The organism is Pseudomonas sp. PDM30 (genome assembly GCF_019218985.1).
Lineage (GTDB): Bacteria > Pseudomonadota > Gammaproteobacteria > Pseudomonadales > Pseudomonadaceae > Aquipseudomonas > Aquipseudomonas jessenii.
The window spans coordinates 287564-345234 of sequence record NZ_JAHUWM010000001.1 but is presented as its reverse complement, the minus strand read 5'-3'; the positions used below and the strand labels follow the sequence as shown (position 1 = coordinate 345234).

Here is a 57671-nt window from a genome sequence, read left to right as displayed (position 1 = left end):
ATCGGTGTCCTCGTAATAAACGCGACAACGATGTGCGAAAGGCTCAAGCCCGTTTTGCGCGCGCATACTCTAGTGCTTACTCCTCAGGTTGCCAATCCGGCATGGCAACTGTTTTTCATTGTTCTGCGGCTTTCACGTGAAAGTACGGTCCTGGGACCCTACATTGCCCGAAAAAATCAGCACGCAATGTTAATTAATCGTCAGCGGCTTCAAGAAACTCGTCTACCACGGGCATTTCGCCCAATCGTGACGGAATGTTTAAGCCGAAATGCAGGTAGGCATGCCGCGTCACCACCCGCCCCCGTGGCGTGCGCATGATGTAACCCTGCTGGATCAGGTAAGGCTCCAGCACGTCTTCGATGGTGTGACGCTCTTCACTGATGGCGGCGGCCAGGCTGTCGACCCCGACTGGCCCGCCGTCGAACTTCTCGATCATGGTCAACAACAGACGTCGGTCCTGGTGATCGAAGCCACGTTCGTCGACGTCCAGCAGGTTCAGCGCCAGGTCGGCAATCGGCTTGGTGATATGCCCCTTGGCGCGAACTTCGGCGAAATCACGCACCCGGCGCAGCAGCCTGTTGGCGATCCGTGGCGTGCCACGGGCACGGCGGGCGATTTCGAAGGCGCCTTCCGGGTCCAGCGGCAAACCGAGGATGCTCGCCGAACGACTGACAATCGTCGACAAGTCGGCGTTGTTGTAGAACTCAAGACGCTGAACAATGCCGAAACGGTCACGCAACGGGTTGGTGAGCATCCCCGCCCGCGTCGTTGCGCCGACCAGGGTGAACGGCGGCAGGTCCAGCTTGATCGAACGCGCGGCCGGACCTTCGCCGATCATGATGTCGAGCTGGAAATCCTCCATGGCCGGGTACAGCACCTCTTCAACGATGGGCGACAGGCGATGGATCTCGTCGATAAACAGCACATCGTGGGGTTCAAGGTTGGTCAACAGCGCCGCCAGGTCACCGGGGCGCTCCAGCACCGGCCCCGAGGTGCTCTTGATCGACACGCCCATTTCCTGGGCGATGATGTTGGCGAGGGTGGTCTTGCCCAGGCCGGGCGGCCCGAAGATCAGCGTGTGATCCAGGGATTCATTACGACCGCGCGCAGCCTGAATGAACAATTCCATCTGCTCGCGAACGGTCGGTTGGCCAATGTACTCGGCCAGACTGACCGGGCGGATGGCTCGGTCCTGGACTTCTTCGCGCTCACGCGGGCTGTGCGTGGCAGCGATCAGACGATCAGCTTCAATCACTTAGATCATTCCCTTCAAGGCGCGGCGGATCATGTCTTCACTGCTCAAATCTTTCTCCTTGATCGCAGACACCGCCTTGCTCGCTTCCTGGGGCTTGTAGCCCAGGGAAATCAAGGCGCTGACGGCGTCAGTCTCGGCAGTGTTCACCGGGGCCGGACCGTCCGGCTGGTTCGGCACCAGGGCGAACATGGCCGGTACGGTTTCCCAGGCCTTGAAGCGATCCTTGAGTTCCACCAGCAAACGCTCGGCGGTTTTCTTGCCGACGCCCGGGACCTTGGTCAGCGCCGACGTGTCCTGTGACTGTACACAACGAACCAGTTCGTCGACTTCCAGACTCGACATCAAGGCCAGGGCCAGTTTCGGCCCGACGCCATTGAGACGGATCAATTCGCGAAAAAAGTCGCGTTCACGCTTGCCGACAAAACCATAGAGTAACTGTGCGTCTTCGCGCACGACCAAATGCGTGTGCAAGGTTAGCGGCTCACCGACCGACGGCAAGCGGTAAAGGGTCGTCATGGGCACTTCAAGTTCATAGCCCAGGCCATTTACATCCAGGATCAGATGGGGAGGCTGCTTCTCAGCCAGGGTGCCGCGCAAACGTCCAATCACGTTACAAATCCTTGAGCGTTGGCCAGCTCATGGCCAGCGACTGATAGAGCGAGGAATACCGCCGACAACACAGGCGGAATACCCTCACTCCATGAAAATGATTGCTGATGCTATCAGAGACGCAGGCGCCCGCCACGACTGCGTGCAGCTCCCAGACCATGGGGCAACAGACTGGAACGGGTATGAGCGTGGCAGATGGCAATGGCCAGGGCATCCGAAGCATCGATCTGCGGTTTGCTGGTGAGTTTGAGCATGTGCATGACCATCATCTGCACCTGTTCCTTGTTGGCCGCACCGGTACCGACGACCGCCTGCTTGACCTGGGTTGCAGTGTATTCGGCAATTTCCAGGCTTTCCTCGGCTCCCGCCACGATCGCGGCACCACGGGCCTGCCCCAGTTTCAGGGCGGAATCGGCGTTACGGGCCATGAACACCTTTTCGATCCCCATGGTCACCGGGTGGTAAGTCTGAATGATCTCCCGCACCCCGCGGTAGACAATCTGCAGTCGCTCATGCAACTCGCCGGCACCGGTGCGGATACAACCGGAGGCGACGTACTCACAGCCACGGCCGGTATCGCGAACCACACCGTAACCGGTGATGCGCGAACCGGGGTCGATACCAAGAATTAAAGTCATAACGCCTGCGGATAAATTGAAATAACGCGTCGGCCAGAACACCGCACGCTGTAGGAGCGAGCTCGCTCGCGATGGACCTTAACGATAACGCAACGTTTGAAATCAGCGTCGCTCTCAGGTTTATCGCGAGCAAGCTCGCTCCTACAAAGACGGCGCTCTCAACCGAGCTGCGCGGCCACCGACTCCGGAATCTCCGCGTTGGAATAGACGTTTTGCACGTCATCCAGGTCTTCGAGCATGTCGATCAGCTTGAGGACTTTCTCGGCGCCTTCCAGATCGAGCTCGGCGCTGGTGGTCGGCAACATGACGATTTCAGCGTCGTCACCTTTGAAGCCCGCCGCTTCCAGTGCGTTACGCACGGAATAGAATCCGGCAAACGAGGTGAAAACGTCGATCGAACCGTCTTCGTTGGTCACCACGTCATCGGCGTCGGCTTCCATGGCGGCTTCCATCAGTGCGTCTTCGTCAACGCCGGCAGCGAAGGAGATCTGCCCCTTGCGCTCGAACAGATAGGCCACCGAACCGTCAGTCCCCAGGTTGCCACCGCACTTGCTGAACGCGTGACGAACAGCGGCTGCGGTGCGATTACGGTTGTCGGTCATGCATTCGACCATCACCGCCACGCCGCCCGGACCGTAACCTTCGTAGGTCAGTTCGACCACGTCGTCCGTGTCGGCAGCGCCGGTTCCGCGGGCGACGGCACGATCGATGATGTCGCGGCTCATGTTCGCACCCAGGGCCTTGTCCAGGGCCAGGCGCAGACGCGGATTGGAGCCTGGATCACCACCACCCTGACGGGCAGCGACGGTCAGCTCACGAATCCACTTGGTGAAGATCTTGCCTCTCTTGGCATCCTGACGTTCTTTGCGGTGCTTGATGTTCGCCCACTTGGAATGACCTGCCATAACTCGCTCCGAATTCTCTTTGAAACATTGCCCGCCGCGCTGCATTGCGCCGGCCGGCAAACAAAAATCTTGAACTGCTCTGCCTATAAAGGAAAGGGCGCATCCACGGATGCGCCCTTCAGGTCAGCCTTACTCGGCCTTAGGCGTTTCGCGCAGACGAATGTGCAGCTCGCGCAATGCCTTGGCATCCACCTGGCCCGGCGCCTGAGTCATGACATCCGCCGCGCTCTGGGTTTTCGGGAAGGCGATCACTTCACGGATCGACTGGGCGCCGGTCATCAGCATGACCAGACGGTCCAGACCGAAGGCCAGGCCACCGTGCGGTGGCGCGCCGTATTTCAGGGCATCGAGCAGGAAGCCGAATTTCTCTTCCTGTTCCGCTTCGTTGATGCCCAACAGACGGAACACCGACTGCTGCATCTCTTTACGGTGGATACGGATCGAACCGCCACCCAGTTCGGTACCGTTCAATACCATGTCGTAGGCACGGGACAGAGCGCCAGCCGGGTTGGCCTCCAGCTCTTGCGGGGTGCACTTCGGCGCGGTGAACGGGTGGTGCAAGGCGGTGAAGCTGCCGTCGTCGTTTTCTTCAAACATCGGGAAGTCGACGACCCACATTGGTGCCCACTTGCAGGTCAGCAGGTCCAGGTCGTGGCCGAGCTTGATCCGCAGCGCGCCCAGGGCTTCGCTGACGATCTTCGCCTTGTCGGCGCCGAAGAACACGATATCGCCGTCGACCGCACCGACGCGATCGAGGATCACGTTGAGGTTGTCTTCAGGGATGTTCTTCACGATTGGCGACTGCAGGCCTTCAACGCCCTTGGCACGCTCGTTGACCTTGATGTACGCCAGGCCCTTGGCACCGTAGATGCCGACGAACTTGGTGTAGTCGTCGATCTGCTTGCGCGGCATGCTCGCCCCGCCAGGTACGCGCAAGGCGGCGATACGGCATTTAGGGTCATTGGCGGGGCCGCTGAACACCTTGAAGTCGACTTCCTTGAGCTGATCGGCCACGTCCACCAGTTCCAGCGGGTTACGCAGGTCTGGCTTGTCGGAACCGTAGCGGCGCATGGCTTCTTCGAAGGTCATGTGCGGGAACTCGCCGAATTCCAGGCCCAGCACTTCCTTGAACAGGTTGCGGATCATTTGCTCGGTCAGGCCCATGATCTCTTTTTCATCGAGGAAGCTGGTCTCGATGTCGATCTGGGTGAATTCCGGCTGACGGTCAGCACGCAGGTCTTCGTCACGGAAGCACTTGGCGATCTGGTAGTAACGGTCGAAGCCGGCCACCATCAGCAGTTGCTTGAACAGCTGCGGCGATTGCGGCAAGGCGAAGAACGAACCGGCATGAGTACGGCTCGGCACCAGGTAGTCGCGTGCGCCTTCCGGGGTGGCACGGGTCAGGATCGGCGTCTCGACGTCGAGGAAGCCGTTCTCGTCCAGGAAGCGGCGGATGCTTGTGGTCATGCGCGAGCGCAGACGCAGCTTCTCGGCCATTTCCGGGCGACGCAGGTCGAGGAAGCGATAGCGCAGGCGGGTTTCTTCGCCGACGTCGGAGAACTCGTTCAGCGGGAACGGCGGGGTTTCCGACTCGTTCAGCACTTCCAGCTCGTAGCCCAGGACTTCGATCATGCCCGACGCCATGTTGGCGTTGGTCGCGCCGGCCGGACGCAGGCGAACCTTGCCGGTGATCTTCACGACGTACTCGCTGCGCACGCGATCGGCAGCGGCGAAGGTTTCAGCACGGTCAGGATCGAACACGACCTGGGCCAGACCATCACGATCACGGATATCGAGGAAAATCACCCCACCGTGGTCACGGCGACGGTGGACCCATCCGCAAAGGGTAATTTCCTGGCCGTCCAGGCTTTCGTTCAGTTGGCCGCAATAATGGCTGCGCATCATGGTCGTGGTTTCACTTCTCGTAATTCGAAATTCGGTGGAGATCCTACAGCAGCCCCGCCTTTTAAAAAGTCGTCGGGTGATGCAAGAGCACGCGTGTCGTTCAACTCAGGTTCCAGACCTTAGTCAGCTTTGTCGCCGCCGGCCAGGTTCTTCTTGGAACCGGTCTTGAAATCGGTTTCGTACCAACCCGTGCCGCTGAGGCGGAAGCCCGGCATGGACAGCAACTTTTTAAGCTCTGGCGCCTGACAGGCAGGGCAGTCGACCAGCGGTGCATCGCTGATCTTTTGAATGGCTTCCAACTGATGACCACAGGAAGCACATTGATAATCGTACATCGGCATGGAGGTTGTCTCGGCGATCAGATTGCTACCGTAAACGCAGGGTTTTGCGGCAAAGAGCGGGATTATATCCATTAAATGCGGCCTGTGCAGCCGTAAGACTGCACAGACCGACACTCTGCTGTTTTCGCCGCCCAGACTAGGCCGTGGCGATGCAACCCCCTTCCTTGAGACTGTGCACGACACAGACAACCCGCACCAATCCACTGAAGTTCCTCACCCCGCCGTGACGCAAGTGAACTTCGCGATCCACATGAGACAACAGGTTGTTGACCGAGCAACCATTGACCCGGGCCATCTCCCCCAAAATATCCCAATAAACCTGCTCGAGCCGCAAACAGGTGGCGAAGCCATTCAATCGCACGGAGCGGGACAAGGGCTGCGCCAGCCCCATATCGAACTCGCGAACAAACGGATCAACCTTTACATCCTTGTGCGAACCGTATCGCCCCTCTTCCTGCCTTTCATAAACCATAACGCTGACACTCCTTTGCCATCCTGGTTTCTTTAAGCGCAACTGTGTGTCGACTTATAAAAACGCAGTGCAAAGGTCTTTTCCAGCCGACTTTATGACCCTCGACGTAGGATAAGCCAACAACGTTTGGCAGACCCTGGAGAGCATCCTACTCCGGATATTTTCCCACGCAGCGAAGCGATACCCCCTTCAGAAGCACCTAATGGAATGGCGTAGGAAAGAAGAGCGCGTACAACACTTCAAGGCGCCTGACAAAACCCGCCGTTGTGCCGCAGCCCCGGAACTTCGGGCAACCCGTGGCAAATCCCCCCCAAAAAGTGCCGCCGGACGCGCTGATTTGAGTAGCCTGCGGCTTTGCTGTTAAATAGACAGCGTGTCGCCAGCGCCCATTTTTACCGGGCTCGGCGCATAGGCTGATACCGGGTACGTGTCCAACGCCTCTTTATTATCTTGAAGCGAACCGTGCGCCATCAGCTCTTCCTTGTGAGCTGTCTTAACGTGAGTTAATCAAAATGTTGAAAATCGTCCATCTGTTGATAGGCGCAGCGGCCTTGCTGCTGTCCTTCATCCCTAGCCTGCAATCCGAAGCCTTACCTTACCTGCAACAACCCGACGCGCTGTACCTGGCCTTTTTCGGCCTGCTCAACCTCACACTTGCGCCTGTCATCCCTTACTGGAACAAAGGCCCGCGTCACCAACTGCAAAACCTGGTCAGCGCCCTGCTGGTTCTGAGCGTGGTCCTGCAGACCCTGACGCTGATCGCACCGATGCCCGTCATCGCCGGTCAACCCGCTGTATTGTTCAGCCTGGTCGCAGCCCTGATCGCCGTTACCCTGCACCTGGGCATCAGCTTCTACAAGTCGTCACCAGCCGCCACCTCGCCAAGCTACGACATGAGCAACCGCGATACCGGCACCGTCAAGTGGTTCAACACATCCAAAGGCTTCGGCTTTATCTCCCGCGACTCCGGTGACGATATCTTCGTCCACTTCCGGGCCATTCGCGGCGAAGGCCACCGCGTCCTGGTCGAAGGCCAGCGCGTGGAGTTCTCCGTCATGAATCGTGACAAGGGCCTGCAAGCCGAAGATGTGATCGCCGCACTGCCGCGCCGCTGATTCAAGGCTAAAAAAAACCGCGCACAGCTGAGCTGTCCGCGGTTTTTTCATGCCTGCGACGCTCCTAATAGTGCGGCGGCGGCGCCTCTTCTTCGAATGACTCGAACTGCCCGACCATTTCCTCCTGCCGTTTGAGCAGCGCAGCCATTTGCAGCTGCAGGCGCTCGACCACCCGCTGCTGCGCCACCAGCACATTGTTCAACGCCTGGATGGTGTCATCCTGAAACGCCAGACGGCTTTCAAGCTCGGTAACGCGCTCTTCCAGGCTCATGCTTCAGCCCTCCAGAAACGTAAATTCATCGGTCAAAATCAAGCGCAAACGTTCGCGAATCGCGGCGATCTGCTCCGAACTGTAGGGTTTCGCCGGATGTTTACCCCAAACCGGCGCTGGCCAGGCAGCATCTTCGCGCTTGCGCACTATCACATGCATGTGTAACTGACTCACGACATTGCCCAGCGCCGCCACATTCAACTTGTCCGCGTCGAACGCGTCCTTGAGCACTTGCGACAGCACTGTTGTTTCCTGCCAAAGCTGTTGTTGCTCTAGGACATCTAACTGAAATATCTCGCTGATAGCCTCGCGACGAGGTACCAGGATGAACCAGGGATAGTTCGAATCGTTGGACAGCAGCAACCGGCAGAGCGGAAAGTCCCCGATCGGTAACGTGTCTTGTTGAAGTCGTGGATCTAAAGTGAACACTGCGCGTACTCCCGCCGGGCCATCATTTTTCAGCTTAGCGCCCATCCAGAGGGACAGCGCACCAAGCGACCGGACGGCAGCATACCTGCGAACGGCGCAGGCTTCACGGCGAACCTTGCATCGAAGCCACGAGCGCCAGTGGAAAGCTGACAGCCGCCCCCGAATGGGACAATTTTCGCTGCCGCGCACCTTTACAGAACCGAACGACAGGCAACAAACGTCGAAATGACTGATCAACAAGGAAAAGTTCGCTACAGGCAAGCGGCCAACAGAGATGAATTCAGTACAGGGCTAAAATTTTTTGCACCAAAACCGCACAGTGGGTCTACGCTGAACGCTTCGACATCCGCCATTTACTCAGTGGCGGGGTGAACCGGTAACATTTTTGGTAGCCAGACTGTCGACCAGAAGGCCGAAACATGATGTCAGGCAAGGCGTCAAGCCCAAACTAAAAGCGCTTGAACCCCCCGGTTTTATGAGGTTTTTACAGCACCTGGCAGTCAATTATAAAATAATCGTGAAAAAACACGATTTTGTGCACGCTTGTTGCATTCATACCCAACATCGCCCGAGTCGCACCCGCTGGAAGCGGAGGCCCTCAGGCAAAAAAAACAGTGGCAAGGTAGCCCGATGGAGATTCAAACGTTTCACCAGGACTCTTTTTACCGACGACAAGGCGCAAAAAACAGCATTAAAGTTGTCCGCCCGGTTGCGTCGGAGCTGGAAATTTGCGACATCTACCACGCTGTTTGCGACAGGGTCGTAAAGAAGGCGAAAGGTTAGATGCGCAAGTATCGCCAACATTGTCGGCGTGATATAAGTTTGCGCCGACACAAAAAGAAAGAGCCGCCCAGATAATAAAACAGGTGGGACGGCAGTACTCTTCTAAAACCAAAGGAGCAAATCACGATGCGCGTGATGAAGTGGAGCATGATCGCACTGGCAGTTGCAGCAGCAGCCAGTACCCAATTGGCTACGGCCGCCCCTTTCGTAAGTGACCAGGCTGAAGCCAAAGGTTTTGTTGAAGACAGCACGCTGAACTTGCTGGTTCGCAACTACTACTTCAACCGTGATAACAAAGACGGTGGCCGTGACCAGAAAGACTGGACCCAGGGCATCTGGGCTAACTACAGCTCCGGTTACACCCAAGGCCTGATCGGTGTCGGCGTTGATGCGTACGGTTACCTGGCAATCAAGCTGGACGGTGGTGACGGCACTAGCGGTAGCGGCAACATGAGCCGTAGCGACACCGTTAACGCCAACGGTTCTCGCGATGTCAACGACAGCCAGGGTAAAGCCGGTGGCGCCGTTAAATTCCGCGTTTCCAAAACCGAGCTGAAAGTCGGCGACATGCAGCCAAGCACTTCCCCAGTGTTCGCTGTGGGCGGCTCCCGTATCCTGCCGCAAACTGCCAGCGGTATCCAACTGCAGAGCAGCGAGATCAAAGACCTTGACCTCGAGGCCGGTCACTTCTACTCGGGTAGCAGCCAGGACAAAAACGCCCGTGACGGCGACCTGTTTGCAAACTACGCCGGCGTTTCCGCCAACAAGATCGACTACTTCGGCGGCAAGTACGGTTTCACCGAAAACCTGAGCGCATCGCTGTACGGCGCCAAGCTGGAAGACATCTGGAACCAGTACTACGCCAACCTGAACTACACCATCCCGTTCACCGACTCCGAGTCGCTGAACCTGGACGGTAACATCTACAACACCAAAGACACTGGCGATGCCAAAGTCGGCGATATCAGCAACACCACGTTCTCCCTGGCGGCTGCTTTCTCGTTCCTGAAAGCACACACCATTACCCTGGGCTTCCAGAAGGTCAACGGTGACACTCCGTTCGACTACATCGGTATTGGCAAGAACAACCGCGGCGGTGACTCGATCTTCCTCGCCAACTCCATCCAGTACTCTGACTTCAACGCTCCGAACGAGAAGTCTGCCCAGGTTCGTTACGACCTGAAAATGGCCGAGTACGGCGTTCCAGGTCTGAGCTTCATGACCCGTTACGTTAAAGGTTGGGACATCGACGGCACCAACACTCCAGCCAACAGCGCTTACGCTGGTCTGTACGGTGCAGATGGCAAGCACAACGAAACCAACTTCGAAGCCAAGTACGTTGTTCAGACTGGCCCGGCAAAAGACCTGTCCTTCCGTATTCGTCAGGCATGGCACTTCGCTAACGCCGACCAAGGTGAAGGCGACGTGAAAGAGTTCCGTTTCATCGTCGACTACCCGCTGTCGGTTTTGTAATCGCATCCAGTTAGTTTGCGGTAACAAAACAAAAGGCCCATCTTCGGATGGGCCTTTTTGTTGGCTGTCGCTTGACTGCTTTAACGACCTGCCCCTTACAGAACATGCCTGACCAAAGAGTCAGACATTGTTCAAATGACCTGTCACTGCACCGCAGACTCCTGAACCACACGAATAACCCGCTGTGGAAATGGAATATCAATGCCGGCCTCTCTCAGGCGATCACGGGATAGTTCGTTGAACATGAACAACACATCCCAGTAATCGGCAGTCTTTACCCAGACACGAAGCGAAAGCGTGATCGAACTGTCACCCAGGGTAGAAACAACTGCCTGTGGTTCCGGATCTGTCAATACTCGCGGGTCCCTGGCCAATTCCAGTAAAACTTCACGGGCTTTCTGAAGGTCCGCTTCGTAATCAACGCCTACATCAAACACGACTTTACGAGTCGGCTGACGGTTTGTGTTAGTGATGATGCCATTCGACAGATTGCCGTTCGGCACGATGATGGTCTTGTTGTCACCAGTACGCAGTACGGTATGGAAAATCTGGATGCTGTCGACAGTACCGGCGATACCCTGAGCCTCGATCCAGTCGCCGATGCGAAACGGACGGAACAGCAAAATCAGCACGCCACCGGCGAAGTTCGCCAGGCTGCCCTGCAAGGCAAGGCCAATGGCCAGGCCTGCCGCACCAATCGCCGCCACAAACGAAGTGGTTTCCACACCGATCATCGAGGCCACGCTGACGACCAGCAGGATCTTGAGGATGATGTTCGCCAGACTGCTGATAAAGCCTTGCAGCGCCAGGTCGGCATTACGTAATGCAATCAGGCCGCCGAGCTTTTTCGTGACCTTGTTGATCAGCCACCAGCCGATGGCCAGGGTGATGACCGCCAGCAGTACACGGCTGCCGTATTCCATGATCATCGGGATCCAGCTTTGGGATACCTTGACCAGATTGTCTACCTCGGCATTTAAGTCCATCTACATTCTCCTGTTTTCCGGCTACCCGGCATGCGTAAAAAAAGCGGCAGAAAGATCCAACCGCGACGGGCTCAATCGTTTCTGCCGTTGCTGGGGCCTCCGACGTCGCAAACGCCAGGAGGTTCCCGCTTTCAAGATCAGTCGCGGAAGTTGTTGAACTGCAGCGGCATGCCGAATTCCTTGGCCCGCAGCACTGCAATGGCTTCTTGCAGGTCATCACGCTTTTTGCCGGTGATACGAACCTGCTCGCCCTGAATGGCCGCCTGGACCTTGAGCTTGGCGTCTTTGACATGAGCGACGATTTTCTTCGCCAGCTCCTTGTCGATGCCTTCCTTGAGGACGGCGTCCTGCTTCATCAGCTTGCCCGACGCGAACGCGTCCTTGACTTCAAGGCACTGCACGTCGATTTTGCGCTTGACCAGCGCCAGCTTGAGGATCTCAATCATCGCTTCAAGCTGGAAATCCGCTTCGGCGGTCAGGTTGACGGTCAGGTCTTTTTCCTTGAACTCGAAGCTGCCTTTGCCTTTCAGGTCATAACGACGATCGAGTTCCTTGACGGCGTTCTCGACCGCGTTGGTGACTTCGTGTTTGTCCAGTTCGGATACCACGTCGAACGACGGCATGTAATCTCTCCAAATATAAAGGCGCACCGATGGAGCGCGCCTGGCTTGCGGTTAAAATCCGCGCTGATTATAACGGGTCTTTCCCATCATTCACTGTGAGCTGCCGATGCACGCCTTAAACAGAGCAAAAAGCTGATGTCCACCACCTGGCATGTATTGGGCGCCGGCAGCCTCGGCACATTATGGACGACACGTCTGGCACGGGCTGGCGTGCCGGTCAGGCTGATCCTGCGGGACACCGCGAGACTGCAGGCCTATGAGACTGCCGGTGGATTGACACTGGTGGAACACGGCGAGGCGCAACACTATGCCGTGCCCGCCGAGACAGCCGACAACCCGCAACCGATCCACCGCCTGCTGGTGGCGTGCAAAGCCTACGATACCGAAAGTGCGGTGGCTCGATTGGCGCCACGCCTGGCCCCAGGCGCCGAACTGATCCTGCTGCAAAATGGCCTGGGCAGTCAGGACGCGGTAGCCGCACAGGTTCCTCAGGCACGCTGCATCTATGCCTCGAGCACAGAAGGCGCCTTCCGCGATGGCGATTGGCGCGTGGTGTTTGCCGGGCATGGCTTCACCTGGCTGGGGGATGCGAGCCATCCGGTGGCGCCGATCTGGCTCGATGACCTGAGCGCTGCCGGCATTCCCCACGAGTGGAGCACGGAGATTCTGACCAGGCTGTGGCGCAAACTCGCCCTCAACTGTGCGATCAATCCGCTGACGGTGCTGCACGATTGCCGCAACGGCGGTTTGCAGCAACATCAATGTGAGGTCGCCACCCTGTGCGGCGAACTGGCGGAGTTGCTTGAGCGTTGTGGTCAGCCGGCAGCCGCCGAAAACCTGCAGCAGGAAGTCGAACGAGTGATTCACGCCACCGCAGCCAACTACTCCTCGATGCATCAGGACGTCACGAGCCAGCGCCGCACGGAAATCAGCTACCTGCTCGGTTACGCCTGCAAAGTGGCCGGGCGGCATCAACTGAACCTGCCTCACCTCAATCAACTTGAGGCAAGGTTGATCGCTCGCCTGCAAAGCCTTGGATTGCCCAGCGACTGAGCAGCGGCTACGCTGGCCACTTGTTCCTTGTCTGCGATCAATCCGATGCCATTGCGCCAGCGTCTTGAAAACCTGCCCGTCGGCCAGAAACTGCTGGCCGCCCTGCTGGTACTGATGGTCACCGTCCTGCTGGTTGCCAACCTGACCTTTATCAGTGCCGCCTACTACATCTCCCAGGAAAGCATGGCGCCCCAGGCTCTGCAGACCATCGGCCGCCTGATATCCAACCCGAGCCTGGCCTCCGAAGCGCTGGCGTCACCGCAAAGCGCCGAGCGCCTGCTCAATGAACTCAACAGCTATTCGCCGTTGCGCGCGGCGGCCCTGTATGACGGAAAGGGTGAGCGATTGGCGCAATTGCAGCATGGCGACAACCTGGAACTGCCGAAGCGTTTCCGGCATATCGAAGACTGGCAGGCCACCGAGTTTCGTACCAACCAGGTCATCCCCCTGGCCCGCACCGGTGCGGCACCAGGGCACCTGCTGTTGGTGGCCACGAGCGAACTGCCAGTGGCGTTCTACACCGGGACCCTGACGGCCAGCCTGGGGATTCTGATCTTCAGCGTGCTGCTGTGGCTGATCATTGCCCGACAGATCAAGCGCTTGATTACCCGGCCGATCCACCAACTCGAGGAGTTGTCCCGGCAGGTAACCCGCGAAGAAAACTATGCACTGCGTGCTTCGCGCGGAAACCACGATGAAATCGGCAGCCTCGCCGAGGCGTTCAATACCATGCTTTCGCGGATCGAGGCCAGGGAGCAGCAACTCAAGCGGGCCAGGGACGACTCCCAGGCAGCCTACGACCAGGCCCAGGGTCTGGCAGAGGAAACCCGCCATACCAACCGCAAACTGGAGCTCGAAGTCCAGGTGCGCAGCAAGATCGAGAAAAAGCTCACCGGTTTCCAGAACTACCTCAACAGCATCATCGACTCCATGCCGTCGGCGCTGATCGCACTCGACGAACAGCTCTACGTGACGCAATGGAACCAGGAGGCCAGTGCCCTGTCCGGCACGCGTCTCGATGAAGCCCTGAACCAGCCTATCTTCCTCGCCTTCGAACCGCTCAAGCCGTTCTTGCCGCAACTCAAGGAAACGGTCGAGCAGCATACGGTGGCCAAGATCGAACGTGTCACCTGGCTCAAGGACGATGAGCCCCGCCACTACGCCCTGACTTTCTACCCGCTGATGGGCGGTGCCGGGCGTGGCGTGGTAATCCGGATCGATGACATCACCCAGCGCCTGTCCCTGGAAGAGATGATGGTGCAGTCGGAGAAAATGCTTTCGGTGGGTGGTCTGGCCGCCGGCATGGCCCATGAGATCAACAACCCGCTGGGCGCGATCCTGCACAACGTGCAAAACATTCGCCGACGCCTGTCGCCCGATTTGCCGAAGAACCTCGAAGTGGCTGAACAGGCCGGCATCGAACTGACGACGGTCAACCAGTACCTGCAAGTTCGCGAGGTGCCACAGTTGCTCGACGGCATCCAGCAGGCAGGTGCCCGGGCGGCGAAAATCGTCACCCACATGCTCAGCTTCAGTCGTCGCAGCACCCGCCAGATGGCCCCCTGCGACCTGCCCGCCCTGATCGACCAGGCGGTGGAGATCGCCGGTAACGATTTCGACCTGGCGATCGGCTTCGACTTCAAGGGCCAGGCCATCATTCGTCAGTTCGATCCCGCGCTGGGACCGGTCCCCGGCACCGCCAACGAACTGGAGCAAGTGCTGCTCAACCTGTTGAAAAACGCCGCGCAAGCCATTCACCAGCGCGAAGACGACAGCGAGCCTGGACGGATCATTCTGCGCACCAGGCTCAATCCGCCATGGGCGGAAATTCAGGTCGAGGACAACGGCATCGGCATGAGCGAAAGCGTGCGCAAACGGACCTTCGAACCATTCTTCACCACCAAGGAAATCGGCCAGGGCACCGGGCTTGGCCTGTCGGTGTCGTACTTCATCGTCACCAATAACCACAAAGGGCAGATGGAAGTGCAATCGACGCTTGGCCAAGGCACCTGCTTCACCTTGCGCCTGCCCCTGGCGAGCACGCCGCCTGTCTCGCAACAACTCAATCTGCTATCGAGGTAACCATGGGCTTTCGTTTGTCGAAGATTTACACCCGCACTGGCGACAAAGGCGAGACCGGGCTGGGCGATGGTCGTCGCGTGCCCAAGGATCACCCGCGGATCGAGGCCATTGGCGAAGTCGATACGCTGAACAGTCAGGTGGGCGTGTTGCTGGCCGGGTTGGCAGCGCAAACGGGTCAGTTTCCGGACCTGAACGAAGTGATCGAGGTATTGGCCCCCTGCCAGCATCGGTTATTTGATCTGGGTGGCGAACTGGCGATGCCGGTGTATCAGGCGTTGAATGCAGCGGAAATCGAACGACTGGAAGCGGCGATTGATCTGTGGAATGAAGAGCTGGGGCCGCTGGAAAACTTCATCTTGCCCGGCGGTTCGACGCTGATTGCCCAGGCCCATGTCTGCCGCAGCCTGGCACGCAGCGCAGAACGGCGATGTCAGCAGCTCAACGCGATTGAACCGTTGGCCGGGGTTGGCCTGGCGTACATCAATCGGTTGTCGGATTTGTTGTTTGTGGTGGCGCGGCTGATTGCCAAGCGTCAGGGAGTGGCGGAGATACTTTGGCAGCCTGCGGCGAAACCTGAGGTTTAATCGGCGCCTGCCAGGCCCTCATCGCGAGCAAGCTCGCTCCCACAGTAGACTTGTGGCGTTCACAAAACCTGTGGGAGCGAGCTTGCTCGCGATGGCGTCAGAAGCTACAGCACAGAATCAAGCCTCAGGCCAAAAAGCCCGAATCCCCGCCACCCCCTGCGCACCCGCAGCCCAGGCTTTCTCGACCTCCGACGGACCTACACCACCGAGCAGGAACACCGGCTTGCTGAAGCCCTCGATCAGGCTCGATGCCTGCTCCCAACCCAACGGCTCGGCACCAGGGTGAGTCAGGGTCGGTTGAACCGGCGACAGGGTCACGAAATCCACCCCCATCTGTTCGGCCAGCGCCAACTCTTCAGCGTTATGGCAAGACGCCGCCAGCCAGCGCGATGCCGGTAGCGGTCGGCCAGCCGCTGCGTATTTGCGCAGTTGCGCCGCGGTAATGTGCCAACCGGCGGACGGGAAGTCGCCCAGCCATTCGAACGGCCCCTTGATCATCAATTGCGCCTTGCCGGCACACAACCCCACAGCATCCACTGCCAGGTCGCGGTATTTCGGGTCGTAGCCGTTCGGTGCACGCAACTGGATCAGCTTGACGCCGCCGGCAATGGCCTTCTGAATACCACGCAGCAACGCGGGGGTTTCCAGGTCTTCCGGGGTGATCAAGTACTGCTCGGGTAACCGTGCGGCCGCGACGATCGGCCGGTTGGCTTCAGGGAACTCATAATCCGACAGGTCGCGGAGTGTCACCCAGGCCAGCGGCTGTCCCTCGGCACCGTGGGGCTCGCCGCTAAACGCCGAGACTTCCCAGACATCCAGCAACACCTGCTTGTCCGGGTAATCGTGCCGGACCTTGATCAGCGGGCGCGCCGCGCCGACCACGATGCCCAGTTCCTCATGGAGTTCGCGGGCCAGTGCGGTTTCGACCGACTCGTCGGCCTCGACCTTGCCCCCGGGAAACTCCCACAGGCCACCCTGGTGCTGGGTATCGGCACGGCGGGCGATAAGGATCTTGCCGTTGTTATCACGGATAACGGCGGCGGCTACATGAACTCGTTTCACCGCTCGATTTCCTCCAGTCCGGCCTTCTGCCAGGCCTTGAACGCTGGCCATTGGTAGAGGGTTTCAACATAGGCTTCATCAGCCGCGGACAGTTTCACCCGATAGGTGCGCAGGCGCACGGCGATGGGTGCAAAGAACGCGTCGGCCAACGTGATGCGGCCAAACAAGTACGGACCGCTCTCGGTCGCAGCGACACGACACTCGGCCCACAACGCTGACATGCGCTCGATGTCCGCCTGGACATCGGCCGGGACCGGCGACAGCGCTGCGTCATGGCCCAGGTCGAACGGCATGTTGCCGCGCATGGCGAAAAAGCCACTGTGCATCTGCGCGCACGCCGAACGCGCCTGGGCACGGGCGGCGGTGTCTTTGGGCCACAGGTTCGCGTCGGGAAACTGTTCTGCCAGGTATTCAGCAATCGCCAGGGAGTCGGCGATGGTACCGTGTTCGGTTTTCAGCAGCGGGACCTTGCCGGTCGGAGAATGCTTGAGCAGACACTCGCGGGTGTCCGGCTGGTTCAGTTTGATCAGTTCTTCGGTGTAGGAGGCGCCAGCCAGATCGAGGGCCAGAGCCCCGCGCAGGGACCAGGAGGAATGCAGTTTGTCGCCGATGATCAGGTGCAGGCTCATGTTCGGGACCTTTGGGATGAGGGAGACAGGCCAGTCTAGCTAGCGACTGACAGATCGCCATCGCGAGCAGGCTCGCTCCCACAGTGGTTCGAGGTGTACACAAATCCAATGTGGGAGCGAGCCTGCTCGCGATAGGGGCGACTCGATCTTACGTACGGTACTCCGCGTTGATCTTCACGTATTCGTGGGACAGGTCGGTAGTCCAGATGGTTTCGCTGCAATCGCCACGACCCAACTCGATACGGATGGTGATTTCTTCCTGCTGCATCACCGCCGCGCCCTGGGCTTCGGTGTAGGTCGCCGCGCGCGCGCCACGGCTGGCGATGCACACGTCGCCGAGGAACACGTCGATCTTGCTCACGTCCAGGTTCGGTACACCGGCACGGCCGACGGCGGCCAGGATGCGGCCCCAGTTCGGGTCCGAAGCGAAGAGCGCGGTCTTGATCAGCGGCGAGTGGGCCACGGTGTAACCGACGTCCAGGCACTCCTGGTGATTGCCGCCGCCGTTGACTTCAACGGTGACGAATTTGGTCGCGCCTTCACCGTCGCGAACGATGGCCTGGGCTACGTCCATGCACACTTCGAACACCGCTTGCTTGAGCTTGGCAAACAGTTCGCCTTCGGCGCGGGTGATTTCCGGCAGCGCAGCCTGACCGGTGGCGATCAGCATGCAGCAGTCGTTGGTCGAGGTATCACCGTCGATGGTGATGCGGTTGAACGACTTGTTGGCGCCATCGAGCATCAGGTTTTGCAGCACGTCGCGGGAGACTTTGGCGTCGGTGGCGATGTAGCCGAGCATGGTCGCCATGTTCGGGCGAATCATGCCGGCGCCTTTGCTGATGCCGGTAACGGTGATGGTCACACCGTCGTGCTGGAACTGACGACTGGCGCCCTTTGGCAGGGTGTCGGTGGTCATGATGCCGGTGGCGGCAGCTTCCCAGTTGTGGATCGACAGGTCATCGAGGGCCGCTTGCAGCGCGCCTTCGATTTTCTCGACCGGCAGCGGCTCGCCGATCACACCGGTGGAATACGGCAGCACCTGGCTGGCATCGACACCGGTCAACTCGGCCAGTTTCGCGCAAGTGCGCTCGGCGGCGGCCAGGCCAGGTTCGCCCGTGCCGGCGTTGGCATTGCCGGTGTTGGTCAACAGGTAACGCACAGGGCCTTGTACGCGTTGCTTGGCCAGGATCACCGGTGCGGCGCAAAAGGCGTTCAAGGTGAACACGCCGGCAACCGTGGAGCCCTCAACACAGCGCATGACCACAACATCCTTGCGCCCCGGGCGCTTGATGCCAGCCGAGGCGATACCGAGTTCAAAACCGGCAACCGGGTGCAACGTTGGCAAAGGACCAAGACCAACAGCCATGAATGCGCTCCTTTATAAATGATGTCAGCACCGTTTCAGCAGAACGGTGGTTCGAATGGTAAAACGCCGCGACGGCAGAAGCCGGTCGCGGCGCGGGTATTTCAGCGATTGAAACGGGTTTTACTGAATCTGCCCGTGGCAATGCTTGAACTTCTTGCCCGAACCGCAGTAGCACAACTCGTTGCGACCCAGCTTCTGCTCGTTGCGAACCGGCGCGGCAGCGAGGGCAACATCGACCTCTTCGCCCAACACTTCAGGCTGTTCAAGGCCTGGAGCCTCTTCATGCAGGAACTGCATGCGAGCGGCCAATGCCTCGGCTTCCTGACGCAGGCGCTGCTCCTCTTCGATCGGATCTTCGCGACGAACCTGAACGTGGGACAGCACACGGATCGAATCGCGCTTGATCGAATCCAGCAATTCGGAGAACAGGGTGAAGGACTCGCGCTTGTATTCCTGCTTCGGGTTCTTCTGGGCATAACCACGCAAGTGGATACCGTGACGCAGGTGATCCATGGTCGACAGGTGGTCTTTCCACAGGTCGTCCAGCACGCGCAGAACGATTTGCTTCTCGAAGGTGCGCAGCGCTTCGGCGCCCGCCTGGTCTTCTTTCTCGTTGTACGCCGCGATCAGTTCCTGCATCAGTTTCTCGCGCAGGGTTTCTTCGTACAGGTGGTCGTCTTCGTCGAGCCACTGCTGGATCGGCAGCGCCACACCGAAATCGCTCTGCAACGCGGCTTCCAGACCGGCCACGTCCCACTGCTCAGGCAGCGATTGTGGAGGAATGTGCGCGCTGACGGTGGCTTCGAGCACATCCTGACGGAAGTCAGCGATGGTCTCACCGATGTTGTCGGCGGCCAGCAACGTGTTACGCATGTGATAGATCACTTTACGCTGTTCGTTGTTGACGTCGTCGAACTCGAGCAGTTGCTTGCGAATGTCGAAGTTGCGGCCTTCAACCTTGCGCTGGGCCTTTTCGATAGCGTTGGTCACCATGCGGTGCTCGATCGCTTCGCCAGGCTGCATGCCCAGGGCCTTCATGAAGTTCTTCACCCGGTCAGAGGCGAAGATGCGCATCAGGCTGTCTTCCAGCGACAGGTAGAAACGGCTGGAACCGGCGTCGCCCTGACGACCGGCACGACCACGCAACTGGTTGTCGATACGGCGCGATTCATGGCGCTCGGAGGCAATCACCTGCAAACCGCCCGATTCGAGCACTTGCTGGTGACGTTTCTGCCAGTCGGCCTTGATCTGGGCAATCTGCTCAGGGGTCGGGTTTTCCAGGGAAGCCACTTCCACTTCCCAGTTACCACCCAACAGGATGTCGGTACCACGACCGGCCATGTTGGTGGCGATGGTCAGCGCGCCCGGGCGACCGGCCTGGGCAATGATCTCGGCTTCCTTTTCGTGGAACTTGGCGTTCAGGACCTTGTGTTCGATGCCTTCCTTCACGAGCAGGCTGGACATGTGCTCGGAGGTTTCGATAGTGGCGGTACCGACCAGGACCGGACGGCCCGCGGCCATGCTTTCCTTGATGTCGGCCACGATTGCCGCGTATTTCTCGTCGGCGGTCAGGAACACCAAGTCGTTGTAGTCCTTACGGGCCAGCGGCTTGTTCGGTGGAATCACCATGACCTGCAGGCCATAGATCTGGTGGAACTCGAACGCTTCGGTGTCGGCCGTACCGGTCATGCCGGACAGTTTGTTGTACAGACGGAAGTAGTTCTGGAAGGTGGTCGACGCCAGCGTCTGGCTTTCGGCCTGGATGTTCAGGTTTTCCTTGGCTTCGATGGCCTGGTGCAGGCCTTCGGACAAGCGGCGGCCCGGCATGGTACGGCCGGTGTGCTCGTCGACCAGTACGACCTGACCGTCCTGCACGATGTATTCGACGTTGCGATGGAACAGCTTGTGCGCGCGCAGGCCGGCGTAAACGTGAGTCAGCAGGCTCAGGTTGTGGGCCGAGTACAGGCTCTCGCCTTCAGCCAGCAGGCCGATGCGGGTCAGCGTTTCTTCGACGTACTGGTGACCGGCTTCGTTGAGTTCGACCTGACGGGTCTTCTCGTCGACGGTGAAGTGACCGGCCTGGGTCACTTCGCCTTCGACTTCTTCAACGTGCAGCTTGAGCTGCGGGATCAGCTTGTTGACCTCGATGTACAGCTTGGAGCTGTCTTCGGCCTGACCGGAGATGATCAGCGGCGTACGGGCTTCGTCGATGAGGATCGAGTCGACTTCGTCGATCACGGCAAAATTGAGTTCGCGCTGGAATTTTTCTTCCATGCTGAACGCCATGTTGTCGCGCAGGTAATCGAAACCGAATTCGTTGTTGGTGCCGTAGGTGATGTCGGCGGCGTAGGCAGCGCGCTTCTCTTCCGGCGGCTGGAACGGCGTGACAACTCCGACCGTCAGGCCGAGGAACTCATACAGCGGGCGCATCCAGTTGGCGTCGCGGCGGGCCAGGTAGTCGTTCACCGTCACAACGTGCACGCCGTTGCCGGACAGCGCGTTGAGGTAAACGCCCAGTGTTGCCACCAGGGTCTTGCCTTCACCGGTACGCATTTCCGCGATCATGCCTTCATGCAAGGTCATGCCGCCGATCAGCTGGACATCGAAGTGGCGCATGCCCATGACACGCTTGCCGGCTTCGCGGGCGACCGCAAAGGCTTCTGGCAGCAGTTTGTCGAGGGATTCCCCTTTGGCGATGCGGGCCTTGAACTCGCTTGTCTTGGCACGCAATTGATCGTCCGAAAGGGCCACCATTTGCTCTTCGAAGGCATTGACGAGTTGCACCGTCTTGAGCATGCGTTTGACTTCACGCTCGTTCTTGCTTCCAAAAAGTTTCTTTAACAAAGGCGCAAACATATCGGCAGGATCTTCCACACTAAAGGGATGGAGGGCGGCCCCGTGAGTCGCCCGTGCAGCCCTCATGGCCGCATGCGAACGAGCATTCTACCCGGAAACGATGGAGAGGAAAGTGGCGATATTCCACGATGCTGGCACAGCGCTTTGACGGGGCTCACTTAAAATAAGGGCGTTTTGCTCAACTTCAAGCCGTTCAAGGCAGAAGTTAGTTGTTGATTTAATGGGTAAAGCGCCCACAAAAGCAATGGGCGGGTGCACTCGGTGCTTTCTGCTACCATGGCGCCTCTGTTACTTCAGGTGTCTGATCATGGCATTTCGCCCACTTACGGCCAAAGTACCTGCCGTTCTACTACGCGAAGCCAAGCCGCTGAAGGCCATTCTCGGCCACGCTCAACGCCTGGGTCATCTGCAACGTTTGCTCGAAAGCCAATTGCAACCCGCCGCTCGCGAGCATTGCCACGTGGCTTCCTGGCGCGAAGGCAGTTTGTTGCTGATTGTCACCGACGGTCATTGGGCAACCCGCCTGCGTTACCAGCAAAAGCGTTTGCAGCGGCAATTGCAGATGTTCGATGAGTTCGCCAATCTGACCCGGATCCTGTTCAAAGTTCAACCGCCGACCGTTCAGCAAGGTGCGGCCGGGCATACCATGGACTTGTCCAACGACGCGGCAGCGACCATCCAGGCCACGGCCGATGGGATCAGCGACCCGAATTTGCGGGCAGCGCTGGAGCGACTGGCGGCGCACGCCAAAACCAGAACCTGATACAAATCCAATGTGGGAGCGAGCTTGCTCGCGATGGCGGTGTGTCAGACGGCATATCCGTTGAATAGCAGACCGCTCCCACATTGATTGTGTTCGCTCAAGCTAGCGGCGTTTTTTGCTGCCTAGCAACGACCCCATCAACCCGCGCACCAACTGTCGGCCAATCTGGTTCGCCGCCTGTTGCATCGCCGATTTCAGTGCCTTCCCTGCCGCGGTGCCGAGGAACTCTCCCGCCTGTTCGGTGAAGCTCGGTTCCTGTTTGCCCTGCTCCGCTTCGGGCTCAGGTGCCAGGCCCTTGCGTCCCATCAGCACCTCATAGGCCGAGTCGCGGTCAATCGGCTTGTCATAACGCCCCTGCAACGGCGAACCGGCAATCAACGCTGTGCGTTCCGCACCGGTCAAAGGCCCGATCCGCGATTGCGGCGGTGCCACCAGCACCCGCCGGACCATTTCCGGCGTGCCTTTTTCCTGCAGGGTGCCGACCAGCGCCTCCCCGATCCCGAGCTCGGTCAGCACCGACAACGCATCAAACGCTGGGTTCGGCCGGAAACCCTCGGCCACCGCGCGCAGGGACTTCTGTTCCTTGGCGGTGAACGCACGCAGACCGTGCTGGATGCGCAAGCCCAACTGCGCCAGCACATCATCCGGCAGGTCACCCGGCGACTGGGTGACGAAATACACGCCCACGCCTTTCGAACGAATCAGCCTCACGACTTGCTCCAGACGGTCACGCAAGGCCTGGGGCGTACCGTTGAACAACAAGTGGGCCTCGTCGAAGAACAGCGCCAGCAACGGCTTGTCGGCATCGCCACGCTCCGGCAACTGCTCGAACAGCTCTGCCAGCAGCCACAACAGGAACGTTGCGTAGACTTTCGGCGCTTCATGCACCAGGCGGCTGGCATCCAGCAAATGAATGCGACCGCGCCCGTCCGCCGTGGGCTGGAGGATGTCTTCGAGTTGCAGCGCCGGCTCGCCGAACAAGGCTTCGGCGCCCTGTTGCTCCAGGGTCGCCAGACGTCGCAGCAATGCCTGGCTGGAGCCGGTGGTCATCAATGCCGCATCGTCGCCCAGCAACTGGGGGTTGTCCCGCAGGTGATTGAGCAATGCCTTCAGGTCCTTGAGATCAAGCAACAACAGGCCTTCGCGGTCCGCCACCTTGAACGCGGCGTACAGCGCCGACTGCTGACTGTCAGTCAGCTCCAGCAGACTGCCCAGCAGCAGCGGCCCCATTTCACTCAAGGTTGTGCGTAAAGGATGACCGGACTGACCGTGTATGTCCCACAACGTCACCGGATAAGCCTGAGGCTTGTGGTTGAGCCAGGGCATCCCGGCAATCCGCTCGGCGATCTTGCCCTGGGGATTGCCGGCGGCGCCGAGGCCGCACAGGTCACCCTTGATGTCCGCGGCGAACACCGCCACGCCGGCATCGCTGAAAGCTTCGGCCATTCGTTGCAAAGTGACGGTCTTGCCGGTGCCGGTCGCGCCCGCGATCAATCCGTGGCGGTTCGCCAGGCGCATGGCCTGGGCAGTCGGCTGCCCTTCTGGATCGGCGCCGATAACGAGTTGCAATGAGTCAGGCATTTGGTCACCCATGATTAATCTTTGGTCCTACACGGCCGATAGAGATAACGACAAAGCAGTCAGACACGATCTGGTCGGAAATTTCCCTAAGGAGAGTCGGAAAATTCACTTGCTTTCAACCTTGCCCGTCGTGCGTCCCTTTATAAAAGCACGCGCTGGACATTAAGACCTTAGCGGAACCCCAAGCCATGAACAAAAATCTGCGTTTCAGCCATAAAATCCTGCTTGCTGCCGCCCTCATTGTGATTGCCGCCTTCGCCTCCTTTACGCTGTACAACGACTACTTGCAGCGCAACGCCATCCGCCAAGACCTGGAAAATTATCTGCAGGAAATGGGCGCAGTGACCGCCAACAATATCCAGACCTGGTTGAACGGGCGCAGCCTGCTGATTGAAAACCTGTCACAAACTGTTGCGCTCAACCCCGATGCCGACAACGTTTCCAGCCTGCTTGTACAAAAAGCCGTGACCTCGACCTTCATGGGCGCCTACCTCGGCAGCAAGGATGGTTCTTTCATCATTCGCCCGGACAGCAAGATGCCCGATGGCTACGACCCGCGTGCACGTCCCTGGTACAAGAGCGCGCAAGGCAGCAGCGGTTCGGCATTGACCGAGCCTTATATTGATCTGGCCTCCGGCCAACTGGTGATTTCCATTGTCGACAGCGTTATCAAGGACGGCCAGAACATCGGCGTGGTCGGTGGCGACCTGAGTTTGCAGGTGATCGCCGACAGCCTTGGCAAGCTGGATTTCGACGGCATGGGTTATGCGTTCCTGGTCAGCTCCGACGGCAAGATCCTGGTACATCCCGACAAAGCGCTGGCGATGAAGACGCTCAAGGATGTCTACCCGCAAGACACGCCGGCCATCAGCAGCGCCATGAGCGAAATCCTGGTCGACGGCAAAACCCGCATCGTGACCTTCACCCCGATCAAAGGCTTGTCATCGGTCAACTGGTACATCGGTCTGTCGGTCGATAAGGAAAAAGCCTACTCGATGCTCAGCGAATTCCGCACCTCGGCTGTGGTTGCGACCATCATCGCCGTGGCCATCATCATCGCCCTGCTCGGCATGCTGATTCGCATCCTGACCCAGCCGTTGCACGTCATGACCCGCGCCATGGCCGACATCGCCGACGGCGAAGGCGACCTGACCAAGCGCCTGACCATCCAGAACAATGACGAATTCGGCACTCTGGGCACCGCGTTCAACCGTTTCGTCGAGCGCATTCACGGCTCGATCCGCGAAGTGTCTTCGGCCACCGGGCAAGTCAACGAAGTGGCATTGCGCGTAGTGGCCGCTTCCAATTCGTCGATGTTCAACTCCGACCAGCAAGCCTCGCGCACCAGCAGCGTCGCGGCCGCAATCAACCAGCTCGGCGCCGCCGCCCAGGAAATTGCCCGTAACGCCGCTCAGGCTTCGAGCCAGGCCAGCGATGCCCGCAGCCTGGCCGAAGACGGCCAGCAAGTGGTGGACCGCAGTATCGTGGCGATGAATCAATTGTCGAGCATGCTCAGTGCGTCGAGTTCCAACATCGAATCGCTGAACAGTAAAACGGTGAACATCGGGCAGATTCTCGAAGTGATCACCAGCATTTCCCAGCAAACCAACTTGCTGGCGCTCAACGCCGCCATTGAAGCCGCACGCGCCGGTGAAGCCGGTCGTGGATTTGCCGTGGTAGCGGACGAAGTGCGCAACCTGGCACATCGCACGCAGGAATCGGCGCAACAGGTGCAAACCATGATCGAGGAGCTGCAGGTCGGCGCCCGGGAATCGGTCAGCACCATGAGCGACAGTCAGCGCCACAGCCAGGACAGCGTGGAAATCGCCAACCTTGCGGGTGAGCGCCTGAACAGCGTGACGCTGCGTATCGGTGAAATCGACGGCATGAACCAGTCGGTGGCCACCGCGACCGAAGAACAGACCGCCGTAGTGGAGTCGATCAACGTCGACATCACCGAAATCAACACGCTGAACCAGGAAGGTGTGGAAAACCTGCAATCGACATTGCGCGCGTGCTCGGACCTTGAGCAGCAGGCGGCGCGGTTGAAGCAGTTGGTAGGTAGCTTCAGGATCTAAGGCAACCTCACCGGCCTCATCGCGAGCAAGCTCGCCCCCACAGTAGATCTATAGTGCGACAAAGATTCCTGTGGGAGCGAGCTTGCTCGCGATAGCGGCCTGCCAAACGATACATCCCCCCGCCGACATCCCTCCCGCAAACCCCAACCGAACATCTATCCTTCATATAGGTCAACCAAAGGAGAAACAGGACCGGAGGATCGTTCATCGTGCATATCGCGGACATCACCATGTTCTACGCCCCTGCCAGCGGAGGCGTGCGCACTTATCTGGATGCCAAGCACCGTCGCCTGGGCATCAAGCCAGGCATTCGCCACAGTTTGCTGATCCCCGGATCGTCCTTTGGAGAGCAGGATGGCATCTTCACAGTTCCCGCCCCTGCCCTGCCCTTCGGCAAGGGCTATCGCTTTCCTCTGCGTCTGGCGCCCTGGCGCAATGTCCTGCAAGACTTGCAACCCGACCTGATCGAAGTCGGCGACCCCTACCTCACCGCTTGGGCGGCGCTGGATGCGCGGCGCCAACTCGATGTGCCGATCATCGGTTTTTATCACTCGGACCTGCCCCTGCTGGTCAGCAACCGCATGGGCAACTGGGTGACCAACAACGTCGAGGCCTATGTCAGCAAGCTCTACGGCAACTTCGACAGGGTCCTGGCGCCCAGCCGGGTCATGGCCGACAAACTCACCGGGCTTGGGGTCAGGAATGTCTTCGTGCAGCCGCTCGGCGTTGACCTGCAAACCTTCAATCCCGATGCCAGAGACCCCGGGCTGCGGGCCGAACTGGGTCTGGACGAAAACACCCACCTCTTGATCTTTGCCGGGCGCGGTTCCAAGGAAAAAAACCTGCCGGTGCTGCTCGACTGCATGAAACGCCTGGGCCGACGCTATCACCTGCTGCTGGTTGGCTCGTCGATGCCCACGGCCGTGCCCTCCAACGTGACGGTGATCGACGAGTTCTGCCCGGCGGCGCAGGTGGCCCGCCTGATGGCCAGCGCCGACGCCTTGCTCCACGCTGGCGATCAGGAAACCTTCGGCCTGGTGATACTCGAAGCCATGGCCAGCGGTATTCCGGTGGTAGCCGTGGCGGCCGGGGCGTTCGAAGAAATCGTCACCGAGGACTGCGGCCTGCTCTGTGCGCCGAACAATCCCGCCGCGATGGCCACCGCTGTTCGAGAACTGTTCGGCTCGGGCAGCGTAGCGCTGGGCCAACAGGCGCGATTACATGTCGAACGACATTATGCCTGGGACACGGTGGTCACCAGTTTGCTGCGTCACTACCACGCCGTGCTCGGCAGCCAATGGCCGCTGACAGCCAATGGTTGAGCCCATGAACAGTCCCGCTTTACTGCTGGTACTGCACGACGTGGCGCCGCCCACCTGGGCCGATTACCAGCCGTTCGTCAAAGCCGTCGACGCTTTGGGTGGCGTACCGATCACCTGGCTGGTGGTGCCGGATTTGCACAAACACAACAACCTGGACGCCCATCCGCAGTTTTGCCGCCAGCTCAGTGCCAGGGTCGCCCGGGGCGACGAACTGGCACTGCATGGCTATTTCCATTACGACGACGGGCCGATGACCATCAATCCCAGCGACTGGTTCATGCGCCGGATCTACACCCACGAAGGCGAGTTTTACCGTTTGTCGCAGGAAGATGCCCTCGCCCGCCTGCGTTCGGGCATCGAGATGTTCCACCGCCATGACTGGCCGCTGGAAGGGTTCGTCGCCCCGGCCTGGCTGATGAGCCAAGGCACTCGCCAGGCATTGCGCCAATTGCCGCTGAGTTACACCAGCGACTCGCAACATTTATACCGGCTACCGGATTTCACCGCGCTCCAGGCGCCGGGGCTGGTCTGGAGTGCGCGCAGTGCCTGGCGCCGGGGTGTGTCGAAGCTCGTCAGCGACCGGCGTGAACAGCGCTGGCAGCACGCTCCGGTGATTCGCCTGGGCCTGCACCCGGTGGACATGCGCCATGAGTTCTCGCGCCGATACTGGCTAAAAACCCTTGAGCGCCTGCTCGACAACGGACGGGTGCCAATGACCAAGGCCCACTGGCTGGCGATGCAAAACGACCGACTGGGCCGTGCCGCATGAGTCGCGCACTGCTGTTGCTCGTCGGTCTGCTCGCGGCAGTGCTGATTCCATTACTGTTGGGCGGCAGTGAAATCTGGTCTCGGCTGACCGCCTTTCCGCTGCCGTGGTTGCTGATCATGTTCGGCATGATCCTGTTGTGCTGGGGGGTGAACACTCTGCGTTTGCGCCTATTGCTGGGGGATCAATGCGACAAGGTCGGCCGGCTCAGGAGCCTCGGCATGGTGATGGCCGCCGAATTCGCCTACTGCGCCACGCCCGGCGGCAGTGGCGGGCCTCTGACGATCATGGCTTTGCTGGCGCGTCATGGCGTGCGTCCGGCCAGGGGCAGTGCGGTGTTTGCCATGGATCAACTGAGCGACTTGCTGTTTTTTCTCTGTGCCCTGAGCGGGATTCTGATTTACGCCCTGTTCCAGCACCTCAGCCAGCGCATGGAATGGATGCTGATGGTCAGCGCCGTTTCGCTGTTCGGCGGCCTGGTCAGTTGCGTCATGGTGGCGCGCTATCACCGATTATTGATTCGCCTGAGTGGTCGTTGGCTCGCACGACTCAATGTCAAAGCGACCACTCGAATGCGCTGGGCGCGCAAACTCCTGCAGTTTCTGGCGGCGTTTACCGACACGTTGAAGTTGCCCGTGCAGACCTTGATCAAGGTATTCGCCCTGACCTGTGTGCATTGGGGCCTGCGCTACAGCGTGCTGTACCTGGCGTTGCGCGGGCTCGGCGCGGATTTGCAGTGGGCCTGGAGTTTTCTGATCCAGATGCTGGCACTGAGCGCCGGGCAATTCAGCCTGCTGCCGGGCGGAGCCGGGGCGGCTGAGCTGACGTCCGCTGCGCTGCTGGCGCCCATGGTCGGGAAGTCCACGGCAGCCGCGGCGATCCTGATTTGGCGGGCGGTAACCTATTACTTCTACTTACTGGTCGGTGGGCCGGTGTTTCTGCTGATGCTGGGTCGGCCGCTGCTGAAGAAGTTGATGAAACTCAGGCAGGCTTAGGTTTGTCCTCGGGCTCTTGCTGCAACTGTTCCCACAACTGCGCGGCGTCGGGAAACTCCGTACCGGTTTCAGGCCCCATGTCATCCGGGTCGTAGCGGCTCAGGCAACCCTCGCCCAGCGTGGCGGGAGCCTTGGAAGTGGCTTTGTCCAGTGGATCGGCCATGGTCATGTCCTCGGTGCAAAAACGGCGAAGGGCCTGAAGCGATTGAACGCCCAGGCCCTTCGAATTTCAACTGTGACGTACGTCTGTCAGAAGACGACGGTCTTGTTGCCGTGCACCAGCACGCGGTCTTCCAGGTGATAACGCAAGCCACGGGCCAACACCATTTTCTCGACATCGCGGCCGAAACGCACCATGTCTTCGATGCTGTCGCTGTGGTTGACGCGCACCACGTCCTGCTCGATGATCGGGCCGGCATCCAGCTCTTCGGTCACATAGTGGCAAGTCGCGCCAATCAGCTTCACGCCGCGCAGGGAGGCCTGGTGGTACGGCTTGGCACCGACGAACGACGGCAGGAAGCTGTGGTGAATGTTGATGACCTTGTGCGCGTATTCGCTGCACAACTCAGGCGGCAGGATCTGCATGTAGCGGGCAAGTACCACCACTTCGGCATCGTGTTGCTTGACCAGGCGCGAAACCTCGGTGAAGGCTGGCTGCTTGTCCTGCGGATTGACCGGGACGTGGTAGTACGGAATACCGTGCCACTCCACCATGCTGCGCAAGTCATCATGGTTGGAAATCACACAGGAAATTTCGCAGTCCAGTTCATCGCTGTGCCAGCGGTGCAGCAAGTCGGCCAGGCAGTGCGACTCGCGGCTGGCCATCAGGACCACGCGCTTCTTTTGCTCGGTATCGGTGATGCGCCAGTCCATCGAGAACTCTTCGGCGATCGGGGCAAAGGCTTCACGAAACGCTTCTATACCAAATGGCAGGGAGTCGGCACGGATTTCGTGACGCATGAAGAACCAGCCACTGAGATTGTCCGAGTGATGGCTCGCTTCAGTGATCCAGCCGTTGTGTGATGCCAGAAAGTTACTGACTTTGGCAACGATGCCAACACGGTCCGGGCAAGAAATCACCAGACGAAAAGTGCGCATGAGGGGGGAACTCCAGAACTTCGCAAAGGCCGCCATTCTAGCGATTGCGCAACAAAACTGCAGTATTGTTGACGTTTCGCCCTGCCGGAAGGTCAGTGCGGCAGGGCGGACACCAGCAGTGCCTGCTTGCACAGATGCTCTTGCGGTGCCGGCCAATTGTTAATTTATGTATATCTGACAGACCGGGACCACACTAATAATCGCACTACCAATGCGCGCCAGAACCCCGGCAATTAAATTGAATAAACTTGCCTTAAATGTTTACTTGATGAAACACCGTGACTATTATTGCCGCACTGTCACCTGCCATCCAGCGCACAACATAAGGTAGTCCACATGTCCTTGATCAACGAATATCGCGCCACCGAAGAAGCTATCAAAGAGCTGCAAGCCCGTTTGAAGAACCTGTCCCAAGACGACAAACTGCAAACCGAGCTGGAATTCGAAGGCAAACTGCGCACCCTGATGGGTGAATACTCCAAGTCCCTGCGTGACATCATCGCGCTGCTGGATCCAGAATCCAAAACCAAGGCACCACGCGGCGGTGCAGTGAAAACTACCGGCACCAAGCGTGCTCGCAAAGTTAAACAATACAAAAACCCGCACAACGGTGAAGTCATCGAAACCAAAGGTGGCAACCACAAGACTCTGAAAGAGTGGAAAGCCAAGTGGGGCGGTGACGTGGTGGAAGGCTGGGCTACCCTGCTGGGCTAAGCCTCAGAGCTTGTCGCAGATGGATCCGTGACAAAAAATAACGCCAGCAAATGCTGGCGTTATTTATGCTCGGCGTTTAAGCCCTGGCATGTTCGATTTCAAAGACTCAAACGCTGGCGCAGTCCCTGGACATAATCCTGCCACTCACCGAGCACCCCCTGCTGAAACGCAGTAGCACTAACGCTCAATTGGGCCGCGGCTTCTACAAAACTTTCAAGGGTATTTGGCGCACCCCATTCAGGGTCTGACAAACGTTTCTGACAGAATATTCGCCAGCGCTCTTGCTCTTCGGAATTCAACGTGTCGGGAAAGTTGCGTGCGCGATATCGAAACAGCAATTCAGGCAAACGTTCGTCATCGAAGGGCCACTGCTCTTGTGCCAATTGCATCGGGTCAACGGTCCTGACTTGTTCACACAATCGTCGATCCCGATCACCGATAAATCCATCGTATAACTGTTGCTCCGGATCCTGGTTCTGGGAAAAGTCTTCGCGGGCATAAATCGCCAGGATTTTATCCAGCCAAACTTTCCGGGCGTCATTGAGCTGCGACACCCTCTGCTGATACAGCGCCATATCCAGCCCCAGACGCTGCTGATCTTCCTGGCGAAGTACCGACAACGGTGCCACCACCGGGCACTTGTTGATGTGAATCAGCTTCAACGGCACCGGCAACTCGCCTTCGGCCAGTTCGTCGCGGCGGGTATACAAGCGCTGGCGCAAACTTTCGGCATCCAGGTCGAGCAGGCCCTGGGGATCCAGGTGCAGATCACAGACAATCAGGGCGTTCTTGTTGCGCGGGTGCCAGGCCAGCGGCAACACCACCCCCACATAGTTGCGAGCGGCCGAAAAACGTCCGGAAACATGCACCAGCGGTTGCAGCAGGCGTATCTGGTCCATGACTTTTTGCTTGCTGCGCAGTTGAAATAACCAGTCGTACAGCTTTGGCTGTTTTTCCCGTATCAGGCGCGCCAGGGCGATCGTCGCGCGAACGTCCGACAGTGCTTCGTGGGCATTGCCATGATCGATGCCATTGGCAGCGGTCAGGCGTTCGAGCTTGAGCGTGACCCGCCCCTCGTCATCGGTCGGCCAGACCAGGCCATCTGGGCGCAAGGCATAGGCGGCACGCACCACATCGATCAGGTCCCAGCGGCTATTGCCGCCCTGCCACTCCCGCGCATAGGGGTCGAAAAAGTTTCGGTACAGGCTGTAGCGGGTCATCTCGTCATCGAAACGCAAGGTGTTATACCCCGCACCACAGGTACCGGGCGCCGCGAGTTGGGCATGCACCCGGGTCATGAAATCAGCTTCGCTCAAGCCGTGCTCTTGCAGTTGCCCGGGGGTGATTCCCGTGATCGCGCAGGCGGCAGGATGCGGCAGGATGTCGTCACTGGGCTGGCAGTAAAGATTGACCGGCTCGTCGATTTCATTGAGATCGAAGTCGGTGCGCAGGCCGGCCATTTGCAACGGACGGTCACTACGGGGATTGATGCCAGTGGTTTCGTAGTCGTACCAGAAAATGGAGGTCACGGGCGATTCCTGAACTGAAGATCGGCAAAGTCTAGGCGTTCACCGCCCGCCCCGGCCAGTAGTCTTGTCATTCAAGCACCTTGCGCGACTCACCATGCAATGCATAGTTATGTCGTTTCCCCCGCCCCCCGCCCCCCGCCCCTCGAATAGGCTGCTAGCATCGAATGGATACACAATCCCGAATAAGGCCACATCATCAGGTTGCCCATGCTCGAGACCACAGCACAGCCACGGAATGCGCCGCTGTCACCGCCGCTGGATACGCGGTACCAGGTCGAAACGCCGGAGGGCGTCGACCTGCCACTGCGCCCGGCCGGGTTGATGGTCCGTGCACTGGCATTCTCCATTGATCTTGGTTTACGCGGCCTGGTCCTGGGCGTGCTGTTCATTGTGCTGGCGATGCTCGGCAAACTCGGAGCCGGGCTCGGCTCGATCCTGCTGTTCGTGGTGAGCTGGTGGTACATGGTGCTGTTCGAGGTGCTGAATCACGGTCGCTCGCCGGGCAAGCAATGGATGGGCCTGCAGGTGGTGCACGACGATGGCACCCCGGTCGGCTGGTCGGCGTCGCTGTTGCGCAACCTGCTGCGCGTTGTCGACCTGCTGCCGTTCGGTTACTTCCTCGGGGCCATCAGTTGCCTGCAACATCCCCACTTCAAGCGCCTCGGCGATATCGCCGCCGGGACCCTGGTGATCTACCGCGAACGACCGCACACCCGCCCCCAGCTCCCCGAAGCCCGGCCCCGCCGCCCGGCCTTTGTCCTGACACTCACCGAGCAACGGGCCATCCTCGGGTTTGCCGAGCGCCAGGGTGAACTCTCCGAAGCGCGGGTCAATGAACTGGCTTCGATTCTCGCCCACCCCTTGCAAGTCGACACTTCGCAGGCAGTGACCGAGCTCAACGGCATCGCCCGCGGGTTGTTGGGGCCGACATGAAGCAAAGCCTTTTTGAAAGCCGGCACAAGGCCGAATGGGACCATTTCACCCATCTGCTCGAGCAGTTGGAGCGGGACGGCAAGGCTACCGACGCCGGCAGTTTCCCGAAGGACTACCGACGCCTCTGCCAACACCTGGCACTGGCACGGGAGCGTGGCTACAGCAGTTTTCTGATCGACTCCTTGCAGCAACAGGTGCTGCGCGGACACCAACAGCTTTACCGTCATCGCAGCCATTTGGGGGCCAATGTGCTGGCGTTCATCCTGGCCGACTTTCCGCGACTGGTGCGCGAACAGTGGCGTTTTGTCCTCGCCGCCAGCCTGATGTTTTTTGGCAGCCTGGCCGGTTTCGCGCTGCTGGTGTACCTGTACCCGGAGCTGGTCTACAACCTGATCCCCGCCGAGCAGGTCAGCGAAATGCAAAGCATGTACGACCCCGTTGCCGGTCACCTCGGGCGCACAGCGGAACGAGCCGCCAGTGAGGACTGGGCGATGTTCGGCTACTACATCATGCACAACATCGGCATTGCCTTTCAGACCTTCGCCAGTGGTTTGCTGTTCGGTCTGGGCAGCGTGTTTTTCCTGATTTTCAACGGCCTGATGATCGGTGCGGTGGCCGGGCACCTGACCTACGTCGGCTACGGACAAACCTTTTGGTCATTCGTGATCGGCCATGGCGCTTTCGAACTCAGCGCCATCGCCCTGGCCGGTGCCGCCGGTCTGAAGCTGGGCTGGGCCTTGGTCGCCCCGGGGCGCCTGCCACGGGCCGAGGCCTTGCGATTGGCTGCGCGCAAGAGCGTGCTGCTGATCTGCGGGGTCATGCTGTTTCTGTTGATCGCTGCGTTTATCGAAGCCTATTGGTCGTCAATGACCGGCCCTTCGCACCAGACCAAATATCTGGTCGGCGCGGCGCTCTGGCTGTCGGTGGTGGTTTATCTCGTGTTTGCCGGACGTCAGCGCCATGCGCCTGAGTGACGCCACGGTGGTGATTCGCCCGCGCTCGACCTGGGAAGCCATGGACCTGGGGGTGCTGCTGAGCCAACGCCACCGACGTCTGTTGATGACCAGTTGGGCCTTGGTCACCTTGCCGGTTTTCGCGCTGCTCAGTTGGGGGCTCTGGGATTCGCCCGATCTCGCCGTGTTCATTTTCTGGTGGCTGAAGCCGGCGTTCGAACGCCTTCCCCTATACATCCTGTCCAAAGCCATGTTCGGTGAAACGCCCACGCTCAAACAGGCCCTGCGCCAATGGCCACGTCTGCTCAAGCCGCAATTGCTGGCCAGCCTGACCTGGCGACGCCTGAGTTTGCCCCGCAGTTTCGTGATGCCGGTGGTGCAACTCGAAGGACTGGACGGGCAGCAACGGCAACAACGCCTACAAGTGCTGTTGCAGCGAGACGCCGGCACCGCACGCTGGCTGACGATCATCGGCGCGCACCTGGAAGGCGCATTGTGGGTCGGCTTGATGGTGTTGTTCTATCTGCTGCTGCCACAACAGGTCGCGCTCGACTGGAGCTGGCAGTCGCTGATCTCGGCGGCCACCCAGGACTGGCGTTGGCTGGAACACCTGACTAATGCCTTTTATGCACTGGTGCTGGTGGTCTGGGAACCGATCTATGTCGCCTGCGGTTTCAGCCTGTACCTGAACCGGCGCACCGTGCTGGAGGCCTGGGATATCGAACTGGTGTTTCGCCGGATGCGCCAACGTCTGGTCAGTGCAGGCGCTGTCCTGTTGATGGCCGTGATTATGCTGATGCCAACCACCCACAACGCATGGGCCACAGAACCGGCCCTCTCACCCGACAGCCCGCGCCTGCTGGGCCAGCCCCTTACCAGTCAGGCCTCCAGGGACAGCATCAAGGCGATCCTCGAACAGGCGCCCTTCAAGAACCGGGAATCGGTCACGCGCTACCGCTTTGGCGAAGAGCAACCGAATGCTGAAGCTTTGGACGACGGCAAGACACCACAATGGTTGAAGGCGCTGTTGAAGCTGTTCGAGGGGCAACACTTCGGGGCATTGGCGACACTGATCGAAATCGTACTGTGGGGCATCGTCATTGGCGCCGTCGGCCTGTTGATCTGGCGCTATCGCGACTGGCTGCAGGCGTTCGTCAGCCGACGACCGCCCCTCAATGTCAAAGCCACGCGACCGTTACCGCAGCAGGCGTTCGGCCTGGACCTCAAGCCCGAATCCCTGCCCGCCGACATCGCCGCCCACGCCGAAAGCCTCTGGCAAGCCCACCCACGCGAAGCGCTTGGCTTGCTCTATCGCGCTCTGCTCAGCCGCCTGTTGCACGACTTCAATATCGTGCTCAAGGCCGCCGACACCGAAGGTCAGGTGCTTCGGCGTGTCGAGCTACTGCAGCAGCCGGCCTTGCTGGCCTACAGCCAAAACCTGACCGGGCACTGGCAAAACATGGCCTACGGGCATCGCCTGCCGCCCGCTCAAGTGCAACAAGAACTGTGTAACGGCTGGCGTGTTCTGTTCGGTCCGGAGGCTGTCCGTTGAGTCGGCGCCGGGGTTCGATAGCCGGTGCGTTGATGGCCGTGTTGCTGGCTGCGTTGAGTGTTTATCTGTACCTCAAGGCGACTCCCTACCAGACCGAAATCGATCACGGCCCCTCCCCCGAAGCCAATGCCAATCCTTATCTGGCGGCCGAGTTGTTCCTGCGCAAGCAAGGCCTGAAGGTCGGCCACGCCAACGGCCTTGATATCCTGCCCAGCCTCGACCCGCATCAACACAGCCTGCTATTGCTCGGGGAACGCTACAACATGACCCCACGGCAGATCGACCAGGTGATGAACTGGACCCGGGCCGGCGGGCGGCTTCTGTTCGTCGCCGAGTCGCTGTGGGATGAAAAACTCGGCCATAGCAATGACCTGCTGCTCGACCGGGTGCAACTGCACCAGTCCTTGAGCAAAGACCTCAAGGACCCACCGCCGGATGTCGGTGAAGATCCGTACCCGCAACTGACCAAGCTCTATCTGGAAGACGAAGACACCCCGGCCTATGCCGGTTTCGATACCGCGTTCCATCTCGAAGACCCGAAAAACCTCGCCCTGGCCTGGGCCAACAGCGCCAGGGCCACGCACATGATGCAACTCAACCACGGGCTCGGTTCGATCATCGTGGTCACCGATGCCGACCTGTGGAAAACCCCGGCCATCGACCGGTACGACAACGCCTGGCTGCTCTGGTACCTGACCGCCGACACCCGCGTGACGCTGATCTTCAACACCGATCACGACAGCCTGCTGACGTTGCTGCTGCGTTACTTCCCCCAGGCGCTGGTCGCGTTGTTCGCCTTGATCGGCCTGGGTTTCTGGCACTTTGGCGTGCGCCAGGGACCGCTGCTGGAAGCGGCTCCGAAAGCACGCCGGCAATTGCAGGAGCACCTGCGCGCCAGTGCCGACTTCCTGTTGCACCGCAACGGTCAGGCCGGCCTGCTGCAAGCCTTGCAGCAAGACATCCTGCGGCGTGTACGGCGTCGTCACCCCGGTTTTGAACAGCTCGGCGTTGCCGAACAATGGCTGGTGCTCGCGCGCCTGACCGGCCAACCCACACGCGCCATCAGCCAGGCCATGAGCCCGCGGCCGAAACAACGGCTTTCCAGCGTTGAATTCAGCCGCCAGGTCGCCCACCTGCAAACCTTGAGGAACGCCTTATGATCTGGCACCTGACAAGTGTTGGATTCCCATTGGATTAGAAGACAGCCCCTTACGAGCTGTTCGAGGCTACCTCCGGCAGTTGCGGGTGCGAGCCACATTTGAGTCGACCTCTCATCGTCCGCATTGGGTTGAATCCATAGTCGAAAGCGGACGTTCCCAGGCACCTACGAAGTTATGGCGATTTAGTCTTGGTCCGTGGGAAATCAGTGCTCGCCATTAATCTTTCGTGAACATACTCCTCAAATTGTTCGGCTGGCAGTGGCGGGGAAAACAGGAAGCCCTGATAGGTCTGGCAGCCATGCTTGACCAAAAAGATGCGCTGAGCTTCTGTCTCCACACCTTCTGCAATCACCGAAAGCCCCAATATCTGGCTCAGGCTCACAATCGCGCAGGCGATGGCGGCGTCGTTGGGATCAACCAGCACATCTCTGATGAAGGACTGATCGATCTTGAGTTGATCCAGCGGAAGGCTCTTCAGGTATGACAGTGACGAGTAGCCGGTTCCGAAATCATCCAGCGAAAGGCCTATGCCGATCGCTTTCAACTCGATCATTTTGGCGACAGTACCTTCCATATCCTCTATCAGCAGGCCTTCGGTCAGTTCCAGTTTCAATTTCTTCGGATCGGCCCCCGTGTATCTCAGTACTTGCAGTACCTCCTCGACGAAGTCCGGATGGTGAAACTGGCGGGCGCTGACATTCACAGCCATACCCAGTCGGGCGGTTTCCGAACGCTTTGTCCAGGCAACCAGCTGAGTGCAGGCTGCCTGCAGCGCCCAACGGCCTAACGGCAGAATCAACCCCGTTTCCTCTGCCAATGGAATGAACTCGCCTGGAAACACGACTCCGCGCTCAGGATTCTGCCATCTCATCAGTGCCTCTGCGCCAATGATACGGCCCTCACTATTCACCTGCGGCTGGTAATGAAGAAGGAATTCGTTGTCCTGCAAGCCTTGGCGCAAGTCTACTTCCAGTCTGGCGCGTGCCGTGGCAACCGCCTGCATTTCCGGATCGAAGAAGCGCATGGTATTGCGGCCCGCCGCCTTGGCGCGATACATCGCCAGGTCAGCGCGCTTCAGAATATCGTCCGCTGTGCTCAGTTGCCCCTGGAACAGCGCAATGCCGAGGCTGGGGGTGCTGTGGTGCTCATATCCATCCAACTGGTAGGAAATGTTCAGAGAGTTGAGAATCTTTTCGCCAATAGCCTTGGCCTGGATAGCTGCTTCTGGAGGATTCTCATTAAGGCCATCCAGCAGGACGACGAATTCGTCTCCGCCCAGGCGAGCCACGGTGTCGCTCTCGCGTATGCAGCCGCAAAGGCGCAGAGCAACTTGCTGCAGCAACATGTCGCCTCTGTCATGCCCCAGCGTGTCGTTCAGTGCCTTGAAGTTATCCAGGTCAATGAGAATTATCCCGTTCGTATGCAGGCTACGGGCGCTGCCCGCCAGCAGATGCTGTAACCGGTCCAACATGAGCCGCCTGTTGGCCAGCCCGGTCAACTGATCGTAGAAGGCCAAACGCTGGACCTCTTGCTCAGCGGTCTTACGGTGGGTGATGTCAGTATTGATCGACAGAACGGATTGCGGCTGGCCATCATCGTCTCGCACCAGGGTTCGATGACTTTCGAGCGTGATGGTGCAGCCATCCCGGCGTCGAAGTGTAACTTCGTCCGCCCAGTCACCCGTTTCTATCAGGCTGTCAGTGGCCGCATTGAAAGCGGCGCTACCCTGGTAGATCAACTCCTGTGCCGATTTGCCGAGCGCCTCTTCCTTTGACAGACCGTAGAGACGCTCGGCACTTTTGTTCCAGTACAGGATGCGGTTATCCATCCCGTGAACGACAATGGCGTCCTGGGCCTTGTCCAGCAGCGATGCTTGCTGGCGGGCCTGCTTCTCGCTTTCGCGCAGCACTGCCAGATAACCTTCCCTTTCGGCTGCTTGCGACTCCATTTCGCGCCTGATCTTGCCCCCGTAGATAACGGCCGCACTGACCATCAGTAGCACGAACACCATGATCGCGTATTCGACCCGGCGCAGTTCTTCGACCGACTCAAGCTCCTCCTCCAGGAGCTTGCTTTGAATCAGACCAACGCGATCCCGCACGGTACTGAGTGAGGCGAGCAACAGGGCAAACTTCCTGTCCATCGTTGCCATGCGTTTGCCGGCATTGTCCGACTGCCCCTCCCTGAAGTAGGAAAAGATCAGCAAGGCCTCGTTCACCATTTCGACCATCGCGGCATCAACTGCACCCACCTCATCCTTCAATGCAAGGGTAAAGGCCTGTATATCTGCACTGTGTTCAGCCTCATTGGCGATCCGTACTTCCAACTGTTTTTTGGCCATTGCCAAATGCTCGTTGAAGGCGCGCAAGGCTTCATTCATGTTCCGCGATTCGGCTTCAACATTATGTGTATCGAACACATTATTGCCCGGCGCATTGACTGTGGAAGCCAGGCTGCCCAGCGTTGAATAGCTCGACAGCTGTTGGACCCACGACTGGTTTGCCTTGATGGAGCGGTGATAGGTATCGACGATCAGGTGATTCAATAGCACGCTCAGCACAACAACCAGCACGTCGAATCCCGCAAGAAAAAAGTACATGCGGTGCCATTTGGTCGAGCGCGGCTTATTTGAACTGGTGGGTATGGCTTGCTTTGCGGCGGTTTTATTCCTGAAAAAATCCATTTCACAATCTCCAAACATAATCCTTCTAAATTGACCAATAGAAGCGGTATTCGGAAACCAATTGACCTTTTGTGCCGCCACCTGAACCTGAGAACACACCGCACGTAGCATTAGCCAAATTTTTTCTTTGTTCTGGATTCACGCTGGTTTTCGTGAGCGAAGCTCCCGAGTGTCGTTGCGCATTTGCGCCCCTGAACTGGATGCTTCATGCAGAATAGTCGGGTTACACAGGGCACGTTGCGGGTCATTTCCGCGCAGCCTGCCGGACTGCCTGATCAGCTTCGACAGCAGACCAAGCATAGCCACTAATTTGCCATTATTCTGTTCGCCGACTGCTCCAGGTCGGTAGCAGCCCTTGACGGTCGGCAGCTTTCGGCTGTGGATTCAACCGGTCGATGCAACACAGCTAAATTCTGTGTAGGCAGAAGGAGTGTTGCAGGCTTGCTCTGCTGTGAAATTGTCACTGGCTGAACCCGTCCCTGCTATCTACGACATGCGCCGTTGCCGCCTGATACCGGTGCGGCAGATACGTTTCTAGCAGCTCCAGCCATGCTTTTCGCTCGCATCACCCTTGGTTCCGGGATGGCCGAATGACTGCCGCGACACGGCAAGGCTTTACTGCACCTTATCGTGCAGACCTGACAGCAGCGTTTGATTCACTCATCGAACCAAATTCTCCCAAGCAAGGCAGGTAATGTCGGCAGTTGACCGTCATAGACTAACCTCCACCTCTGACGAACGCTCAAATGAAGGGTTGCCATGGGTTTGCAATGAGGCAGATTGGCAGTCACTCACTCGTTCCACGCGTAAAAAAATACGTGAAAAAAGTTAGATTAGATAAGTGACTGACTTATGGAAGATAAAACAAATGTAACTGTTAACAAGGCTCCGGAAGTCGTGAGTCAACCGATCGAGCCCGACGCACCGAGCCATGCCGCTCAACAGCGTCAGCGTGCCGGCCATCTGGCCCAGGCCGTACGCAAAGAACTGCAAAAAGCGGTGATTGGCCAGGACAGCGTGATCGACGACGTCCTGACGGCACTGATCGCCGGCGGCCACGTGCTGCTCGAAGGCGTGCCGGGTTTGGGCAAGACCCTGTTGGTGCGCGCCCTCGCCCGCTGCTTCGGCGGCGAGTTCGCACGCATCCAGTTCACCCCGGACCTGATGCCCAGCGATGTCACCGGGCATGCCGTGTATGACTTGCAGACCGAGCAATTCAAACTGCGCAAAGGCCCGCTGTTCACCAACCTGTTGTTGGCCGACGAAATCAACCGCGCCCCGGCGAAAACCCAGGCGGCGCTGCTCGAAGCCATGCAGGAACGGCAAGTCACCCTCGAAGGCCGTCCATTGCCGATTGCGCAACCGTTCATGGTGCTCGCCACGCAAAACCCGATCGAACAGGAAGGCACTTACCCCCTGCCGGAGGCTGAACTGGACCGCTTCATGCTCAAGGTGCGCATGGATTACCCCGACGCCGAGCAAGAGCTGGACATGGTGCGTCAGGTCAGCCGCTCGACCCGGGCCGACATGCTCGACGTTCAACCGATGCGCACGTTATTGCAGGCCAGGGATGTACTGGCCCTGCAACGCATCGCCAGCGACCTGGCACTGGACGACCAGGTGCTCGATTACGCCGTGCGCCTGGCCCGATCCACCCGCAACTGGCCGGGCTTGATCCTCGGCGCCGGCCCACGCGCATCCATCGCGCTGGTGCGATGTGCCCGGGCCCGGGCGCTGCTGCGCGGCGGTGAGTTCGTGATTCCGGATGACATCAAAGGCTGCGCCCTGGCCGTGCTGCGCCATCGTGTGCGCATCGCGCCGGAGCTGGATATCGAGGGTCTGGATGTCGATCAGGTGCTCCAGCAGTTGCTCGACCAAGTGCCGGCGCCGCGCCTGTGAAACCCTCGCGCCTGGTGCTCGTCTGGCTGTTGATCCTGCTGGCCTGCACCATTGTGTCGGGCACTTTGGTGGCATTGGAGGTCTCGGTTCCGACGAATCTCATGGCGATCAACTGGGGGTTGCTGCTGGCGCTGCTGACGCTGGCACTGCTGGATGCGGTGTGCGTGAAGCGCCTGCCGTCGCCCCGGCTGAAACGCCAGATACCCGGCAGCCTGGCGCTGGGTCGATGGAGCGAGGTGCAACTGACGGTCGAACACGACTTTGCGCAACCGCTGAAGGTACAAGTCTTCGACCATGTGCCACCGGGCCTGAGTTTCGAAAACCTGCCGCTGACGGTCGAGCTGCAACCCGGCCAGCACAGCCTGGCCGGTTATCGCCTGCGCCCGCTCAAGCGCGGCCACTTCAGCTTCGAACACTGCGAAATCAACCTGCCAAGCCCCTTGGGGCTCTGGTCGCAAAAACGCTTGCTCGACCTGCCCGACGCCACCCGCGTCTACCCCGACTTCGCCCGTCTCTATGAAGGGCAATTACTGGCGGTGGACAACTGGCTCAGCCAGCTTGGCGTCCGCCAGAAACAACGGAGGGGCCTGGGCCTGGAATTCCATCAATTGCGCGAATTTCGCGAGGGCGACAGCCTGCGCCAGATCGACTGGAAAGCCACCGCGCGCCAGCGCACGCCGATTGCCCGCGAATATCAGGACGAACGCGATCAGCAAATCATTTTCATGCTCGACTGCGGCCGGCACATGCGCAGCCAGGATGATGAGCTGTCGCACTTCGATCACGCCCTCAACGCCTGTTTGTTGCTCAGCTACGTCGCTCTACGTCAGGGCGACGCCGTGGGCCTGAGTACTTTTGCCAGCGAACAGGCGCGCTACCTCGCGCCGGTAAAAGGCACCAGCCATCTCAACACCCTGCTCAACACTGTCTATGACTTGAACAGCAGCCAACGCAGCGCCGACTATCAAGCCGCGGCCACGCAACTGCTGGCACGGCAAAAACGCCGGGCACTGGTGGTGCTGGTGACCAACCTGCGCGAAGAGGACGACGATGAATTGCTGCCGGCCGTCCACCGCCTGAGCCAGCAGCATCAGGTGCTGGTCGCGAGCCTGCGCGAAGACGTGCTCGACTCCCTGCGTCAGTCACCGGTGCAGACTTTGCCCGAAGCGCTGGCCTATTGCGGGACCGTGGACTACCTGAATGCACGCGCCGAACTCCATGAGCGCTTGAACGCTCATGGCGTATTGGTGATGGATGCGCGGCCTGGTGAGTTGGGAGCAGAGTTGGTGACTCGGTACCTGGGCTGGAAGAGAACCGGACTCTGAGCCTGGGCAATCACTCACAGCCAAGTTCCCATTGATCTCACGCCGAAGCCGGCAGCGGCAGAAAACTGAAATACTGCTTCAACGCCTCTACCAGTTGCCCATACTCCGGCGGTGCCCGTTGCAGGCTGAACCCGGCGTCGAAATGTTGGGGGGTCGCGTCTTCGTGGCACCACAGGCAACAGGCCTGCAGGTCGATGATTCGCAGACCACCTTCGCTGGCGGGAATTTTCAGGCGCAGGCTGAAGTCCGCGCCGATCATCATCGGCAGCTGGCTGATCAACATCAGCCCGTCTTCGGAGACATTGCCCAGGTAGCCGATGGGTTTGCCGGTGATGCCGTTGAACACTTTCAGGAAGTACGGCAGTTGATGCCGCTCGATTCGGCGGTCAGTGAACATGTGCAATTTCGCTATGCAAGGCTCTTAAGCAGAGCCGCACTACTGCTTCGGAACGGGTATGCATAAGTCTTTGCCCGCTCTCCCCGCTTCCGGTGCGCCAGTCCTTGTAGCGCAGAGTCTTGCTTGTACCGGTCACAGGTGTTGCCCCGGTTCATCAAAGACAGCGCTCTAAAACCGGTTCCCTGGACTATAGCTCACCACCGGCGGGGAGCCAGCGATCAGAGGGTTGCGGCCGTCAGAACTGCGTGGATTTTGTCGCGGCGGCACTGCGCAACGGGTAGTGACCCAGGCTTTGCAGGGTTTCCAGACGGGCTCGGGCGCGGTAGGCGTATTCGCTCTGTGGGTACGAGGCGATGATGAACTGATACGTCTGCGCCGCATCGACAAACATCTTCTGCCGTTCCAGGCAAAGGCCGCGCATCATCGATGCTTCCGGCCACACATAAGGTCGCGCCCGGCTTTCGCGCTCGACCTTGGACAGTTCAAGCATGACTTGCTCGCAATTGCCCCGGTCATAGGCTTTGTAGGCATTGTTCAAATGATGGTTCATCGACCAACGGGTGCAGCCCGTGACGCTGAGGGCGCTGATGGCAAGGGCGGCAATGAGTACGCAACGCATGGGAAAATCTCCTGTCATGAACGCTGTATCGACCCATGGTCGGAAATCTTCAGGCTGCCGGATGCAAAGTTGCGCGGTTCTATAAAGAAGGCAATAACCAGGTTCTTCGAAAAAACCAAGCTCTTCACGAAAAGTAGTGCATACGAACAATGACTACACCTTCGGAGCATAGTAGCCTCACTCAGCGCTTGAACTCAGGAGTCTTTGCATGTCCGTCCGTCGTACCAAAATCGTCGCCACCCTTGGCCCGGCCAGTAACTCGCCGGAAGTTCTCGAACAGCTGATTCTGGCTGGCCTGGACGTCGCCCGCCTGAACTTCTCCCACGGCACCCCCGACGAGCACAAGGCTCGCGCGAAGCTGGTGCGTGACCTCGCTGCCAAGCACGGCCGCTTCGTCGCCCTGCTGGGTGACCTGCAAGGCCCGAAAATCCGTATCGCCAAATTCGCCAACAAGAAGATCGAGCTGAAGATCGGTGATCAATTCACCTTCTCCACCAGCCATCCTCTGACCGAAGGCAACCAGCAAGTGGTCGGCATCGACTACCCGGACCTGGTCAAGGACTGCGGTGTGGGCGACGAGCTGCTGCTCGACGACGGTCGCGTGGTGATGCGCGTCGATACCGCCACCGCCACCGAACTGAACTGCACCGTGACCATCGGCGGCCCGCTGTCCGACCACAAAGGCATCAACCGTCGCGGTGGCGGCCTGACCGCTCCGGCCCTGACTGAAAAAGACAAGGCCGACATCAAGCTCGCCGCGGAAATGGAAGTCGACTACCTCGCGGTATCCTTCCCGCGTGACGCCGCCGACATGGAGTACGCCCGTCAACTGCGCGACGAGGCCGGCGGCACTGCCTGGCTGGTGGCGAAGATCGAACGCGCCGAAGCCGTGGCCGACGACGAAACCCTCGACGGCCTGATCAAGGCGTCCGACGCGGTGATGGTTGCCCGTGGTGACCTGGGTGTGGAAATCGGCGATGCCGAGCTGGTGGGCATCCAGAAGAAAATCATTCTGCATGCACGCCGCCACAACAAGGCGGTGATCGTGGCGACCCAGATGATGGAGTCGATGATCCAGAACCCGATGCCGACCCGCGCCGAAGTGTCCGACGTAGCCAACGCCGTGCTCGACTACACCGATGCCGTGATGCTCTCGGCCGAAAGCGCCGCTGGCCTGTACCCGCTGGAAGCCGTTCAGGCCATGGCGCGTATCTGCGTCGGTGCCGAAAAGCACCCGACCAGCAAGACCTCCAGCCACCGCATCGGCAAGGAATTCCAGCGCTGCGACGAAAGCATCGCGCTGGCGACCATGTACACCGCCAACCACTTCCCGGGCGTGAAGGCGATCATCGCCTTGACCGAAAGTGGCTACACCCCGCTGATCATGTCGCGCATCCGCTCCTCGGTGCCGATCTACGCGTTCACCCCGCACCGCGAAGCCCAGGCTCGCGCGGCAATGTTCCGTGGCGTGTACACCATCCCGTTCGACCCGGCTTCGCTGGCGCCGAACGAAGTCAGCCAGAAGGCTATCGACGAGCTGGTCAAGCGCGGCGTGGTACAGAAAGGCGACTGGGTCATCCTGACCAAAGGCGACAGCTACCACACTACCGGTGGCACCAACGGCATGAAGATCCTGCATGTTGGCGATCCGATGGTCTGAGTGACCGGCTGCTGAAAAACAAAAGCCCCGCCATGTGAATGGCGGGGCTTTTTGCATTCTGATCCGATAGTTGTGTTGTTCAGGCTGGCCTCATCGCGAGCAAGCTCGCTCCCACAATGGTTTGGTGTACACAAATCTACTGTGGGAGCGAGCTTGCTCGCGATGGGGCCGGCCCAGTCAGCGAAAGATTCAATGCCGCTTGATGAACCCCGTCAACGCCGCCAACGCCTCCGGCGACCGCAGCCGCTGGGTAAACAACGCACCCTCCTCTTCAATCACCTTGCGCAACAGCTCCCGGTCCGGCGCTTTCATCAATTGCTTGCTGATACGCACTGCTTCCGGCGGCAGCGACTCGAATCGCAACGCCATCTCCCGCGCCCTGGCCAAGGTTTCTTCGCCACTGCCCAAGGCTTCGGACGCAATACCCCACGCGGCAGCCTGCTCCCCATTGAAACCTTCACCGAGCAGCAACAACTCCGCCGCCTTGGCCTGCCCGAGCAGACGCGGCAGGATCAGGCTGGAGCCGAACTCCGGGCAAAGACCAAGGTTGACGAACGGCATGCGCAGGCGGGCGTCGCGGCTGACGTAGACCAGGTCGCAATGCAGCAACATGGTCGTACCAATGCCCACCGCCGCTCCGGCCACGGCGGCGACCACCGGTTTTCGGCATTCGAGCAAGTTGAGCATGAAATGGAACACCGGACTGTCGAGGCTGTTCGGCGGTTGCTGGATGAAATCGGCGATGTCGTTGCCGGCGGTGAAGCATTCGGCAGAGCCGGTGATCAACACGGCGTTGATATTGGGGTCGCTGTCGGCCTGTTTCAGCGTCTCGGCCAAGTGGCTGTACATGGCGCGGGTCAGGGCGTTTTTCTTGTCCGGGCGATTCAGGCGCAGGGTCAACAGGCCGCGTTCGCGTTCAACTTGGATAGCATCGGTCATGGCAGGTCTCGCGTCTGAAGAGTCAGCGCTCAACCACGGGGCAGGAACACATCGGCCAGCAGTTGATTGCGCGGCAATCCCGCCAGGTACAGACGCCGGGCAAAGGCGTCGACACTGTCGGGGCCTCCGCAGAGTAAGGCCAGGGTTTGCCGGGAAACAAGCCGCAGTTGCGCCAAAGCCGCTGGCAACTCGGCCGGGGTCCACAGTTCGACACTCAGGTTCGGACGGCTGGTTGCCATGGCTTGCAGGGGTTTGGCCAGGTAGTGCTCATCGGCATCATGGGCCAGGTGGATGACGCGGATGCTGCCTTGATGATCCTGGCGCAATGCTTCGCGCAAGACACCAAACAATGGCCCCAATCCGGTGCCGGCCGCCATTAACCACAACGGCCGAGCGTGCCAGTCAGGGTCATAATGCAAGGCACCGCCGCGCAGTTCACCGAGACGGATCGGATCGCCGATGCGCATTTGCCTGGCGGCATCGCTGAATTCCCCGGGCGTGCGGCAATCGAGATGAAACTCCAGAAAACGGTCTTCCTGCGGCAGGCTGGCGAGGGAATACGGCCGCGCCACGCTGCCCGCCCACAACACCAGGTGCTGCCCGGCGCTATAACGCAACGGTCGCTGGGGGATTACCCGCAAGCGCAGCACCGTGGTAGTCAGCCAATCGACCGCCGCGACTTCGGCCGGATGACCATCGGTTTGCGGGTCGAAGGCGTGCACCTGCAAGTCCTCGACCACCTGGCACTGGCACGCCAGCCGCCAGCCTTGTTCACGCTGCTGTGCACTCAAGGCATCGGGGCGGCTGTCGTTCGGCAGGCCCCGCACACACTGCACCAGGCACGCATGACAACTGCCGGCGCGGCAACTGTAAGGCACTGGCACACCGTTCTGATTCAGTGCATCGAGCAGATTGCTGCCCGCCGCCACCGACCAATGGCGCTCGCCGACCCGCAGCTCAGGCATCGACGTTCTCCCACGCTGCCGCGCATCGGTTGCGGCCGTCACGCTTGGCGCGATAGAGCGCCTGATCGGCCTGCTGCAACGCATCATCGAGGTCGTCACCCAATTCCAGCAGGGTCATGCCGGCGGACAGGCTGAGGTTGCGTACATTCAGACCAATCAGCTCGACATCGGTGAACGCGATGCGCAGCCGTTCGCAGCACGAAGTCAGACTGTCGGCATCGCAATCGGGCAGCAGCACCACGAACTCTTCGCCACCGTAGCGAGCCAGTACGTCACCGTCACGCAGGCACGCGCTGGCAACGCCGGCAAAGGCTTGCAGCACCTGATCGCCGGCAGCATGACCGTGCAGGTCGTTGATGCGTTTGAAATGGTCGAGGTCGATCAGTGCCAGGCCATGCACGACACCGGCGTCCATGGCGTTCAGCTCGCGTGACGCCAGGCGCAGGAAATGCCGACGATTGAACAGGCCCGTGAGCTCGTCGGTGGCCACCAGGTCTTCGAGCTGGCGCATCATCCCGCGCAACGTGTCCTGGTGCGCCTGCAAGGCAAAACGCCGCTGGCGCATGCGTTGTCGCGAGGCCTGGACATAGCGGGCATACAGCACCAGCCACACCAGCACGATGAACAGCACACAGACCTGCAACACCGCCATGGCCGGGTCAGGCAGCTGGAAGTGGTAGCCCTCCCACAGCGTGATCGCACTGAAACTCAAAAACACCAGCAGCGCGCATCGTACTAAAGACCGGCGAGACAGATGGAACAGGCCGAACAGCAGGATCAGCACGTAAAACACCAGAAACGCGCCCCGGGCTTCGTCCAGATGGGCAATCAGCCAGGTTTGCCAACCCAGCCCCAGCAACACTTGTGCCTCGGTCAGGCTGGGGTCGGCGAAACGCAGGTTGCAGCCGCTGTAGAACACCGCGAACAGGATGGCCTGACTGATCACTACCAGTGCGCTGCCGATGGCGACACTGGAAAGCGGCGCGTTGTAGTGACCGGTAAAAAACGCCAGCCACAGCAACAGCAATGCCAGGGCATAGGTGCCGGCCGCGAGGGCGAAACGTTTGAGCAACAGGCGCTGGATGGCGTTTTGGGTCAATCGTTGATTCACCAAATGAAAGGAGACTGACAGAGCGTCCTACTCTACAGACCGAATGTCACTTTAGTGGCGTGGCCGATAAATGACCATTCAATTTTCGGGATCGACGGTCGAGCCTTGCGCGACCCTGTGGCGAGGGGGCTTGTCGGACCGCCGCATCGCCCCGTTGGACTGCGGAGCAGTCCCGGTAACAGACAGGTCGTTGTGTCAGGCGGATTGTTTTCACCGGTTATGCGGCTGCTTCGCAACCGAACGGGGGCAAGCCCCCTCGCCACAAAAGCCACGTACTCCTCTTGCAGCTTCAAACTTGCCGCTTGCAGCTGCTTCTATGCGACCAACGATTGACTGCCGGCGCGTGTGCCTGTCCGCGAGGCGCGGTATACTGCCGCGCCTTTTTAGCGTCGCGCCAGCTTGCCCGGCGTGCCTTGAAAGGTGCTTGCAACCGACCGATGCACCCAAGCTGCAAGCACCTTATTGAATGTTCCCGTCTTTTAGAGGAGCGCGACTCATGACCGTGATCAAGCAAGACGACCTGATTCAGAGCGTTGCCGACGCCCTGCAGTTCATTTCCTACTACCACCCCGTGGATTTCATCCAGGCGATGCACGAGGCCTACCTGCGCGAAGAATCGCCAGCGGCCCGCGACTCGATGGCACAGATCCTGATCAACTCGCGCATGTGCGCCACCGGCCACCGCCCGATCTGCCAGGACACCGGTATCGTCACCGTGTTCGTGCGTGTCGGCATGGACGTGCGCTGGGATGGCGCCACCATGGGCCTGGACGACATGATCAACGAAGGCGTACGTCGCGCCTACAACCTGCCGGAAAACGTCCTGCGTGCTTCGATCCTCGCCGACCCGGCGGGCGCTCGCAAGAACACCAAGGACAACACCCCGGCGGTCATCCACTACTCCATCGTTCCGGGTAACACCGTGGAAGTGGACGTGGCAGCCAAGGGCGGCGGCTCCGAGAACAAGTCGAAGATGGCCATGCTCAACCCGTCCGACTCGATCGTCGACTGGGTGCTCAAGACAGTTCCGGAAATGGGCGCCGGCTGGTGCCCACCGGGCATGCTCGGCATCGGCATCGGCGGCACCGCCGAGAAAGCTGCCGTCATGGCCAAGGAAGTGTTGATGGAATCCATCGACATTCACGAGCTGAAGGCCCGCGGCCCACAGAACCGCATTGAAGAAATGCGCCTGGAGCTGTTCGAGAAGGTCAACCAACTGGGCATCGGCGCCCAGGGCCTGGGTGGCCTGACCACCGTGCTCGACGTGAAGATCATGGACTACCCGACTCACGCCGCTTCGCTGCCGGTGTGCATGATCCCGAACTGCGCCGCCACCCGTCACGCACACTTCGTGCTCGACGGTTCCGGCCCTGCTTCGCTGGAAGCGCCACCGCTGGACGCCTACCCGGAAATCGTCTGGGAAGCCGGCCCGTCGGCCCGTCGTGTCAACCTCGACACCCTGACCCCGGAAGAAGTGCAGAGCTGGAAGCCGGGCGAAACCGTCCTGCTCAACGGCAAGATGCTCACCGGCCGCGACGCTGCGCACAAGCGCATGGTCGAGATGCTGAACAAGGGAGAAACCCTGCCGGTGGACCTCAAGGGTCGCTTCATCTACTACGTCGGCCCGGTCGATCCGGTCGGTGACGAAGTGGTTGGCCCGGCCGGTCCTACCACCGCCACGCGGATGGACAAGTTCACCCGTCAGATCCTCGACCAAACCGGCCTGCTGGGCATGATCGGCAAATCCGAGCGCGGCCCGACCGCAATCGACGCGATCAAGGACCACAAAGCCGTCTACCTGATGGCAGTCGGCGGCGCGGCTTACCTTGTAGCGCAAGCGATCAAGAAATCCCGCGTGGTGGCTTTCGCCGAACTGGGCATGGAAGCGATCTACGAGTTCGACGTGAAAGACATGCCTGTGACTGTTGCCGTCGACAGCAAAGGTGAGTCGGTACACATCACCGGTCCTGCCATCTGGCAGAAAAAGATCAGTGAAAGCCTGGCGGTAGAAGTGCAGTAAGCGCTTGGACTGCTCCAGAAAAGGCGACAGGGTTATCCCTGTCGCCTTTTTTATTGCCAAGCCATACCCCTGCAGGAGCGAGCCCGCTCGCGAACGACGCATGGACGACACGGGCTGAATGGTGCCCCGCGTTATCGTTGACTTCCATCGCGAGCAGGCTCGCTCCTACAAGGGCCAAGTCGCTCATGTTATCGTGCGACCCCTCCGTATTCCTTGTGTAAGCCCTGCATGTTTGAGTCATCTCGATCCCTGCGCCTGGCGCTCTATACCGTATTGATCATTGCCGGTGCTGCCATCGCGGCCACCCTGGCCATGCGCCACACCGTGCGCCAGTCAATGGTCGAAGACGCGGCTCGCGCCAATCAGCAACTGGCGCTGTATGCCACGTCCCTGCATACCCTGATCGAACGTTACCGCGCCCTGCCCGCGGTGCTGGCGCTGGACCCGGAGCTGCGCTCGGCGCTCAAGGGCAAGGTCAGTTCCGAACAGCAGGACGCATTGAACCGCAAACTGGAAAAAATCAACGGTGCCGCCCAATCATCGACCCTGGAACTGCTCGATCACACCGGCCTCGCCGTAGCGGCGAGCAACTGGCGTTTGCCCAGCAGTTATGTCGGCCACAACTACGGCTTCCGTCCCTATTTCAACCAGACCCGCACCCAGGGCACCGGGCGCTTTTACGCCGTGGGGGTGACCAGCGGAATTCCCGGCTACTTCCTCTCCAGCGCGGTCAGCGATGACGATGGCCAGTTCCTCGGCGCCATGGTGGTGAAACTGGAGTTCCCCGAACTGGAACGCGAGTGGCGCCAGGGCAGCGACACACTGCTGGTCAGCGACGCACGTGGAATAATCTTCATCGCCAACCAGCCGGGCTGGCGCTATCGCCTGCTCAAGCCGCTGAGCGACAGCGATCATGCCGAACTCAAGACCACCCGCCAGTACGACAAGCAGCCGCTGACGCCGCTTGAATTTCAATCGTTGCGGCGCTTCGACGATAACAGTGACCTGGCTCGGGTCGACGGCCCCGACGGCAAGGCGGATTACCTGTGGGAATCCCTGCCGCTGAATACCGAGGGCTGGACCCTGCACCTGCTGCGGCGCCCACAAGTCGCCTTCGAAGACAGCCGCAATGCTGCCCTCGCCGCGGCCGGGCTATGGCTGACCATGGTGTTCCTGCTGCTGTTTCTCAACCAGCGCTGGCGCTTGGCCAAACTGCGTCAGCGCAGTCGCGAAGAACTCGAACAGCTTGTAGAAGAGCGTACCCGCGACCTGCGCACCGCCCAGGAAGGTCTGGTGCAGTCGGCCAAACTCGCTGCGCTGGGGCAGATGTCCGCCGCCCTGGCCCATGAGATCAACCAGCCGCTCACCGCCCAGCGCATGCAGCTGGCGACCTTGCGCCTGCTGCTCGACAACGGCCGCGTCGACGACGCCTACAAGGCGCTCAAGCCGGTGGATGAAATGCTCACCCGCATGGCGGCCCTCACCGGCCACCTGAAAACCTTCGCCCGCAAGAGCCCCAGCGGTTTGCGCGAACGCCTGGACCTGGCGGCGGTGGTGGATCAGTCGCTGCAACTGCTCGACACCCGGCTGCGCGACGAACAGGTCAGCACCGTACTGCATCTGACCCGCCCGGCCTGGGTGCGTGGCGATGCGATTCGCCTGGAACAGGTGCTGATCAATCTGCTGCGCAATGCCCTCGATGCAATGCAGGACAAGCCCTGCAAACGCCTGGAAATCCGCCTCGAAGCCGACGAACAACTATGGCGCCTGAGTGTGATCGACAACGGCGGCGGTATCGCCGAAGAGAACCTGTCCAAGGTCTTCGATCCGTTCTTCACCACCAAACCGGTGGGCGATGGCCTGGGGATCGGTTTGGCCGTATCGTTTGCCATCGTTCACGAATCCGGCGGGCGCTTGAGTGCCGACAATCATGACAAAGGTGCCGTGTTCACCGTGACCTTGCCCATCGACCTGGAGGTGCATGAACCATGCTGAACTCAGTGATCGTGGTCGATGACGAAAGCAGCATCCGCAGTGCCGTCGAGCAATGGTTGAGTCTGTCGGGTTTCGAGGTGCAGTTGTTCAGTCGCGCCGATGAATACCTGGCGCAATTGCCCAGGCATTTTGCCGGGGTGATTCTCAGCGATGTGCGCATGCCCGGCATGACCGGCCTCGAACTGCTGGCCGAGGTGCAGCGCCGGGATGCCGATTTGCCGGTGATCCTGCTGACCGGTCACGGCGATGTACCGATGGCCGTCGAAGCCATGCGCGACGGTGCCTACGATTTCCTCGAAAAACCCTTCAGCCCGGAAACCCTGCTCGGCAGCCTGCGCCGCGCCCTCGACAAACGCCGGCTGGTGCTGGAAAACCGCGCACTGCACGAACAGGCGGACAACCGCGCCAAACTGGATGCCACGCTGCTCGGCGTGTCTCGGGGTCTGCAGACCCTGCGTCGGCAAGTTTTGGACCTGGCAGCACTGCCGGTCAACGTGCTGATTCGCGGCGAAACCGGTAGCGGCAAGGAACTGGTCGCGCGTTGCCTGCACGACTTCGGGCCGCGGGCCGACAAGCCCTTTGTCGCACTCAACTGCGCGGCCATCCCCGAGCAATTGTTCGAGGCCGAGCTGTTCGGCCACGAGAGCGGCGCGTTCACCGGGGCGTCCGGCAAGCGCATCGGCAAGCTCGAGTACGCCGACGGCGGCACACTGTTTCTCGATGAAATCGAAAGCATGCCGTTGGCCCAGCAGGTGAAACTGCTGCGGGTGTTGCAGGAGCAAAAGCTTGAACGGCTGGGCTCGAACCAGAGTATCCGCGTGGATTTGCGCATCATTGCCGCGACCAAGCCGGACCTGCTCGACGAAGCGCGGGCCGGACGTTTTCGCGAAGACCTGGCCTATCGCTTGAACGTCGCTGAGCTACGCCTGCCGCCCTTGCGCGAACGTCGTGAAGACATACCCCTGTTGTTCGAATCCTTTGCCCAAAACGCCGCCGAACGCCTGGGACGCAAATTTCCACCGTTGAGCGGCGCCCAGTTGAGTCACCTGCTGAGCCACGACTGGCCAGGCAACGTGCGCGAATTGGCGAATGTCGCCGAGCGTCAGGTATTGGGGCTCGGTGAACCGGAGCCCTTGGGCATCGAGCCCGGCCAGTCACTGGCGGCTCAGCAGGAAGCGTTCGAAGCGCAATGCCTGCGTGCGGCATTGACCCGGCACAAGGGCGACGTGAAAGCGGTGCTCGAAGAACTGCAACTGCCGCGCCGAACCTTCAATGAAAAGATGCAGCGGCATGGGTTGAGCCGGGAGATGTTTTTGCCCGAGGCCTGATTTTTGTGGTGTCTGCCCTGGCCCCATCGCGAGCAAGCTCGCTCCCACAGTGGATCTGTGTACGCCAAACATTGTGGGAGCGAGCTTGCTCGCGATGGGGCCTGTACAGGCAAAGCAACCAACCAAACCGTAAGCAATTTTCCGCCCATCACCTGCCACGAATAAGCGGATTTCCGCTCACTGAAACACTCTGCCCCCTCTAAACCGGCCCTCTCCCCGTTGGCACAGCTCCTGCTATAGCCCTGGCAGGCTGCGTTTCATCGCGCTCCACAAAAACAATTAAATGAAGGATCCTTCAATGGATAACTCCAACTCCCTGCCGCTTGGGTCGGCTGCCACGCCGGCCAAAGAAAGAACCACTTCCAGCCGCATCAAGTCGATCTTCAGCGGTTCCGTTGGCAACATGGTCGAGTGGTACGACTGGTACGTCTACGCCGCCTTCTCCCTGTACTTCGCCAAGACCTTCTTCCCCAAAGGCGACACCACCGCCCAACTGCTCAACACCGCCGCGATCTTCGCCGTGGGCTTCCTGATGCGTCCGATCGGTGGCTGGCTGATGGGTCTGTATGCCGACAAGGTCGGGCGCAAAAAGGCCCTGATGGCCTCGGTGTACCTGATGTGCTTCGGCTCGCTGCTGATTGCCCTGAGCCCGAGTTATGAAGTCATCGGCATCGGTGCGCCGATCCTGCTGGTGTTCGCGCGCTTGCTGCAAGGCCTGTCGGTGGGTGGCGAATACGGCACCTCCGCCACTTACCTCAGCGAGATGGCGACCAAGGAGCGTCGCGGCTTCTACTCCAGCTTCCAGTACGTGACCCTGATTTCCGGCCAGCTCATCGCTTTGGCGGTGCTGATTGTCCTGCAGAACTTCCTGACCACCGAGGAGCTCTACGCCTGGGGCTGGCGCATCCCGTTCGCCATCGGCGCGCTGTGTGCCGTGGTTGCGCTGTACCTGCGTCGTGGCATGGAAGAAACCGAGTCTTTCACCAAGAAAGAAAAAGCCAAGGAAAGCGCGATGCGCACCTTGATGCGCCACCCCAAGGAATTGATGACCGTGGTCGGCCTGACCATGGGCGGTACGCTGGCGTTCTACACCTACACTACCTACATGCAGAAATACCTGGTGAATACCGTCGGCATGAGCATTTCCGACTCCACCACCATTTCCGCTGCCACGCTGTTCCTGTTCATGTGCCTGCAACCGATCATCGGCGGGCTGTCGGATAAAATCGGTCGTCGGCCGATCCTGATTGCCTTCGGCATCCTGGGCACGCTGTTCACCGTACCGATCCTGACCACCCTGCACACCATTACGACCTGGTGGGGTGCGTTCTTCCTGATCATGGCGGCGCTGATCATCGTCAGCGGCTACACCTCGATCAACGCCGTGGTGAAAGCCGAACTGTTCCCGACCGAAATCCGCGCCCTGGGCGTGGGCCTGCCGTACGCACTGACCGTATCGATCTTCGGCGGCACCGCCGAATACATCGCGCTGTGGTTCAAGAGCATTGGCATGGAGACGGGTTACTACTGGTACGTCACCGCGTGTATTGCCGTGTCGTTGCTGGTGTACATCACCATGAAAGACACCCGCAAGCATTCGCGGATCGTCACTGACTGACAGATAGATCGAAGCTGGCTGTACCGGCCTCTTCGCGAGCAAGCCCGCTCCCACATTCGACCGCGTTCCTTCTGGAACAACCCGGTTAAATGTGGGAGCGGGCTTGCTCGCGAATGGAGCCGACTCGGTATCAAGCCAGCATAGTCATGACAGCCAAACCCAGGCTCGGCGATGCCACACTGAAAAATGGACAAGGGCTTCATGAAAAATCCGTCATCCAGGTAAAAGAGCCGATTAATCACGCGTTAATGCTCGCCGCCCAACCTTTAACGGCCTGATCGATTCATTGCGATGCGCTCACTCAGTCCTTGAAAGCGAAAAAGCCTGACGGCCTTAACATCCAATTAATCGATAGGTAGCAGGATTTAATTGCGAAATTTAATCGATATATCTGGCGTCTTGGCTTTTTCCACTAAACGCCAACGAGACGGGAGTCACTACCATGAAGACCAAACTGATCCTTGCCCTGGCCCTTTCCGTACTGGCCGCCAACACGTTCGCCGCCGATGGCTACGACAAAACCGGCTCGGCCTCTTACGGCTCCGGCGCCAGCGCCGCCATCGAACGCAGCCACTCGGGCACCTATGCTTCTGACGGCTTCGATAAAACCGGCACCGCGGACGCTATCGCTGCCGACGGTTTCGACAAAACCGGTAGCGCTGAAGCTATCGGCTGATCCGGCTTCAAAACCTGTAGGAGCGAGCTTGCTCGCGATGGACTCAAGCCCGCCGCGTTCAGCCAGGGAACACGCGTAATCGTTAACGACCATCGCGAGCAAGCTCGCTCCTACAGGGGGTGAGGTCGGGCTGGAAATCTGCGGCGCGTGCTTGCACCATGAGCGCCTCCAGCCCGCTCCGGAAATTCTCTCCAATGCCTGACGACATCCACTTCTACGAACCCGCCAACGGCCACGGCCTGCCCCACGATCCGTTCAACGCTATCGTCGGCCCGCGCCCCATTGGCTGGATCTCTTCACAGGATGCCGAGGGCCACCTGAACCTGGCGCCCTACAGTTTCTTCAATGCCTTCAACTACATTCCGCCGATCATTGGGTTTTCCAGCGTCGGGCGCAAAGACAGCCTGAACAACATCGAACAGACCGGCGAGTTCGCCTGGAACCTGGCCACGCGGCCGCTGGCCGAGCAGATGAACCAGAGCTGCGCCATGGTCGGGCCTGAGGTCAACGAATTCGAACTGGCCGGGCTGACGACCGCTGCCTCGAAGGTCATTCAGGTGCCACGGGTGGCAGAGAGCCCGGTGTCCTTCGAGTGCAAGGTCACGCAGATCATTCAGTTGCAACGGGCGGACGGCAACGTGGTGCCGAGCTGGCTGATCCTCGGCGAAGTGGTCGCCGTGCATATCGCCAAATGGCTGTTGAAGGACGGGGTATACGACACCGCCGCGGCAGAACCGATTCTGCGCGGCGGCGGGCCGGCGGATTACTTCCAGCTGGGGCCTGAGGCGTTGTTCAAGATGTACCGCCCGGGGGCGGTGAAGTGATCACCAGAGCAGGTCGGTGTCTTCTTTGACGTCCTTGAGGTGGGTCAGCTCTTTGGCCGCTGCCAGGTCGGCGTCATGGGCGGTCTTGAAGATCTGCCCTTCCAGCACCTTGTGAAAACGCGGGGCGCCGGAACCACCCAGCGCTTTGACGGCGATAGCGGCGTGGTAACCACCCTCGCCCGGTACTACAGCGGAAACAGCTTCGAAGTGTTCAAAGGCTTTACGTGCCATGTCGCGAATCCTGGCTGGTTGAGAATGCCGTCATTAAACCCTCAACCGGCCAGTTTGTGTACCGCCACTGCGGACTGCCCCAGGGCCTGCGCCGCCGAGACATCCTTGAAGGTGTGGAAATCCAGACTGTTGACCACCAGCTCCTGCACCAGCTCGGCAAAAATCTCCATCGCCGGCGTGCTGAAGTACGCGGTCATGGCCTGTTGATTGCTCCAGAAACCGGACACCAGCCACAGCTCCGGATCGCATTGCGAATGCTGCAAGGCAAAGCTCAGGCAGCCTGGCGCTGCGCGGGACGGTTCGATCAGGGCGCTGAGGCGCACACCGAGTTCCTCCGAGCGCCCGGCGCGCGCTCGAACGAAGGCCATATGACTGACGGGGATCTGCGTGGACATGTTCAACCCTCCCGGGGAGTCGCGTGGCAGCCGGGGGACGGGCTGCGACAGGATCAAAGGTTAAGGGCCGCGACGCCTGTCTCGTTAGTCGATTCCTGCCGGCGC

General features: G+C 59.8%; 52 protein-coding genes (1 of these 52 cut by a window edge). 24 read left to right on the top strand and 28 right to left on the bottom strand.

What is annotated here, in order from left to right; genetic code table 11:
• The 8 genes from ybgC to KW840_RS01540 form a co-directional block, all read right to left on the bottom strand.
• A protein-coding gene (ybgC, locus tag KW840_RS01575; RefSeq protein WP_057713518.1) for a tol-pal system-associated acyl-CoA thioesterase crosses the window boundary here: on the bottom strand, positions 1-66 show its 5' portion. Its footprint begins 402 nt before the window's first position; only the first 66 of its 468 coding nucleotides appear in the window; it begins with the start codon at positions 64-66; the stop codon falls past the left edge of the window.
• A 127-nt stretch (positions 67-193) separates the two neighbouring features.
• Positions 194-1255: a Holliday junction branch migration DNA helicase RuvB gene (gene ruvB, locus KW840_RS01570; RefSeq protein WP_057713517.1), complete on the bottom strand. Its 1062-nt coding sequence runs from the start codon at positions 1253-1255 to the stop codon at positions 194-196.
• On the bottom strand, positions 1256-1864 hold the full coding sequence (gene ruvA, locus KW840_RS01565; RefSeq protein ID WP_008052450.1) for a Holliday junction branch migration protein RuvA: 609 nt from the start codon (positions 1862-1864) through the stop codon (positions 1256-1258). It abuts the gene before it with no gap.
• A gap of 113 nt (positions 1865-1977) precedes the next feature.
• Positions 1978-2502, bottom strand: coding sequence for a crossover junction endodeoxyribonuclease RuvC (gene ruvC / locus KW840_RS01560; protein ID WP_008015799.1), 525 nt, complete (start codon positions 2500-2502; stop codon positions 1978-1980).
• A 158-nt stretch (positions 2503-2660) separates the two neighbouring features.
• The gene (locus KW840_RS01555; RefSeq protein ID WP_007995641.1) at positions 2661-3407 is read right to left on the bottom strand and encodes a YebC/PmpR family DNA-binding transcriptional regulator; all 747 of its coding nucleotides are present in this window, start codon (positions 3405-3407) and stop codon (positions 2661-2663) included.
• Positions 3408-3536: 129 nt separating this feature from the next.
• A complete protein-coding gene (gene aspS / locus KW840_RS01550) occupies positions 3537-5312 on the bottom strand; it encodes an aspartate--tRNA ligase (RefSeq protein WP_007995642.1) in 1776 nt (591 codons plus the stop codon).
• Positions 5313-5431: 119 nt separating this feature from the next.
• Positions 5432-5653 (bottom strand): FmdB family zinc ribbon protein, encoded by a 222-nt coding sequence (locus tag KW840_RS01545; RefSeq protein WP_032829812.1) that lies wholly within the window; start codon positions 5651-5653, stop codon positions 5432-5434.
• Positions 5654-5789: 136 nt separating this feature from the next.
• On the bottom strand, positions 5790-6125 hold the full coding sequence (locus KW840_RS01540; protein ID WP_090457447.1) for a ribbon-helix-helix domain-containing protein: 336 nt from the start codon (positions 6123-6125) through the stop codon (positions 5790-5792).
• Positions 6126-6637: 512 nt separating this feature from the next.
• Between KW840_RS01540 and KW840_RS28810 the strand changes: the two genes are divergently transcribed.
• The gene (locus KW840_RS28810; RefSeq protein ID WP_057713515.1) at positions 6638-7240 is read left to right on the top strand and encodes a cold-shock protein; all 603 of its coding nucleotides are present in this window, start codon (positions 6638-6640) and stop codon (positions 7238-7240) included.
• Between the two features lie 64 nt (positions 7241-7304).
• Here the strand turns inward: KW840_RS28810 and KW840_RS01530 are convergent, their stop codons facing one another.
• Together KW840_RS01530 and KW840_RS01525 are read right to left on the bottom strand one after the other, a co-directional pair.
• On the bottom strand, positions 7305-7511 hold the full coding sequence (locus tag KW840_RS01530; RefSeq protein ID WP_218494290.1) for a SlyX family protein: 207 nt from the start codon (positions 7509-7511) through the stop codon (positions 7305-7307).
• Between the two features lie 3 nt (positions 7512-7514).
• Positions 7515-7940 (bottom strand): HIT domain-containing protein, encoded by a 426-nt coding sequence (locus tag KW840_RS01525; RefSeq protein ID WP_057713514.1) that lies wholly within the window; start codon positions 7938-7940, stop codon positions 7515-7517.
• A gap of 909 nt (positions 7941-8849) precedes the next feature.
• Here KW840_RS01525 and KW840_RS01520 point away from each other — a divergent pair.
• Positions 8850-10196 carry an OprD family porin gene (locus tag KW840_RS01520; RefSeq protein ID WP_057713513.1) on the top strand — a complete coding sequence of 449 codons (1347 nt, stop codon included), beginning with the start codon at positions 8850-8852 and terminating at the stop codon, positions 10194-10196.
• Between the two features lie 143 nt (positions 10197-10339).
• Here KW840_RS01520 and KW840_RS01515 read toward each other — a convergent pair whose 3' ends face one another.
• Entirely contained in the window at positions 10340-11182 is an 843-nt protein-coding gene (locus KW840_RS01515) for a mechanosensitive ion channel family protein (protein WP_057713512.1), read from the bottom strand.
• 137 nt (positions 11183-11319) lie between these two features.
• Positions 11320-11805 (bottom strand): YajQ family cyclic di-GMP-binding protein, encoded by a 486-nt coding sequence (locus tag KW840_RS01510; RefSeq protein ID WP_007990750.1) that lies wholly within the window; start codon positions 11803-11805, stop codon positions 11320-11322.
• 135 nt (positions 11806-11940) lie between these two features.
• Between KW840_RS01510 and KW840_RS01505 the strand changes: the two genes are divergently transcribed.
• Genes KW840_RS01505 through KW840_RS01495 form a run of 3 tightly spaced genes read left to right on the top strand, consistent with a single transcriptional unit; the run spans position 11941 to position 15524 of the window.
• Positions 11941-12858 (top strand): putative 2-dehydropantoate 2-reductase, encoded by a 918-nt coding sequence (locus KW840_RS01505; protein ID WP_218494289.1) that lies wholly within the window; start codon positions 11941-11943, stop codon positions 12856-12858.
• 45 nt (positions 12859-12903) lie between these two features.
• Positions 12904-14940, top strand: a complete 2037-nt coding sequence (locus KW840_RS01500; RefSeq protein WP_218494504.1) for an ATP-binding protein — start codon at positions 12904-12906, stop codon at positions 14938-14940.
• A 2-nt stretch (positions 14941-14942) separates the two neighbouring features.
• Positions 14943-15524, top strand: coding sequence for a cob(I)yrinic acid a,c-diamide adenosyltransferase (locus KW840_RS01495; RefSeq protein WP_057713510.1), 582 nt, complete (start codon positions 14943-14945; stop codon positions 15522-15524).
• Positions 15525-15641: 117 nt separating this feature from the next.
• On the opposite strand, the gene KW840_RS01490 is transcribed toward KW840_RS01495, so the two are convergent.
• From KW840_RS01490 to secA, 4 genes are all read right to left on the bottom strand, one after another.
• Entirely contained in the window at positions 15642-16586 is a 945-nt protein-coding gene (locus tag KW840_RS01490) for a Nudix family hydrolase (RefSeq protein ID WP_218494288.1), read from the bottom strand.
• Positions 16583-17215, bottom strand: coding sequence for a glutathione S-transferase family protein (locus KW840_RS01485; protein ID WP_218494287.1), 633 nt, complete (start codon positions 17213-17215; stop codon positions 16583-16585). The genes KW840_RS01490 and KW840_RS01485 overlap by 4 nt, the downstream gene beginning before the upstream one ends.
• A gap of 148 nt (positions 17216-17363) precedes the next feature.
• The gene (gene argJ, locus KW840_RS01480) at positions 17364-18581 is read right to left on the bottom strand and encodes a bifunctional glutamate N-acetyltransferase/amino-acid acetyltransferase ArgJ (RefSeq protein ID WP_056726069.1); all 1218 of its coding nucleotides are present in this window, start codon (positions 18579-18581) and stop codon (positions 17364-17366) included.
• Between the two features lie 120 nt (positions 18582-18701).
• Positions 18702-21437: a preprotein translocase subunit SecA gene (gene secA / locus KW840_RS01475; protein WP_218494286.1), complete on the bottom strand. Its 2736-nt coding sequence runs from the start codon at positions 21435-21437 to the stop codon at positions 18702-18704.
• A 307-nt stretch (positions 21438-21744) separates the two neighbouring features.
• Between secA and KW840_RS01470 the strand changes: the two genes are divergently transcribed.
• Entirely contained in the window at positions 21745-22200 is a 456-nt protein-coding gene (locus KW840_RS01470; protein WP_090457454.1) for a DUF721 domain-containing protein, read from the top strand.
• A 102-nt stretch (positions 22201-22302) separates the two neighbouring features.
• Here KW840_RS01470 and KW840_RS01465 read toward each other — a convergent pair whose 3' ends face one another.
• Positions 22303-23781 carry a helicase HerA-like domain-containing protein gene (locus KW840_RS01465; RefSeq protein WP_090457982.1) on the bottom strand — a complete coding sequence of 493 codons (1479 nt, stop codon included), beginning with the start codon at positions 23779-23781 and terminating at the stop codon, positions 22303-22305.
• A gap of 188 nt (positions 23782-23969) precedes the next feature.
• Here KW840_RS01465 and KW840_RS01460 point away from each other — a divergent pair, with 188 nt between their 5' ends.
• From KW840_RS01460 to KW840_RS01445, 4 genes are all read left to right on the top strand, one after another.
• On the top strand, positions 23970-25859 hold the full coding sequence (locus tag KW840_RS01460) for a methyl-accepting chemotaxis protein (protein ID WP_057713505.1): 1890 nt from the start codon (positions 23970-23972) through the stop codon (positions 25857-25859).
• A gap of 209 nt (positions 25860-26068) precedes the next feature.
• Positions 26069-27181, top strand: coding sequence for a glycosyltransferase family 1 protein (locus KW840_RS01455; RefSeq protein WP_057713504.1), 1113 nt, complete (start codon positions 26069-26071; stop codon positions 27179-27181).
• Complete coding sequence (locus KW840_RS01450) at positions 27174-27950, top strand: DUF2334 domain-containing protein (protein ID WP_090457458.1); 777 nt, start codon at positions 27174-27176, stop codon at positions 27948-27950. Before KW840_RS01455 ends, KW840_RS01450 begins: the two co-directional genes overlap by 8 nt.
• Positions 27947-28942 carry a lysylphosphatidylglycerol synthase transmembrane domain-containing protein gene (locus tag KW840_RS01445; protein ID WP_218494285.1) on the top strand — a complete coding sequence of 332 codons (996 nt, stop codon included), beginning with the start codon at positions 27947-27949 and terminating at the stop codon, positions 28940-28942. The genes KW840_RS01450 and KW840_RS01445 overlap by 4 nt, the downstream gene beginning before the upstream one ends.
• On the opposite strand, the gene KW840_RS01440 is transcribed toward KW840_RS01445, so the two are convergent.
• A complete protein-coding gene (locus KW840_RS01440; RefSeq protein ID WP_173677941.1) occupies positions 28929-29105 on the bottom strand; it encodes a hypothetical protein in 177 nt (58 codons plus the stop codon). The two genes, KW840_RS01445 and KW840_RS01440, sit on opposite strands and share 14 nt — an antisense overlap.
• Before the next feature lie 86 nt (positions 29106-29191).
• On the bottom strand, positions 29192-30040 hold the full coding sequence (gene purU, locus KW840_RS01435; RefSeq protein ID WP_057713501.1) for a formyltetrahydrofolate deformylase: 849 nt from the start codon (positions 30038-30040) through the stop codon (positions 29192-29194).
• A 336-nt stretch (positions 30041-30376) separates the two neighbouring features.
• Between purU and mvaT the strand changes: the two genes are divergently transcribed.
• Complete coding sequence (mvaT, locus tag KW840_RS01430) at positions 30377-30754, top strand: histone-like nucleoid-structuring protein MvaT (protein ID WP_007933316.1); 378 nt, start codon at positions 30377-30379, stop codon at positions 30752-30754.
• Between the two features lie 98 nt (positions 30755-30852).
• On the opposite strand, the gene sbcB is transcribed toward mvaT, so the two are convergent.
• Positions 30853-32283, bottom strand: coding sequence for an exodeoxyribonuclease I (gene sbcB, locus KW840_RS01425; protein WP_218494284.1), 1431 nt, complete (start codon positions 32281-32283; stop codon positions 30853-30855).
• A gap of 207 nt (positions 32284-32490) precedes the next feature.
• Here sbcB and KW840_RS01420 point away from each other — a divergent pair, with 207 nt between their 5' ends.
• From KW840_RS01420 to KW840_RS01405, 4 genes are read left to right on the top strand one after another with little or no spacing between them, the layout of a single operon-like run.
• Positions 32491-33216: an RDD family protein gene (locus tag KW840_RS01420; RefSeq protein WP_218494283.1), complete on the top strand. Its 726-nt coding sequence runs from the start codon at positions 32491-32493 to the stop codon at positions 33214-33216.
• Positions 33213-34190 carry a stage II sporulation protein M gene (locus tag KW840_RS01415; RefSeq protein WP_218494282.1) on the top strand — a complete coding sequence of 326 codons (978 nt, stop codon included), beginning with the start codon at positions 33213-33215 and terminating at the stop codon, positions 34188-34190. The genes KW840_RS01420 and KW840_RS01415 overlap by 4 nt, the downstream gene beginning before the upstream one ends.
• A complete protein-coding gene (locus KW840_RS01410) occupies positions 34177-35721 on the top strand; it encodes a DUF4129 domain-containing protein (protein ID WP_218494281.1) in 1545 nt (514 codons plus the stop codon). The genes KW840_RS01415 and KW840_RS01410 overlap by 14 nt, the downstream gene beginning before the upstream one ends.
• Positions 35722-35753: 32 nt before the next feature.
• Positions 35754-36881: a DUF4350 domain-containing protein gene (locus KW840_RS01405; RefSeq protein WP_218494503.1), complete on the top strand. Its 1128-nt coding sequence runs from the start codon at positions 35754-35756 to the stop codon at positions 36879-36881.
• Between the two features lie 172 nt (positions 36882-37053).
• Here KW840_RS01405 and KW840_RS01400 read toward each other — a convergent pair whose 3' ends face one another.
• On the bottom strand, positions 37054-39564 hold the full coding sequence (locus KW840_RS01400) for a bifunctional diguanylate cyclase/phosphodiesterase (protein ID WP_218494280.1): 2511 nt from the start codon (positions 39562-39564) through the stop codon (positions 37054-37056).
• A gap of 897 nt (positions 39565-40461) precedes the next feature.
• On the opposite strand from KW840_RS01400, the gene KW840_RS01395 reads away from it, so the two are divergent.
• The gene (locus KW840_RS01395) at positions 40462-41463 is read left to right on the top strand and encodes a MoxR family ATPase (RefSeq protein WP_150813322.1); all 1002 of its coding nucleotides are present in this window, start codon (positions 40462-40464) and stop codon (positions 41461-41463) included.
• On the top strand, positions 41460-42788 hold the full coding sequence (locus KW840_RS01390) for a DUF58 domain-containing protein (protein ID WP_218494279.1): 1329 nt from the start codon (positions 41460-41462) through the stop codon (positions 42786-42788). Before KW840_RS01395 ends, KW840_RS01390 begins: the two co-directional genes overlap by 4 nt.
• A gap of 37 nt (positions 42789-42825) precedes the next feature.
• Here the strand turns inward: KW840_RS01390 and KW840_RS01385 are convergent, their stop codons facing one another.
• Together KW840_RS01385 and KW840_RS01380 are read right to left on the bottom strand one after the other, a co-directional pair.
• Positions 42826-43185, bottom strand: coding sequence for a PilZ domain-containing protein (locus tag KW840_RS01385; protein ID WP_057713492.1), 360 nt, complete (start codon positions 43183-43185; stop codon positions 42826-42828).
• 235 nt (positions 43186-43420) lie between these two features.
• Positions 43421-43804: a tol-pal system YbgF family protein gene (locus tag KW840_RS01380; RefSeq protein ID WP_057713491.1), complete on the bottom strand. Its 384-nt coding sequence runs from the start codon at positions 43802-43804 to the stop codon at positions 43421-43423.
• Positions 43805-44012: 208 nt separating this feature from the next.
• Here KW840_RS01380 and pyk point away from each other — a divergent pair, with 208 nt between their 5' ends.
• Positions 44013-45464 carry a pyruvate kinase gene (gene pyk, locus KW840_RS01375; RefSeq protein ID WP_007978464.1) on the top strand — a complete coding sequence of 484 codons (1452 nt, stop codon included), beginning with the start codon at positions 44013-44015 and terminating at the stop codon, positions 45462-45464.
• A 189-nt stretch (positions 45465-45653) separates the two neighbouring features.
• Here pyk and KW840_RS01370 read toward each other — a convergent pair whose 3' ends face one another.
• From KW840_RS01370 to KW840_RS01360, 3 genes are read right to left on the bottom strand one after another with little or no spacing between them, the layout of a single operon-like run.
• Positions 45654-46403: an enoyl-CoA hydratase-related protein gene (locus tag KW840_RS01370; protein WP_090457472.1), complete on the bottom strand. Its 750-nt coding sequence runs from the start codon at positions 46401-46403 to the stop codon at positions 45654-45656.
• Positions 46404-46432: 29 nt separating this feature from the next.
• Complete coding sequence (locus tag KW840_RS01365; protein WP_090457474.1) at positions 46433-47368, bottom strand: iron-sulfur-binding ferredoxin reductase; 936 nt, start codon at positions 47366-47368, stop codon at positions 46433-46435.
• A complete protein-coding gene (locus KW840_RS01360) occupies positions 47361-48467 on the bottom strand; it encodes a GGDEF domain-containing protein (protein ID WP_057713488.1) in 1107 nt (368 codons plus the stop codon). The genes KW840_RS01365 and KW840_RS01360 overlap by 8 nt, the downstream gene beginning before the upstream one ends.
• A 508-nt stretch (positions 48468-48975) precedes the next feature.
• Between KW840_RS01360 and KW840_RS01355 the strand changes: the two genes are divergently transcribed.
• The 6 genes from KW840_RS01355 (at position 48976) to KW840_RS01330 (ending at position 56940) form a co-directional block, all read left to right on the top strand.
• Positions 48976-50499 carry a fumarate hydratase gene (locus KW840_RS01355; RefSeq protein WP_090457475.1) on the top strand — a complete coding sequence of 508 codons (1524 nt, stop codon included), beginning with the start codon at positions 48976-48978 and terminating at the stop codon, positions 50497-50499.
• Between the two features lie 228 nt (positions 50500-50727).
• The gene (locus tag KW840_RS01350; RefSeq protein ID WP_218494278.1) at positions 50728-52494 is read left to right on the top strand and encodes an ATP-binding protein; all 1767 of its coding nucleotides are present in this window, start codon (positions 50728-50730) and stop codon (positions 52492-52494) included.
• Positions 52488-53822 carry a sigma-54 dependent transcriptional regulator gene (locus KW840_RS01345; protein ID WP_218494277.1) on the top strand — a complete coding sequence of 445 codons (1335 nt, stop codon included), beginning with the start codon at positions 52488-52490 and terminating at the stop codon, positions 53820-53822. The genes KW840_RS01350 and KW840_RS01345 overlap by 7 nt, the downstream gene beginning before the upstream one ends.
• Before the next feature lie 298 nt (positions 53823-54120).
• A complete protein-coding gene (locus KW840_RS01340; protein WP_154947098.1) occupies positions 54121-55440 on the top strand; it encodes an MFS transporter in 1320 nt (439 codons plus the stop codon).
• Positions 55441-55882: 442 nt separating this feature from the next.
• Positions 55883-56116 carry a hypothetical protein gene (locus tag KW840_RS01335; protein ID WP_057713484.1) on the top strand — a complete coding sequence of 78 codons (234 nt, stop codon included), beginning with the start codon at positions 55883-55885 and terminating at the stop codon, positions 56114-56116.
• A gap of 194 nt (positions 56117-56310) precedes the next feature.
• Positions 56311-56940 (top strand): flavin reductase family protein, encoded by a 630-nt coding sequence (locus tag KW840_RS01330; RefSeq protein WP_090457482.1) that lies wholly within the window; start codon positions 56311-56313, stop codon positions 56938-56940.
• Here KW840_RS01330 and KW840_RS01325 read toward each other — a convergent pair whose 3' ends face one another.
• Both KW840_RS01325 and KW840_RS01320 read right to left on the bottom strand, forming a co-directional pair.
• Complete coding sequence (locus KW840_RS01325; RefSeq protein WP_057713482.1) at positions 56941-57171, bottom strand: hypothetical protein; 231 nt, start codon at positions 57169-57171, stop codon at positions 56941-56943. It lies immediately after the preceding gene.
• Positions 57172-57212: 41 nt separating this feature from the next.
• Positions 57213-57566, bottom strand: a complete 354-nt coding sequence (locus tag KW840_RS01320; RefSeq protein ID WP_057713481.1) for a putative quinol monooxygenase — start codon at positions 57564-57566, stop codon at positions 57213-57215.
• Positions 57567-57671: the final 105 nt, after the last annotated feature.

Excerpts from the sequence above, each read along its gene's own strand:
- ruvC (WP_008015799.1), bottom strand. The coding sequence starts at position 2,502 with ATGACTTTAATTCTTGGTATCGACCCCGGTTCGCGCATCACCGGTTAC.
- KW840_RS01555 (WP_007995641.1), bottom strand. The coding sequence starts at position 3,407 with ATGGCAGGTCATTCCAAGTGGGCGAACATCAAGCACCGCAAAGAACGT.
- aspS (WP_007995642.1), bottom strand. The coding sequence starts at position 5,312 with ATGATGCGCAGCCATTATTGCGGCCAACTGAACGAAAGCCTGGACGGC.
- KW840_RS01545 (WP_032829812.1), bottom strand. The coding sequence starts at position 5,653 with ATGCCGATGTACGATTATCAATGTGCTTCCTGTGGTCATCAGTTGGAA.
- KW840_RS01540 (WP_090457447.1), bottom strand. The coding sequence starts at position 6,125 with ATGGTTTATGAAAGGCAGGAAGAGGGGCGATACGGTTCGCACAAGGAT.
- KW840_RS28810 (WP_057713515.1), top strand. The coding sequence starts at position 6,638 with ATGTTGAAAATCGTCCATCTGTTGATAGGCGCAGCGGCCTTGCTGCTG.
- KW840_RS01530 (WP_218494290.1), bottom strand. The coding sequence starts at position 7,511 with ATGAGCCTGGAAGAGCGCGTTACCGAGCTTGAAAGCCGTCTGGCGTTT.
- KW840_RS01520 (WP_057713513.1), top strand. The coding sequence starts at position 8,850 with ATGCGCGTGATGAAGTGGAGCATGATCGCACTGGCAGTTGCAGCAGCA.
- KW840_RS01515 (WP_057713512.1), bottom strand. The coding sequence starts at position 11,182 with ATGGACTTAAATGCCGAGGTAGACAATCTGGTCAAGGTATCCCAAAGC.
- KW840_RS01510 (WP_007990750.1), bottom strand. The coding sequence starts at position 11,805 with ATGCCGTCGTTCGACGTGGTATCCGAACTGGACAAACACGAAGTCACC.
- KW840_RS01505 (WP_218494289.1), top strand. The coding sequence starts at position 11,941 with ATGTCCACCACCTGGCATGTATTGGGCGCCGGCAGCCTCGGCACATTA.
- KW840_RS01500 (WP_218494504.1), top strand. The coding sequence starts at position 12,904 with ATGCCATTGCGCCAGCGTCTTGAAAACCTGCCCGTCGGCCAGAAACTG.
- KW840_RS01495 (WP_057713510.1), top strand. The coding sequence starts at position 14,943 with ATGGGCTTTCGTTTGTCGAAGATTTACACCCGCACTGGCGACAAAGGC.
- KW840_RS01485 (WP_218494287.1), bottom strand. The coding sequence starts at position 17,215 with ATGAGCCTGCACCTGATCATCGGCGACAAACTGCATTCCTCCTGGTCC.
- argJ (WP_056726069.1), bottom strand. The coding sequence starts at position 18,581 with ATGGCTGTTGGTCTTGGTCCTTTGCCAACGTTGCACCCGGTTGCCGGT.
- secA (WP_218494286.1), bottom strand. The coding sequence starts at position 21,437 with ATGTTTGCGCCTTTGTTAAAGAAACTTTTTGGAAGCAAGAACGAGCGT.
- KW840_RS01470 (WP_090457454.1), top strand. The coding sequence starts at position 21,745 with ATGGCATTTCGCCCACTTACGGCCAAAGTACCTGCCGTTCTACTACGC.
- KW840_RS01465 (WP_090457982.1), bottom strand. The coding sequence starts at position 23,781 with ATGCCTGACTCATTGCAACTCGTTATCGGCGCCGATCCAGAAGGGCAG.
- KW840_RS01460 (WP_057713505.1), top strand. The coding sequence starts at position 23,970 with ATGAACAAAAATCTGCGTTTCAGCCATAAAATCCTGCTTGCTGCCGCC.
- KW840_RS01450 (WP_090457458.1), top strand. The coding sequence starts at position 27,174 with ATGGTTGAGCCCATGAACAGTCCCGCTTTACTGCTGGTACTGCACGAC.
- KW840_RS01445 (WP_218494285.1), top strand. The coding sequence starts at position 27,947 with ATGAGTCGCGCACTGCTGTTGCTCGTCGGTCTGCTCGCGGCAGTGCTG.
- KW840_RS01440 (WP_173677941.1), bottom strand. The coding sequence starts at position 29,105 with ATGGCCGATCCACTGGACAAAGCCACTTCCAAGGCTCCCGCCACGCTG.
- purU (WP_057713501.1), bottom strand. The coding sequence starts at position 30,040 with ATGCGCACTTTTCGTCTGGTGATTTCTTGCCCGGACCGTGTTGGCATC.
- mvaT (WP_007933316.1), top strand. The coding sequence starts at position 30,377 with ATGTCCTTGATCAACGAATATCGCGCCACCGAAGAAGCTATCAAAGAG.
- KW840_RS01420 (WP_218494283.1), top strand. The coding sequence starts at position 32,491 with ATGCTCGAGACCACAGCACAGCCACGGAATGCGCCGCTGTCACCGCCG.
- KW840_RS01415 (WP_218494282.1), top strand. The coding sequence starts at position 33,213 with ATGAAGCAAAGCCTTTTTGAAAGCCGGCACAAGGCCGAATGGGACCAT.
- KW840_RS01410 (WP_218494281.1), top strand. The coding sequence starts at position 34,177 with ATGCGCCTGAGTGACGCCACGGTGGTGATTCGCCCGCGCTCGACCTGG.
- KW840_RS01405 (WP_218494503.1), top strand. The coding sequence starts at position 35,754 with ATGGCCGTGTTGCTGGCTGCGTTGAGTGTTTATCTGTACCTCAAGGCG.
- KW840_RS01400 (WP_218494280.1), bottom strand. The coding sequence starts at position 39,564 with ATGGATTTTTTCAGGAATAAAACCGCCGCAAAGCAAGCCATACCCACC.
- KW840_RS01385 (WP_057713492.1), bottom strand. The coding sequence starts at position 43,185 with ATGTTCACTGACCGCCGAATCGAGCGGCATCAACTGCCGTACTTCCTG.
- KW840_RS01380 (WP_057713491.1), bottom strand. The coding sequence starts at position 43,804 with ATGCGTTGCGTACTCATTGCCGCCCTTGCCATCAGCGCCCTCAGCGTC.
- pyk (WP_007978464.1), top strand. The coding sequence starts at position 44,013 with ATGTCCGTCCGTCGTACCAAAATCGTCGCCACCCTTGGCCCGGCCAGT.
- KW840_RS01370 (WP_090457472.1), bottom strand. The coding sequence starts at position 46,403 with ATGACCGATGCTATCCAAGTTGAACGCGAACGCGGCCTGTTGACCCTG.
- KW840_RS01365 (WP_090457474.1), bottom strand. The coding sequence starts at position 47,368 with ATGCCTGAGCTGCGGGTCGGCGAGCGCCATTGGTCGGTGGCGGCGGGC.
- KW840_RS01355 (WP_090457475.1), top strand. The coding sequence starts at position 48,976 with ATGACCGTGATCAAGCAAGACGACCTGATTCAGAGCGTTGCCGACGCC.
- KW840_RS01350 (WP_218494278.1), top strand. The coding sequence starts at position 50,728 with ATGTTTGAGTCATCTCGATCCCTGCGCCTGGCGCTCTATACCGTATTG.
- KW840_RS01345 (WP_218494277.1), top strand. The coding sequence starts at position 52,488 with ATGCTGAACTCAGTGATCGTGGTCGATGACGAAAGCAGCATCCGCAGT.
- KW840_RS01340 (WP_154947098.1), top strand. The coding sequence starts at position 54,121 with ATGGATAACTCCAACTCCCTGCCGCTTGGGTCGGCTGCCACGCCGGCC.
- KW840_RS01335 (WP_057713484.1), top strand. The coding sequence starts at position 55,883 with ATGAAGACCAAACTGATCCTTGCCCTGGCCCTTTCCGTACTGGCCGCC.
- KW840_RS01330 (WP_090457482.1), top strand. The coding sequence starts at position 56,311 with ATGCCTGACGACATCCACTTCTACGAACCCGCCAACGGCCACGGCCTG.
- KW840_RS01325 (WP_057713482.1), bottom strand. The coding sequence starts at position 57,171 with ATGGCACGTAAAGCCTTTGAACACTTCGAAGCTGTTTCCGCTGTAGTA.
- KW840_RS01320 (WP_057713481.1), bottom strand. The coding sequence starts at position 57,566 with ATGTCCACGCAGATCCCCGTCAGTCATATGGCCTTCGTTCGAGCGCGC.